Here is a 54631-nt window from a genome sequence, read left to right on the forward strand (position 1 = left end):
CCAGAAAAGTAGAGTATAACGACAAAGAAGCTAGGTGGAGCCCGTTCGACGTATGCCGGATGTGGCGTAATGAAGATGGGAATTTATCTGCTGTTGAAGTGGTTGAGGAGGTAAACCCCCAATGACCCAAGACAAGCGAGACTGGCAAAAGGATATCCGTCCATCGGTGATTTGGTTCGCTGAACAAATGGAGCAACGACTGAAGGAGAACGACAATAAGGATGGATGGGAGGAGTGCGATAGAATGTTCCTGCTTAACCGACTTGAAGCAAACTATCATAGCCTCTGGGCAAAGCAACAAGCATATGGCGCTTGTTTCGATGCAGATGGAACGATACGTAAAGCGGCTAATATTGCAAACTTCGCCATGATGATAGCAGATAACGCCCGTTCCACCCTTTACCCAGATACCCCAGCACCCACACGAGGAACAGAAAAATGGGATATCCCAAGACCAATAGACGAATGGCACGAAGATGTTGGCCCGGTGCTGTGGTGGACCTTCCCTATTGAAGAACCGCCATATTGCGGAACTCCACTTGACGGGGATTGGCCGGAGTATCACACACATTGGACACCGTTTATCGTACCTTTCACCCCAGCACCCAAGGAGGGAGATAACCAATGACACTCACAAGGGAAGAGATACTGGCGATGGAGCCGGGACGGGAATTGGACGAACTAATCTGCAACCAGATATTTGAATTAGAGATGGTCGCACATGTTCATTACTCAACGGACATATCCGCAGCATGGGAAGTGGTAGGAAAATTGGATTACGAAGTGACTGTAAAGAAATATGAAGCCATGTCCGGTTACAGGTATTGGGCTAGAGTCAACGGTGCTGATCCAAATAGATTCGATGAAAAGATTGCTAACTGCAAGACGGCGCCAGAAGCAATCTGCAAGGCCGCACTACTGGCTGTACTGAACTTATAAGGGGACAGAGACCCCAAAGGGAGAGGATACACGATGGATATGAAAAATATGAAGGTCGTCCACTATTGCTGGACATGTGGGAAATCTCATGAGGCAACGGATACACCTTACGATTTAATAGCCTCGGACAAATCGGTAAAATGCGAATGCGGTGGATATGTGGTATCGCCTTCTGGAAAAGTGCAACTGTCAATTGTTCCAGCTGTACCAATCTGGAAAATTGATGATGGTGCGGAGACGTTCCGTGTTGCAGCCAGTAATGCAGAGGAAGCACTGAAGTGCTTATCCGAGGAAATGGGATTGGACGAAATTGAAGAACCAGAAGTCAGGGAGATTACAGATGCTGGGGAACTTCGGCGCAAATTCATTCTCGTTGAAGAAGGTGGAACTAATAAATCGTCCATTATTGACATTATCAATCGAACAGAGAAGTTTCCGGCACTCATCAGCACATCAATTTGGTAGAGGTATAAGGGGGATAAGAGGAATGGATAAAGTAACAGTAATGGTAATGAGAAATAAGACGAATGCAGAAAGGTATCTTGCAGCAAATGCTGATGTTGGGGATTGGGAAGATGAAAACCTGGACGTTACTTTCGACAATATCCAAAACGGCTACATGATTATCCGCAAAGATAAGCTTGCCCCTACAGCCGAGGACTTTGAAGAACATAAAAAATGGCATGCAGAGTTAAAACGTGTACTTACAGAGAAGTGGGGTCCAGATCCGTTTATATCGCTGGACTTTTGTGCAGTGTGCGAACACTACGAGCCAGTTAATGTTGAAATCACGCAAGAACAACTTCAGTATGCACAAGAATTGATGGAATAGATTAAGGGGGAGAAGAGGATATGAAACGTATCAACCGAACTTACGCTGACACTGAAGTAACAGAGTTATCAACTCAAATAAAATGCCCTTACTGCGGACGTGAATGGATGGAACCGGATCTCGATGAATGCGGAACGGTTTATAACTTGAATTGTGATGAAGATGATGATGGATGCGGCAAGGACTTCGAAATGTACTTTGATGCATCGTAAGTCTTTCCTTGGCCGTAGGCCATCGAGACGCGACCGAATAAACCCAACGAAGTGGGGGCCGGATAAAGTTTACATAATCTGGCTCCCCATAAAGAAAGGAACAACCCACATGATATCTTGGATAAAGTATGACCCGGAGAATCCACCTGAACCAGAAATTGATTATCTTATATTTGGCAGAGAGCCCGGCAAAGATTTAGACTTCTGTTTTGTTGGAACATTTAAATTTATTAATTTCCACGGGAAAAAATATCCGATGTGGGAAGACAACATGGTTTACGGTTCGTGGAACGGAGTAACAAAATACGCACCCATCAACCTACCAGGGGAGGATACAAGCAATGGGTGAACATTTAATCTCAGCAGATAAGCTGATTGAATGGTTGGACGGACCGGATGCCGCGCCACTATGGGAAGGTCCAGAAGGATTGCTCAAATATAATTTGGTGATGGAAGAAATCGAGGCCGGCACCTTTGACCCAACACCAGTACAACTAGACATCAAGCCAGGGGATAAGGTGCGGCATACGAACAAGAATTACGGTGATGGAATCGTCAAGCGTCTTTCCAAATCGGGAGAACGGGCATTTGTTACTCCGCAATGTGCATATTACCGTCTAGACAAACTCATTAAGGTGGAGGGAAACAGTGATGTCAACCAACCTTAACCCCATCCGGCGGGACAGACGTATCTACTATCAAGCGTATTGCCCGGGTTGCACTAAGCCGGTCAGAGAGTTTCGACCGGTCCAATCAACCAAGCGAATGACAATGACCTGTAAATGTGGCTGCGAGTTTAAGGTGCCTCTGAAATATTGCAAGCAGATTAAGGCGTATAAAGCCCGGGCATAAATGGGGAGGTATAAATCATGATATTCGGTGACCTTTGGGCAGCATTGGAGGACGGAGAGCGTGAATTTGTATATCGAATGGGCGGGATCGCTCGTGTCGTCCGTTATAACAGGAGCACGGTTTGGGTTAAATGTGAGGGGCGGCGGCCGCCTACATTTATACGGATGGAGATATTTGCTCGATTGGTAAGTAGTGTATATAAAAATCCTACATCGGAGGCGATTGTATGAGTAACCTCGGAAAAGTGACAGTTTATCAATGGAGCCCGGAGCAGGTGACGGATCACTTACGCAAGATTGGTGCGGACAAGCCGCCGGAAAAGCCGAAAAAGGGATTTGGGACGCTGGCTTCACAGCAGAAGCAGGGGAGTAATCATTATAACCGGAGTGGCGGGGAATGGTGAAGGTCATATAAATACATGGAATATGCTAAATATTTCGTAGTAATACAAGTTAGATGTAACAATAATCCATATAAAGAAAAACCCCTGCAAACCTTGGCCGGGCACAGGGGTAACAACATTGATCCTCTATACCAAATTATATCACTAAAAGGGGAATGAGGATGAACATGGCAAAGAATAAGCTGCCAGCGTCGGCGTATACAGACTTGGGCGAGGCTACCGTTCTAAACTATCAACTCTCCTTGAAAGGCGCAGAGCGGGCATACCGCCGGGCTGACGCTGACGATAAAAAAGTAATATCCGGTATGGTATCGGATTGTGAATATGTGATTGCGTGGTTGAGCACCGGACGGCGCCCGAAGAATAAGCGAGGCATCGAGCGGCGAGCTGGGTACGAGCGCGAAATACTTCTGGACCCGATCCGCATGCAGGCGTTCGCCAGCAATTCAAAAGCGGGCAGCCCGGCGAATCTAACGGATGACCAGCGGGCTATGATCGAGGAGGCTTTAAGATATCTGAGCCCTCGGCAACGTGAATGCTATGTATTGGCTCATGGCGAATGCTTCAGTCAGGCCGAAATCGCACAAATGCTAGGCATAACACGTTCCAGCGTTCAGGCTTATATCGAAGAAGCGCAGCGTAAGGTGTCGGAAGAGTTACAACAAAATCTATTCTTATGGAAATGACCCGTGCAAAAGCCCTTTATTTATAGGAGCATCCTATTAACTGACGTTTAGTTATAACATTACACTCTTACTTACAAGGCCTGGCCTTGCATCTCCTTGCCGTGACCGCAGTGGTTAAAGAGTGGATCGCGGAGGCATCCGACCGCCTTAGTAAGTGCCGGAATCAAAATAATGCTATAATACATTCGATGTGGTGGCGGAATAGGTAGACGCGGCTATCTCTTAACACGGTCGGGTTGATAGCAATGCACAGACATGAGTTGATGCGGCTATCATGCAGGGTGCAAATCCCTGCCCACATCAAATCTTCTACGGTATGTCGTCTATGGCCCGTTGGCTGTACGAGCGGCATGTCGTTTTCAATTTGGACGAAGGAGCGCTGCGCATGTGGGTTAAACAAGTGAACGGAAGACATAAACATCCAATCGAAGGGAAATGCGCAATCTGCAATGATCCGGAACCAACGAAGCATACGATCCTTAAAGCATCATTCTGTCAGCCCTGTTGGGACCTGATGCTCAAAGGGAACGATGAGGAATTGAGTAAGCGGACAGTGCGGGAATAAATTCCCAAGCGTCTGTAGATTTCATAGAGCAGGGAAACGTCGGAGGTTGTCGAATTCTACCCTATCACATTGAAAGGGAGAACGACATGAACAGAGAAGAAGCAGACCGTTTATTCGCTACTGGGCCGCAGGATCCGTGCTTTGTGAGAGCAGGCATTGAACTGGTTGTGAACGTGAAGAAGGTGACCAATCTTGACCGAGAAAAAAGGCGCGTCTCATTCGATACAGGCGAGGTTCTACAAGTCGAGGACGAATACTGGGATAACTTCATTCAGATGTATGAGCAGAGGGAAAATCTATAAGCAGGAAACATTTACTTAAACGGAGTCGCCAATACGGCGGCTCTTTTTATTTGCAGAAAGGGGCGCATAAGCAATGCCCAAGAAGAAGCGCCTGATCTCATCAGAGGAAGCCCATCAGCCGGAACGCTGCAAGCGGTGCATCTGGGGAACATGGACCGGGCTGGTTCAATACTGCTGCCGGATCGAATGTCAGAGAAAGGGTGAACCCAATTGCCCTTGAAGAAGTTCTGTAAGAAACCAGGTTGTAAGAACCTGACCGATGGCGCCGCCTACTGCGCCGACCACCAAGCGGAAGTACAGCGGTATGACAAGGAGCGCGGTAGCGCAGCAGAACGGGGATATGGTCACAAATGGAGGATAGCCCGCGCTCGCTATCTGAGGCAGTATCCCCTATGCGTCCATTGCGAACAGGCTGGCAGGGTGACGGCGGCGACCGTGGTCGACCACATCATAGCTCATAAGGGTGACATGGAGTTGTTCTGGGACGTTAGCAACTGGCAATCGCTGTGTGCGTCGTGCCACGGCGTCAAGACGGTCAAAGAAGACGGAGGATTTGGCAACGTGGTCACGGGGGAGGGGGGCAAAATCCTTAAAAACCTTTAAAATAGAAGACCGCAGCCCCCTTTATTCGCGTAAAAACTCGTTTTTTGAATTTTTTATTGACTTTGGAGGTGGCCCGGATGGGCAGGAACGCAAAACCGGTATCCTTGCACATCGCCGAGGGCAATCCGAACCGGTTAACGAAAGGGCAGTTGCAGCAGCGGCAAGAAGCAGAGGTCAAGCTCGGTAAAACGGAGTTGGACAAGCTGAAGCCGCCGACCTTTGTTAAAAATGATGTTATCGCCTTTACTCACTGGAAGCAGTGCATGAAGGAATACAAAGCTGCAGCGGCGCAGGATATCAACTTGCTGACCAGTTCGGACGTCGGCCTGCTTGCGATGTATTGTAAAACCTATGCAGAGTACGAACGGCTTCAAAAGTCGTATCAAACGATTGACAAGGTGGCTTACGATAGCGAGGAACTGGACGAATACATCGATGATAGCGAAGAATTTAATACGAAGGTGAAGAAGCAACTGCGCAACATGATTGCCGTTGACGGTCTTCTGCGGATCGAAACGGCCATCAACAAGAAAATGGACATGCTGCTCAAAATGCAGGATCGTCTCTTCCTGAATCCGTTGGCCAAGGTGAAAAATGTACCGAAGCCGAAGAAGAAAGAAGAGGCGCCAAGTCGATTCGGCAAGTTCGGAGGAAACCGGAGTGGTTAATGCTCAGGTCTACCCCTACAATGTTGTTTCTGAACTGGATCGCGTCACGGCCTACGCTCACGAAGTGGTTTCCGGCAGGATAGCGGCGGGCCTGACTCAACGGCAAGCATGTGAGCGGCATCTGAACGACCTAAAGCGACAAGGAACTGATGATTTCCCTTATGTATTCGATCCTGATAAGGCTCATGAAATCATTGAGTTCGCCGAATCCTTGACCCTGGCCGAGGGGGAAGAGCCCCTTCCTTTGGAACTGTGGGGTTTTCAGGACTTCATCTTCGGAAGCTGGAACGGCTGGCTGACGCTAGATGGATACCGTCGCTTCCGGACTTCATATGTCCAGGTAGCCCGGCAGAACGGGAAGTCGCTCGGCAATGCCGTTCCGTCCCTATACTACGGGAATTTTGACGGGTATAATTATCCGCAAATTTACTGTACGGCGACCAAGGAACTGCAGGCGCGGATCGTTCTGAAAGAATGCCTCAAATTTATCAATGCTGACGCGGAGCTGGCTGGTACGAAGTATGAGCCAGGCCTGTTCACGGTGAAGGATTACGCCAATAAAATCATTTGTAATTTGACGAATGGCGAGATCCGGGCGCTCGGGCGAGATACCAATTCCATTGACGGATTTCGTCCTTATTTTGCTTCCGTCGACGAGTATCACAAGCATAAAGACAACCAAATGTATAAGCTTCTATCTGACGGTCAGAAAAAGCTTAAGCAGTGCTTGACCTCAGTTATTACAACGGCCGGCTTTGATATCAATTCGCCGTGCTATGAGTTGTACGAATATTGCAAGTTAATCCTTGCCGGCGTTCATTCGGATGAGTCGCAGTTCGTCTTCATTTGCGAGTTGGACAAGAACGACGATATTTGGGACGAAACGAACTGGCCAAAGGCAAACCCCTTATGGACCGAACAGACGCTCGAAAGCCTGCGGGCAGATGCCATCAAGGCGCAGCAGATGCAGGGAGCGGAGCTGCGGAACTTCATGACAAAAAGCCTTAACCGATGGGTGCAGTTCGCTGACTCTCAGTACATGAATATGGAGCACTGGAAATCCTGTGCTTCAGATACGACCATCGAAGACATGGAGGGTCGCGAGTGCTACTTGGGGCTGGACTTATCTTCCGGAGGAGACTTGACTTCCGGATCTCTGGAGTTTCCGATAAATGATGGTCCGGACCGGAAGTTCTACATTCATTCGCATAGCTTCATTCCCTCATCGCGGGTTGCTGAGCACGTGAAGACTGACAACGCTCCGTATGATATGTGGATTATGGAGGGGTTACTGACTCCGACGGAGACGCTCGGCGGGGTAAAGACAGATTACAAGTACATCATCCAGTATTACAAAGACCTGATTAATAAACATAATTTTAAACTCAAAGGCATCGCTTATGACCCTCATAATGCGGATGCCTTTTTGTCTGATCTGGAAGAGTTCGGAGTTGATGTTGTCGAGATTGTCCAGAGCGCTCGCAGCTTAAATGATGCAACAGTAGATTTCCGCCTGGAAGTTGAGGCTGGAAACGTGATTTACGACCGGCGTAACAAGCTGCTGACATGGTCCATGGCAAACGCCAAGACAACAAGTAATAGCTTTGGCGAGATCAAGATTGACAAGGACCCGAACGCTAAAACTAAACGGATCGACCCGATTGACGCCGTAATAGACAGTCATAAACTCACGCTTTCCTTGGCGTCCAAGGTTAAAAAATCCATATTCGACGAAAGGGGGCCTCGATCACTTTGAAAAAACCAAAAATAAGAGAGGATACGGTGCGGGAATCCTGCTTGGTAGCGGGGTTCCTTTTACTTTGCTCTGGAATCTGGCTGATTTATATCCCGGCGGCACTAATTATCGGCGGTGCGCTGCTGATTTGGACTGGTTACCCATCGAAAAGGCAAGGGAGGGGTAGCTGATGGGATTTTTCACAAACATCCTTGCACAGAAAGAGTATTCGATGGACGACTTTACTAACGACATCCGCAAGCGGTTGAATGGCGGTCGGACATCATCGGGTCAATATGTAAACGAAGACCGGGCAATGAAATTCATCAGCGTATACAGCTGTGTGAGGGTGCTCGCAGAAGGCGTGGGCGCCCTACCTTTTTTCGTTTACAAAAAGAGACCTGGTGGCGGTAAGGACAAGGCGGACACTCATCCAGTATTCGAACTGCTGCACGACCGCCCAAACAGTGAAATGACCTCTCAGAGTTGGCGGGAAGCGCAGGTTGGACATCTTGCAACTTCTGGAAACTGTTATTCAGCTACCTCGCTAAATCGCCGTGGCCAGGTCGCTGATATCTACCCGATTGCATGGAACGAATGCACGCCGATCCGGAATAAAGTTACCGGGAAAATCGAATATGAGATCGCGGGTGACGGCACCTACCCAGCCGAACGAATTTTTCACGTGCCTGGATTTGGATTTGATGGCTTGTTTGGGTATTCTCCTATTCGCATGGCGGCAGATGCAGTTGGGCTCGGTATCGCTTCATCGGAATTCACGTCCCATTTTTACCAGAACGGAATGAATGTTGGAGGTGTACTGGAACATCCACAGGCACTGAGCGATGTGGCCTATAACCGACTGCAAGAATGGATTAACGAGAAGGGAGTAGGCTTGGGCAACTCGTGGAAACCACTTATCTTAGAGGATGGCATGAAATTCAGCCGGATTCCAATGCCGTTTGTAGATGCCCAGTTTATTGAGACGCGTAAGCTGAACCGCGACGAGATATGTGGTCTTTTTCGCGTGCCTCCACATATGATCGCCAACCTCGAGCGAAGCACGAACAATAACATTGAGCATCAGGGGATCGAATTCGTGATGCATACGCTCATGCCGTACCTGACCCGTTTCGAGCAAACAGCAAATTGGAAGCTCTTCACGCCAGCAGAACGCGCCGCGGGCTATTACGTTAAATTCAACGTCGACGGGTTGCTGCGTGGTGACTATAAAAGTCGGCAGGAAGGGCTGGCTATCCAGCGGCAAAACGGCACGATCAACGCTGATGAATGGCGGGAGTTGGAGGACCGCAACCCGATTGAGGATGGAAGCGGCCAGATATATATCGTCAACACGGCTGCGCAGCCGCTTCAAACCGCCGGCCAGACTCCAAAGGAAGGGGGTGATTAACATAGCCAAGGTAACGATTAAAGGTGTTATCGTCTCCAATGACGACTACGAAATCTATCAGTGGTTCGGAATCGAAGCGGTTAGCCCCAATCAAGTTGCTGAACAAATCTCGAGCGCAAACGGCGAGGCGTTGGAGGTCGATATTAACTCTGGCGGCGGAGATGTCTATGCGGGCTCTGAGATTTACACTGCGTTGAAAGAGTACAAAGGTGATGTCACAACTCGAATTGTAGGCGTGGCCGCCAGCGCTGCCTCAGTAGCCGCGATGGGAGGGCGTAAGGTGATGATCTCGCCGACAGCACAGATGATGATCCATAATGTTTCGTCCGTTTCGCGCGGGGATTACCGTGACCATCAACATGAATCCGACGTGATCAAGAATTACAATAAGTCGATTGCCAATGCCTATATCCTGAAGAGTGGGTTGAGCGAAGCCGAGATCCTTGATCTGATGGACAAGGAGTCATGGTTTACAGCCCAGCAAGCGCTCGAAAAGGGACTCGTCGACGAGATCATGTTCGATAATTCGCTTAAATTATCCGCAAGCCTTGGGGCATCTGGCATGCTGCCGCCCGAGGTCATCAACCGGATTAGAAACGAATTGGTAAAGGCCAAAAATGCCAAAAACGAAGAGCAGCATGAACCAGAGCGGACGCCACAGGCGCCGCTTTCTTTATTGCAACGAAAAATGAACCTCAAAGGGAGAGTGTTAACGAGATGAACCTCCAAGAACTGATGCAAGCACGAGCAAATATTTACGACCAGCAAATGGCGATTCTTTCCGCTGCCGAAACTGAAGGCCGCGAACTGACTGCGGAAGAAGAAGTGAAATTCCAGGCGCTCGAAACGGAATATGCTGAGGCTGACCAAAAAGTAAAAGAAGCCGAAGCGAATGAAGAACGGGCAAACCTGATGGCTCAACGTGGGAATGAATTGAACGGCGCGCAGAACAAACCGTTTCGTCCGGCGGCGGTTGCCGGCGCTCCGGTACAGACTCCTAAAAAAGACACAGCCGGCTTCGCAAACCTGGGTGAATTCATCCACGACCTACGCTTTGGTGATTCTAAAGGCCGGCTTGATAAATTGCCTGTAGGTGAGGGTGAGGGTGGCGGTAGAAAGATGCCTGAAGCCTTTGCAAGTCAAGTGACATCTTTCCGCAATGAACTGTCGATGGGCGGCGTAGACGGTGCGGAAAGCTTCTTGCCGACTCAATTCCGGCCTGATACGGTGTTCCAAATCTCTCCTGAGTCGCCAATCGTTCGCCCGATGGCTATGGTTCTCCCTGCCGGTTCCCCGCCTGACTCCAAAATCACGCTCCCGGCACTGGATCAAGGTGATTTGGGCGTATACGGAGGCGTTCAAGTAACATGGATTGCAGAAGGTGATGCTAAGCCTGAAACAAATGCAAAACTGAGAGAAATCACTCTGGAGCCGCACGAAGTTGCCGCAACAATTGTCGTGACAGACAAACTCCTGCGGAACTGGGAAGCGGCCACACCGTTTATTCGCCGCTTGCTTACCAATGCAATGATCGCGGCCGAGGACATCGCCTTTTTAAAGGGCGACGGAACCGGAAAACCTCTCGGCATCCTGAACGCAACGGGAGCCCTGGCGGTTAACCGTTCAACGGCTAACCAAATCAAATACCTAGATATTGTCGCCATGATCGCCAAATTGCTTCCGGAGTCCATGCCGAGCGCTTGCTGGTGCGCAAGCCAGTCCACGCTGCCGCAGCTCATGACCTTGCAAGACCCAGGCGGCCGCTATATCTTCATCCAAGGCGACGCGACCAAAGGCATTCCGTCCACCTTGGCCGGCATTCCGATCCGTTTCACCGGCCGGACGAACGCGCTCGGCACAAAAGGAGACCTGACGCTTTGCGACCTCTCCCATTACCTGATCAAAGACGGCTCCGGTCCGTTCGTCGCTGCTTCCGAGCATGTTCTGTTCCGCAACAACAAAACGGTTATCAAGTGCTTTTGGAATGTGGACGGAAAACCTTGGGTGGTTGAGCCGCTTACGCTCGAAAACGGCGTGACTCAAGTCAGCCCTTACGTAATCTTGGATATCCCGTCGGCCTAATAGCTGAAATCCTCTAAAGAGCCCGGATTCGGGCTCTTTTTCTCACGAAAGGAGAAAAAATCCAATGGCAAAGAAGAAATTTGAGGTGAAATCGGACTTTTTGGACGCTGAAACCGGAAAAATTGTGCAAAAAGGCGACGTTTTTGAGGCCGACGAGGAGCGTGTTCCAGTGCTTCAGGATGCTGATGTGATTGGAAAAGAGGCGAAAACCAAAGCTGATAAGGGCGATAATAAGTCCGATTCTGGCGGTGATGCTGGTGCTGACGACAGTAAAAAGGGCTAAAAAGCTGCTCGGAATTCCTGAAGAGGATGTTTCCCAGGACTTTTCCCTTGAAATGGCCCTTGAAGCGGCCTCTGCAGCGATTGAGCGGGAATGCAATCGGGAGTTTGGGCAAAAATCTCACTCTCAGCGAATTAACGGCTCGGGCACGAAGTTTTTACGCCTTCGAAATTTCCCGATAATTTCAGTTGCGGATGTGAAAATTTGCGGTGATGATATTTCGCCTGATGGCTTTGTCATTGAATCCGATAACGGCATGCTTTTTAAGGAGACTATCTGGCCGATAGGGACGCGCAACATCGAAGTGGAATATTTGGCTGGATACATTCTCCCGAGTGACACTGAAGGCGCACCCGCCCCTACGCTGCCGCGAAATTATGAGATGGCATGTGTGCTTTACGCCCAGACCCTTCTTCAAACTCCAGGGGTTACGTCGGAACGGGTGGGAGATATATCTGTTGCCTATGCCGCGGCATCTGCTGGCGAACTCCCTCCGGTCGTCGCAGCGTTAATCCGATTGTGAGGTGAGGTTTCGTGGCGAGATCACGCGCCCGGCGTGCCGGGGTACAGGTCACTGGCGAGGATATTCTTTCTGAACTGGCCGCCAGGCTGCGGCCGCTTACCCAAAAGAAGGTCCGTATCGGGATGCAAGGCGACGCCGAACTGGCGATGATCGCCGGTGTTCACGAATACGGCAGCGTCAAGATGAACATCCCGGCCCGGTCCTTTATCGGCAGCGGAAAGCGGAAGGGCCAGGCGCCCATTGGTAAGCTTGTGAGGGCAAGCGTCGGCGAAATTGCCCGCGGACGTAAACAGGTTGACGAGCTGCTGCAAGAAATCGGCGATACCGGATTGGACCGGATGGTTAAGAACTTCGACCGCATCCGGCAACCCCCGCTTTCGGCCCGTTATGCCCGGGTCAAGCGTGGCCCGAACAAGCTGCTGCAGCGTGAAGAAGACCTGCGGGACAGCTTGACCTATGATGTTGTGCCAAGGAGTGAATAACGATGCGGAGATTTGGCTTTGCAGGCGTGCTTCGTAAATACGAGCAGTCCTATGATGTTGTTCGGCCCGGGAGCGGCATCCGCAATGATGATGGCGACTGGATACCGGCGACTCCGGAGCGCACTTCCTATCGCGGCAGCATCCAGCCGGTCAGCGCCCGCTTACGGGCAGCGGAAGGCGGCATATACACTGAGTCGGACCGGATGCTGTATACGACAGCCCAGCACGCAACTGGCGACATTGTAGAGGTGTCCGGCGTGCAGTACAAGGTAGACGAAGTGACGGAGCGGGCGTACAGCGACGTCAATCAGTACCTTTTGAGAAAGGTTGTTGCTAATGCTCCCGTACAAGGCAATTAGGCTGACGATTGCCCGAGGACTGAAAGTGGCCGCGGGCGTTCCGACTATCCCACTTAATGACGGCGGGGACATGCCCGCCGGTTCGTTTCTGACGTATACCTTCAGCGACTTCGGAGAATCGGACGATGGACGGCCGATCATTACCCAGGAGGACGATAAAGTTATTCGCAGCAAGGCCGTGACCTTTACCATTTCCATCCTGTCTTATGCCGATTCGGTGGATGACAGCGTCGAAAACGCCATGAAGGCGCAGGATTGGTTCAAGGTGACCGGCGCGGAGCAGCTACGGGATACACTGGATGTCGTTGTGGTTCTGGTCGGAGAGGTACAGAACCGGGATATAAATATAGGTGAAGAGTGGGAGCGCCGGCAGGGCTTTGACGTCGATTTCCGGGCTACCGACACCGCCATAACCGATCTGTCCGGTTGGATTGAGACAGCAATTATAACAAAGGAGTGATTACCTTGGCATTGAGTGACGTTACCGTTACAATTTCGGTTCAGACGCCGACGCCGATCCTCGGATTTGGCAAACCGCTGATCATTGGCACCAGCACTGCCGGCAAGAGCTTTAAAAATTACTCGGATTTGTCCGGTGTGATCACTGACTACGCGACGAGCACCGAAGAGTACAAGGCCGCAGCGGCTCTTTTCGCTCAAAAGAATCCGCCTGCGCAGATCGCCATTGCGCAGCGCAAGACGGGTGCAACGCCGGAGGACGTTCCAACCTTTATGGCGGCCATGCTGCTTAAAGACTGGCATTTCCTGCTCCAGACGAGCACGGCCGTGGCCGACATTATTGCCGTAGCCGACATCATCGAGGCGGACAAGACCCGGCAATATATCGCCCGGTCGGCGACGCAGGCGGACCTTGCTACGATTAAGGCGAAAAACTATGACCGGACAAACGTGTTTTATCATACTACGATTACCAACTATCCGGATGCTGCACTGGTGGGCGCCGTCGGCAGCCTGCCGCCCGGGTCGGTGACTTGGAAAGACTGGACACTGGTCGGCATCAGCCCGCTTGACCTGACAGCGACGGAGCTGGCGGCCATTCATGCGGCTGGGGCTAATACGTACGTGACCAAGGCCGGCCGGAATGTGACGAGCGAGGGCAAGACGGTGTCCGGAACTTATATCGACCTGGTGCATAGCCAGGATTATGTTGTAATCAGCATCCAGAACGGCGTTCAGACACTGTTTGCGAGCGTGCAGGACCAGAATCAGAAGGTTCCCTATGACAATCGCGGCATTTCTATGATTGAGGGCGTAGTACGTACAGTGCTGCAGCGGGCTTTTAAGCAGGGCATGATTGCCGAGGATGACAACGGGCAGCCGATGTTTACCACGACGTTCCCGCGAGCATCGGAAGTTGACCCGGCCGACAAGGCGGCCCGGCGGTATCCGGACGGGAAATTCTCGTTCGTTTTGGCCGGAGCCATCCATTCGGCGGCTATTAAGGGAACGATCACATTTAATTAAGGAGGGGTGACAAGTGGCAAGAGTAGCAAAAACATACGACGCCAATGATGTGAACGTGATTGTCAAAAGTGTGTATTTGACCGGATTGGGCGAGGACATGGTTACGGTCTCCAAAGATGAGGACGGTTTTACAACCACGGTAGGCGCCCAGGGTGACGTCGTCGTCAATAAGGTGAATAACCCGCTCGGCACGATCGCGGTTACGTTGCAGGCGACTAGCCCGCAGGTTCCATATCTGGATGGTCTCGCCCGCAGCGGAGAGAAGGTCTCGGTGACCGTCGCGTATAACGGCGATCCTAAGGAGATCAGCACCGCAACCGAGGCAATTATCAAAAAGCCGGCAGACCGTGAGTATGGCTCTGAAGTCGGGGATCGCAGCTATGAGTTCCAATGCCTTGATCTGGACATGGTCTAATTTAGAGAGGAGAAAATAACATGGAAATATTTAAACAAAAGCAGGTAACGACGAAATCCGGCAAGGAATATACCTTGCAACATCCCGGCGTTCGAAACGTGACCAAGATCAACGATAGAGTAAAAAACAAACATGGCATCAATTCGGAAGAGAAGATTTGCGAAGAGATGTTTAAACATGTTGTCGTAGAACCAAAATTAACGATCGACGACTTTGAAGAATATTCCGAAATGGTCGAAGTGGCGAACAAAGCGTATTACTTCATCACTGGCACGCCAGACCCCGATGAAGAATCTAAGGATTCAGCGGATGACAATAAGTAAATCTGAAGCAAAGCACAGAGCACAGGAAAATTGGCATATCTGGCGGCTGCTTTTATCCGATATGGGCATTACCTATAGCGATTTAGACAATATGGACGATGACGACATTGCCGAAGCCAATGCGGCCCTAGATATCCACGTCGAACAGCTCCGAAAAGCGAATAAGGACAAGAAATAGCGGCGCCCTTCCCGGGCGTCATTTTTTGCTGTCCGGAAAGGAGGGAATATGGCAGGCGGAATTATTGATTCCCTGATGTATGCGGTCGGATTCAAACTCAACACCAAGGGCTTGAAAGACGGCGACAAGAAGATCAAAGGCTTGACAGCGTCAGTGACTAGGCTTGGGATCGCAGCCGGCGCCACGCTTGGCGCAGCTGCTATCGGGATCGGTACAGCGGCGATAAATGCGGCGGGAAAATTCGAATCGGCTATGACGTCGATGCAGAATGCGACGGGAATGACCGCGCAGCAGCTCGAAGAGACGAAAGGCATAGCCAAAGACTTGTATGCGCAGAATTATGGAGAATCCTGGGATGATTTGGGCCAGTCTATTGCCAGTGTGAAGCAAATCACCGGCATGACCGGCGGTGCGCTGGAGGGGGCCACAAAGAACGCCATCGCGCTACGGAATACGTTCGGGTATGAGGTTCCTGAGTCTATCAGAACAGCTGATACTCTCATGAAGAACTTCGGTGTTACTTCGGATCAGGCATTTAGTTTGATCGCCCAAGGTAAACAAAATGGCTTGGACTTTTCAGGAGAAATGTTGGATTCTCTGAACGAATACTCCACGCAGTTTAAAAGCCTTGGCTTCAACGCCAACCAAATGTTCGACACACTGGCAGCTGGATCAGCTTCCGGCGCATTCAATTTGGATAAAGTCGGCGATGCTGTGAAGGAGTTCAATCTGAGGGCGCGAGATATTACGAATAAGGCGACGCTTGAAGGGTTCAAAATGCTCGGATTTGATGCCCAAAAGATGGTAGCGACATTTGCGAAAGGCGGACCAGCAGCACAGAAGGCATTCACGCAGGTTGTTCAAGGAATCAAGAGCGCGAAGGACCCGATGAGACAGAATCAAATTGCTACGGATTTATTCGGTACACAGTTTGAGGACCTGCAAGCTGGTGTCATTACAGCCATGGGCTCGGCCCGAAATCAGTTCGATATGACGAGAGACGCTATGGGCAAACTCAACGCGACCAAATTTACGTCAATCTGGCAAGTTTTTGGATTCTTGGGCAGGCAGATTGAAACTTATCTGCTAATTCCCATAGGCGAGAAGTTGTTGCCTTATCTGGACATGTTCGGTCAATGGGTAACGAGCCATCAAGCTGAGATTTCAGCGTTTGGCAGTCTGATCGCCGATAAGGTCGGAGCTGGTATCGGAATTGTGGTCCATTGGGTTCAATTGGCCCTTCCGTATCTTAAGCAGTTTGGCTCCATAGCAGGGCCGATGCTCGGTCAATTGGCCGATAAAGCACAGGAACTGTGGACAGCGATTCAACCGGTTGCCATCATGATCGGCAAGCAACTGGTCCAGGCTGCCGTCGATCTATGGCCGGAGATCCAGAATATCGCCTCCCAGATGGCCGGGGTAGCCGTCGAGGTCTATAAGTGGGAGCCGTTTATCCCGATCGTTTCCGGCATTGCGGCAGCGTTTCTCACGTATAAGACGTACATGTTCGGCGTGGCAGCAGCGACCAAAGCCGTTACCACCGCCCAGAAGATCGGAGCGGCCGTAACCAAAGGATTTGCGGCGGCGCAGGCTGCCCTTAATGCGGTGATGGCGATGAATCCGATCTTGCTTATTACAATGGCTCTGGTCGGGCTGGTCGTGGGGCTTACTATAGCCTATAAGCGATCAGACAAGTTCCGGGCATTTGTGGATAAAATGTGGAAAGGCATTAGGTCGGCCGCGTCCGCGACACTGAATTTCTTCAAAGTGACTGTTCCAAAGGCTTTCCAGACCGCATTCGATGCTGTTACCGGCTTCTTGAAACGGTGGGGCGTTGTTATTCTGGCGGGACTGGCGGGACCGCTCTTCCTCATGGCCGCGCTGGTCTATAAGTATTGGGATCAGATCAAAGCGGCGACAATCAAAGTCTTCTCGGCTATCGGAGCATGGCTAGGCTCGGTCTGGTCCGGGATCAAATCGACCATATTTAATGCGGCATCTGCTATTTGGGTCAGGGTGACCACCGCATGGAAAAATATCAAGACATCGATCAGTAGCGCAATGGCAGGGATAAAAGGGATTATGTCCACTGCATGGAATGGCATTGTCTCCGCCGTTGATGGTGTCGGTCAGGGCATCGTTTCGAGGCTCTCAGGGGCCTGGAGTTCGGTCAAATCATCATTTTCTAGCGCGGTAAACTGGATAATCAACAAATTCAACGGCATGCTGTCCAGCCTGAACGGCATATCCATCAAGAATCCTCTTACTGGAAAAGAGATTGCCGGCGTAAATATCCCCCTCATACCCATGATTGACGGCAGCCATAAAAACGGACTCTCCCGGGTTCCGTTTGATGGGTATATCGCGCAGCTGCATAAAGATGAAGGCGTCTTGACCGCAGAGGAGAATAAAGCGAGATTATCTCCGGAGTCTGCTCCGGCTCGGTCAAGTGCCGGCGGAACTCAGCCGGTAATCAAAATGCCAGCCGTGAATCTCAATATCAATATCGCTGGTAACGCAGACGAGAAGACGGCCCGGCAAATTGGCGATATTGTGGATGAAAAGGTGCGTGACATCATCGAATCTGTGCTGCGCGCTCACGGTCTGGAGGTCGAATATGGCTAAGATCGACGGCAAGTACATTACTGTCGAGGACGAATCTCCTGACTTCCCGGTGACAGTAACCGAGCAGCCGGTAGAGAAGGGCGTCAACCTGGCTGATCATGTCCAGGCTGGCGCCCGCACACTTTCACTGTCCGGCAGGATCGTTGGACCCGACGCGGCGAAGACCGAGGCGTACATTATCGCGGCCAAAGATAAGGGGAAGATTGTAAAATACATTGGCCGAATTGCATTCGCCGGTGTGATTACAGCATTCAGCTCCAGCCGGAATTATACCATTGCTAACGGCATGACTTTTTCAATGGAACTGCGGGAAATGCGAGTAGCGACGTCCTCCTACGTGTCCAAGCTTCCGGCCCCCGTCAAAGCTCAGGCGGCCTCGGTCGCCAATAAGGGTACGCAGCAGACTAAAAATAAGTCGGCTGCCAAGTCGAAGAGCAAGAGCAAGCCAAAAACCAGCAGCAAAGCCAGCAGCTCCAGAAGCGTAATAAACAAGCCCCAGCGGGCCCCGATCAAACCCGGCAGCAAGTGGGGGACTGGAAATTTGCAGTGAGGGGATGATGAAGTGAAGAAGGAAATAAACCTATACAAAATCGCGAACGAGGTTGTTGAAGTGCTCTCAAAACATGAAGTCCCGATAAATTTTATCGAAAACGTATTTGAGGCCGTACAGGAAACCGTGCAGTGTCAGAAGGTAGTCGGCCCATCCGAGATGGAGTAAGCCATGGATTATATTGAGATCGACAAGGACAACATTCCGTATCGGTTTGAGATTTCGATCTCGGATGAACTTTTTACGATTGAGATCCATTACAACACGGAATATGATTTTTTTACCTTAGACCTGGAAGACGCAGAGGGGAACACGCTCGTCACTGGAGAAAAGCTGGTCTATGGGCAGGCGCTATTCGCGGACGTTTGGGATAGTCGATTCCCGAAGCAGCCGATCGTTCCCTGGGACGAATCGGAAAACAGCACAGAAGTAACATGGAACACGCTGGGCACCAGCGTGTTTTTGTATATCGTCTACAGTGAAGGTGATGACGATGGCGCTTAAAAATTTTGGGAGAGTGGTTGAGGTCATGACGGCCAATATGTCATTTTCCCTTGCCAAATACACAATGGAGGGTACAATCCCGTTTGACTCTGATCCTCTTCCAAATGAGTCGGAAATCCGGATATGGAACCTCGCACAGACGACCATTAACCGGATCGTCAAAAACAACGTTCTCATGGTAAACGCCGGGTATGTCGGAGACGTTGGGACCATCCTGAACGGCCGCATCTCCGCAACCCATACCAAATGGGAGGGGGTGGACAAGATCACGACGATCAACGTCCTGGACAGCGAAGATTTGTCCGCCCGGGAGATCAAAAAGGAAATTGCCTTCGCCAAAGGCAGCTATGCCAGCGCCATCATTACGCAGCTTGCGGGCCTTATCGGCCTTCCGGTGGCACAGATGCAGCTCGCCAAGGATTACAGCTATAAGAAGGGATATAGCGCCAAAGGGAAGGTAACGGACATTATTTCGGATGTTGCTAAGGACTGCGGTACGTCGGTGTACATTAACCAAGGAAAATTGTACGTCCGACCGCTGCGGATAGGCGCGGATTCCGTTTTCGATCTCAATCCAGATACGGGCTTGATCGGCAGCCCGGAGTATTTCGAGCAGGACGGCCACAAGGGATACAACTGCTCCGCGCAGCTGCAGCGCCGCATTACGACGGCCTCGGTGATCGAACTGACCTGCCGGGAGTGGTCCGGACAGCTGCATGTGCGGAGCGGTACCCATAAATTCAGTAACACTGGAGATTTTTCGACAGAAGTGGAGGCGATTATGTGAGTAAATCAAGTGCGGCGGCTGCACTCGGCAAGCTGCTTCGGGCGCACAGCGATAATCAGACGGGTAACATCGATGTTGCGATGCCCTGCCGAGTGCTAGCCTTTGACCCGGTGACGCTGCTCGCCAAGGTGCAGCCCCTTGTCCAGATAGGAGAGGACGCGCCGGCTCTGCTGCTGGATGTACCCGTGACTGGCATGCGGGTGTTAATCGGCGGCGTGGAGACCGTTCTGCGACCGGTCCTGCATGTCGGGGATACAGTGCTGATCGTCTGCTGTGATGCGGAGATCCAAAATACGTTATCCGGCCAGGTGGCCGCACCGGACACGGCCCGCCGGCACTCGCGCAATGACGCCGTGATTGTGGGGCTGATGCCATGCTGTCTTTAAAAGTGGACGAGACCGGCGATCTGGTATTTGCCGGAGGCGAGCTGCAGCTTGTATCTGGTCCGGAGGAGATCGCGCAGAGCTGCAGAATGGCCGTCGGCACGAATAAGGGGGAATGGTTCCTTGATCTGGACTTTGGCATCGACTTCAGCCGGATTATGGGGAAGAGTGTAACGGAGGATGACGTCCGGGACGAGCTGACCGAAGGCATGTTCCAGGAGCCACGGATTCAGACGGTTGATTCTGTCGATGTGATCTTTGACCGGGCGGCTCGGACGTTTACCGCTGATATCAAGGCAACATCCGTCAACGGAGATATCATAACGGTTGAGGGGGTGGAAACCGTTGTTGGATAGCACGGGTTTTAAACGGCCGCGTTTTGATGACCTTTTTGCCCAAATGGAGGACAAAGCCAAAGAGGCATTCGGCGATACGGTAAACACTTCTGTCCGTTCGCCGCTTGGGATCATTCTCCGGATCTTCGCATGGTTCCTCTCCATTCTGTGGAGTTTGGCCGAGGACGTCTATAACAGCGGATATATCGGGACGGCGACGGGTAACAATCTGGATCGCCTCGGACCGCAGGTCGGCATCAGCCGTATATTGGAGCAGTGGGCTATGGGCACCGTCACCTTAACCGGAACGGCGGGATATACCGTATCTGCCGGGTTTCGCGTGGCGACTGAGTCCGGGTTGACCTACCAGACTACGGATGATGTCACCTTAACCGGAGGCACCGGCAATGTCGCCATTGAAGCTCTGGCGTCTGGATCGGCCAGCAATGTAGCCGCCGGCACGATCACGGTTATCGTCAACCCTTCTGCCGATGTCACAGGCGTGACCAATGTCGCGCCTGTGACAGGCGGGCGGGAAAAGGAGACGGACGCCGAGTTTCGGGACCGATTCGAGCAGTCTACCGCCGGTGGCGGGGCGGCGACGGTTGACTCTATCCGCAGCGCCCTACTCCGGCTGGATGGCGTTCGGGCGGCAACGGTGATCGAAAATACGGGTTTGACAGCTGACGGTGCGGGGCGCCCGGGAAAGTCGTTTCAGGCTTACGTCCTCGGCGGGGATGATCAGGCCATCGCAGGCGCCATTTTTTCGACCAAGGCGGGCGGCATCGAACCGTATGGGACCATTAGTAAGACCGTCACGGACTTGGCAGGCGAACCGCATACGGTAAAATTCTCCCGAGCAACCGAAGTCGGCATAAAGGTGAATGTAGATATCACCAAAGGTGCGGCGTACCCGGCCGATGGTGACGCCCAAGTTCGGTCTGCGCTGATCCGGTATATCGGCGGGGCGGACGCCCCCGGTGCTTATTACAACGGGCTCAACATGGGGGCGGATGTTGTCTTCACCCGGCTAATCAGCGCCATATACAGCGTGGAGGGTGTTGGAGACGTGACGCTTACGGTTGGCAAGACTTCCGGCAGCTTGGGCAGCTCTAACGTTGTGATACAGCCGTATGAGGTTGCGCAGGCAGCTGCGGCCAATGTGGTGGTGACAAGCCATGTTTAGTGTGAAGGATATGCTTCGGCGCTTTGCAGACACGTACAACAAGGACCCGGTCAGTAATCTGGGGAAACTGATTGGCATTCTGCATGAGCAGCTAACGGCAGTGAACGATACGCTGGAAACAGTGCGGTCATGGCGGAGCATCGATGCGGCGCAAGGCACGACTTTGGACAAAATCGGCAGCAATGTCGTGCAGCCGCGCGGCGCCTCTACAGATGAGGTTTATCGGGTACTCCTCCGGAGCAAGATTGCCCGGAACCTATCCAAAGCCGATATCAACACGATTATCCAGGTGCTTGCCTTAGCGCTTGATTGCGAGTATTCCGATATCCGGATTCAAGAAAAATATGCCGATGTTTCCGAGCCAGAGCCGGCGGCGATTAATCTGGTCAGCGTACCGGCAGCGCGACTTAATGAGGTCGGCATGTCGCCAGGCCAGTTTGTCCAAATCGTCCAGAAGACGGTATCCGCCGGCGTCCGGGTAGCGACGGTGGATTTGTCAGGAACGTTCGCTTTGTCATCACAATACAGCGTACTGGAAACAAGTTCACTCGGTCTGGCCGATACCAGCATGACGACTGGCGGGCAGCTCGGCGAGGTTTATGTACCGGGAGACGACTATCCATTGCCCATTTAGGAGGGATTTGATTGGCAGATTTTAACGAGCAGCTACCACAATGGGACGCGGCGGGGATTGAACCGCCGGCGACCAAAAAGACGAATGGATGGGCGGTTGACGACAAGCCTCCGGCTGGCTGGCTTAACTGGCTTTTCAATCGGATTTATAAGGTGGTTTCGGAAATTCGAACGGTCTTTTCGGCACACAAGGCTGATAACACAGCCCATATCACCGGTGCCGAGCGAACGACATGGAATAACAAGGTCGATAAGGTAGCCGGTAAGCAACTCAGCACCGAGGATTACTCGACAACGGAGAAAAACAAGCTTGCTGGGATTGCTGCATCGGCAGAAGTTAACCAGAACGCATTCACGACCGTTGCCGTTTCCGGTCAATCCAGCGTAGTAGCTGACAGTAAAACCGATACACTAACAATCGCGGCCGGGACGGGGATCACCGTAACCACCGATGCCAACACAGATACAATTACCGTTACAGCTACAGGCAACCAAACGCCAGGCGCCCATGCCAGTAGTCACCTAACCGGGGGATCTGATCCGATCGCCAAAGCAACGACATCGACGGATGGTCTCATGCCCGCTTCGGCCATGGCCGATCTGGCTGCCGTAAAAGCCGGACAAGGCCGTGTAGACCTTAGCCAAACCTTGGGACCGGGGCTGTCTGTTCTTGCGGCGGATCAAAACGGGTCAGAGTTAGATTTGGTCGTTAGTGGCCGGACGCTGGTTAACATTTTAGGTAACTCGGGTAATTTCGAGCTTGATTCTAATTCAGACGGAGTCGCAAACGGCTGGACTAAATTTACAAGCGGCACGTACTCCCTCGAAACAACAAATGTCTCCACGGGGTTAAAGGCCCAAAAAATAACGTCAACGGCCGGAGACCCCAACGTGACAAGCAGAAACGTGTACCAAAACATCGCTGTTGAAGCCGGAAAAACCTACGTTGCTGTAGCAAATTTAGCTACTGACGGCATTACGATAGGCATGATGCGGATAGAGCTCCCGACGCTAGTTGACGTCAGCCAATCCACCAGTGGCATAATTTTTATAAAATTTACTCCGTCTACTACGGGCACGTACACTTTTAGATTGTTCAACCGCGCCGTTGTTGGGGATGTCGGCTGGGTTCAATTCGATAGCGTTGGGATTTACGAAGTAGACGCTGCTCTCTACGCTCGCATCGGAGTTGACATCACTGCGGCCAACATCCGTGACTATTTGCCTCATGTAGACGGCAAGCAGCACGTACAGGGCGTAGCGATCACTAAACAAGGGCGTAATTTGCTCCCGAGTGTGCCGGAAGGCTTAAACGCTGCTGCAACAACGAATGGGCCATATGATTTGACGATGGTCGCCACCGGACCATCTCAAACCAATACTATGAGTATTCCCGTAATTCCTGGTCAGACCTATACGGTAAGTATAGAAATGGCAGGATCAAACGCCTTGCTTGGATATAACTTCTACGATTCAAACGGGACGCAAGTAGGATCGTACGGAACGTGGCTGGGCGCTACGGGCTCAAAAGTATTTACTGTCCCAGCTAATGTGACAAGAGCTCGTGTCGTCCTTAACAGTAATGGAGCAGGCACCCTCACGTTCAAAAATTGGATGCTTGTTCTTGGGGATGCCTCCGCGCTTCCTCCATCATTTACTCCAACCGAACCCCAATCCGTTGTTCTGCCCGTTACGCTTGGGCAGGTAGGCGACGTTAAAGACAGTGTGTACAATTCCGGAACGGAATGGATGTATGTCGAGCGGATCAAGAAGAACGTTTTGTTGGATGGCGCGATTTCGTGGGTGTTTGACGTTGATTATGCAGGGTTCAAACGAGTTAAGTTCAATAACGGACTTGTTTGGGCAAGTACAAAAGGAACGGCGAGTCGTTATGACGGGAAGTTGCTCAAAAACGACGGGACAAAAGACCCATCTACAGAGGCGGATACATTTCTAATTCACAGCAGCGGTTATTTCTTTCTAAACATTGCTGATACAGACTCAGGATGGGCAGAGGCTATCAACCCAAACTCCAATGCGATCAAGGCCCTCGCGAACGGATGGAAAGCCAACGCTAACAACGGCACAGTATATACATCATGGATTTCCATCCTTGACGGCAGCGCTCCGGCCACCAACACGGAGGCGTGGGTAGCGGCTAATAAGGCCCCGGGATGGACGGCTTGGGCATCTTTGGACTATGCGCTCGCCAACGCCACCGCTCCTGTGCCCGTTGCGGACGCCGAGGGAAGCATTACCCTGCACCCTGGCGGAAATCAGATCAGTGTAGATACGGGGGTAATACAGCGGGAGAAGGCAACTTTTGCATTTTCGGGCACTGCTTATCGAATTAATCAGTTGGGTTTCCCTGCCTCTGCTTCTCTCCTTTCAAAAAGAGGAGGTAAACTTCTCGCAGTTTACAAAGAGGAGGACTTATTTACCAAGTATGGAGTTATAAATGATGCTGCTGCAAACGGCAACTTCCGGATTGGAATCGAGCAGACCGATTATGACCCCACGAAGGATTATTACGTAACCTACATCGCCCTGGACAAATACGCCTTAACCTCCAGCGTTACCGAGACAATAGCCACGTACCGGACGGGATTGGGGGGCGTGGCATCAGATCTGGTTCAATCCGTTGCGGAGCTGCGGCAAGCCGACGATAGACAAGATTTCGCCATCGACTACGCAGAGGCTAAGACGGATAACTTGCGAGTTGACTTTACGGCCCATCAGGTTGATTACATTAGGCATCCGGCATATGCCGGCACGGCGGGGACCGCAACGGCCTACACTGCCACATTGTCGCCAGCGCCTGCGAGCCTGCCGGAGGGATTCGGAATTACCATTGTGCCGCACGCCGCCAACGGAGCCAATCCGACGCTGAATATTAACGGCCTAGGGGCCGTCGCCTTGAAAGATCAAAAGGGCGTTTCCTTGGCAGCTGGTTTTTTAGTCCTTGGATATCCTTACAGCTTCCGCAAGATCGGGTCAGATTTTCGCCTGGACAACGGCAATGGAGTTATTAATCCGTGGGGAGATAATACGTCGGCATCGCGACCTATTGTGTGGGCGTCGCGCAATGCGTCCAACCAGTCATGCACATCGATGGCGTGGACCAACATTATTTTTGACACTACTAGTACCGAGCAATATATCGACTACAACGCCACCACCGGTGCTGTTACCATCCAGCAGTCGGGATGGTACAAGTTTTACGCAAAAGCACTCTTGCAGGGATACGCCGCTAATAACCAGGCTCAACTTAGATTCCTGCATAATGTGGTTACAAGCCACACCGTAGACGTACGCATTCAAGCAACTTTAACGGACTTGTTGCTTAATGGAGAAGCGCTATTGTTTTGTAATTCCGGGGATGTACTCAACACACAGGTGTACGTGACCAGCAACGCAACCGTACGGATGGGCTCGGACGTGACAGTTCTCCAGGTCGTCAAAGTAGCCTAGAAGGGGGAAAACATGAACATTGCACAAGCCATATTACACTTGTACCCGGACGCCGACCCGCTCGGGGATTTTGAGGTATGGAACGTCGGCCCTGCGCCAGTATTGCACCCCGGCGCTGAGGACAAAGGCCGCGTCCGATACGAGATCAAGAAGCCAGAAGATGGCGAAGAGCCGGTTGAGGGCATCCATTATCGGTACGTAGTCGATTTTAACCGGCTGACCGAAGGCGAAGACTACGACATTGTAGACCGTGGACCCTATATTGCCATCTGGAACCTGGAAGCCCCACAGCCGACCGAAGAGGAGCTGCAGGCCGCTTGGGAAGCGTACCTGGAGGCAGAGGCGAACAAGCCGCCGGAACCGCCGACCGAGGTTGAGCAACTACGGGCAGATAACGCCGCTTTGCTGCTGGAGCTGGCCCAGGTACAAGCTCGGCAGGATCAGGCGGACGCAGACGCCGCAGCCCTGCTGTTGACTCTGGCGGAAGGAGGGATACTGTGAATTGGTATGTGACCATCAAACGCTATTATGACGCCGGGTACTATACGCCTGCACAGGTACAGATTTTTGTGACAGCCAACAAGATAACGTCCGCTCAAGCGGCTGATATTACAGAAGAGAGCGCCGCATAGGCGTTTTTATTTTGCCCTCGGATCCCCGGGGGCTATTTATGTTGGGAGGGTCAGCATGTTTAATCAAATAAGGCAAATTACAACAACCATTTACACCGCAGCTGTCGGTTCCGGGAGCCGGGAGATCGCCGCCGGCGGCACAAGTGCAATGGCTGGCGTACTGGCTATGGCAACCGGATGGCTGGGAGGCTGGGATAAGCCGCTCGAACTGCTTGTGGTCCTCATGTTTGCGGACTATGTCAGCGGCGTAGCAGGAGCGTTTAAGACTCATACGGTATCATCGGACATCATGTTCTGGGGCGGCGTGCGGAAAGCGGTCGTCCTTTTTGTTGTCGGGCTGTCGGCGTTAGTGGACGCCTGGGTGCAGACTGGAGCTCCGGTCTTTAGGGCGGCAGCCATCTTTTTCTATGCCGGAAGAGAGGCGCTGTCGGTTGTTGAAAATTTCGGGGTCCTTGGCGTGCCACTGCCGGATAAGCTCAAGGATTATCTACTGCAGCTTAATCAGGACAAGGCCCGAAACAATCCGGCAAAGCCTGGCCATCCGGATAACGATAAAACAGCATAGGAGGAAACGGTAGTGACCTTAACTTTAGATCAAGTGAAAGCTAAGTCCGCGCCAAAGCTGGTCGGTCTGCAGCCGGTAGTCTTGGCTGGAGTCACCGCGCTGATCGAGCGCTGCTACAACCGAGGCGTGATGATCGTTATTACGCAGGGATTGCGGACATACGCGGAGCAGGATGGACTCTATGCGAAGGGCCGGACGGCGCCGGGCGAAATCGTCACCAACGCCCGCGGCGGATACAGCAACCATAACTTCGGTCTGGCCGTGGATTTTGCCTTGCTGCTGCTGGATGGTCGCACTATCTCCTGGGATATGCAGCGTGATGACGATGGGGATAAAACAACCGATTGGATGGAAGTCGTTCAGGAGGCGAAGGCCCTGGGCTTTGCCTGGGGCGGTGACTGGAAGAAATTTAAAGACTATCCGCACTTAGAAATGGTGTTCGGCTTGTCTACCGCGCAGCTGCACGCAGGAGAACGCCCTTCGGCTGTTGCGGTCAATGCCGCGTTTGCAAAAATCGCGAAATTACAAGAGGAGGCATACGAAATGACGGAAGTAGAGAAGAAGGATTTCGAAGACCTGAAAGCAACAGTGAAGGAACAGGCAAAGCTAATTGAGGAATTGACCAGCAGCAAAGACACGCTCAAAGAAGAAACCCTGAAACAGGCAGCAGAGATCAAGGAGCTCGGAGAAGCATTGCTGGAGTTGACCGATACCACGCCGCCAAAGTGGGCAGAGGCAGCGTTGCAGGCTTTTGCAAATACGCCGTCTGCCCTTAATGGCAAGCCGGTACTCGACACGCCGGACAAGGCAACATACACAGAGGCACGACTGATCACTATTTTGCACCGTCTCGGCTTGGCCGCAAGGCAGAAAGGGGACAAATAATCATGCAAAGTAAATGGAGAAATTATGGCTTGTGGGTGTCTTTGACAGCAGCCGTACTGTTGGCAGTACAGACCATTAGCGCGATCTTCGGGATGGAACTGGCTCCAGATAAGTATGATGAGGTAACGGCAGCTGTGAATGCGATCCTGGGCATTCTGGTTGTGCTCGGAATCGTCAGTAATCCAGAAGCAGGCAAGGGATATAGCGATACGGATAAATAGCATTTACAGATTGTCCCATATGAATTATACTACCTATACACGGATCGGAAGCACCGAGCGTGCAGTCCGAAAGAATCGGCAAATACCCCTGTTGGCTTCGCTGACGGGGGTATTTCTTTTAAAAGAGAGGGTATAGAGTATGAGGATTTTTGAGAGCCTTGACCGATTTGCTTCGCTTATTTCCGAAAACTTCAATTCATTTATGAAAGATTTTCCTTTAGAAAGTCAAGCCGCTGAAGCAGTTCATCAAGGAATGTATTCATTAACGAATGACAGTGAATATATAAATGAATCAATATCGACCGGAGTAACTGCAACGTTAGTTTTTGGGGCTCATTCCTCGTGGATAAACGCTTTTAACATGACGGTTTCAGGTCACATCGATACTGGATTCAGTGAGCTTAGAAGAGCTGTTGAGTTCACTTGTTATGCTGCAAAGATTAAAGGTTCAGATAAAAGGGCTGAAGATTGGATGAAACAACGATCAGACCCCCAAGCAATGAGGCGGTTTTCTGGTCAATTTCGAATCCCTACAGCTTATACAAATGAAAAATTCAAATATCTGCGGCCTTTGTTAGTTACATATGATATGGCAAATTACTATGGTGCCCATGGCAACCTTGAGACAATGGCTGGAAAAATTCATACGACTGACGGGCTTAGATTTAGTTATCAAGCAGATAGAGAAATAATTTACTTAGTCGCTCCTTCATGTATACTAAGTGGATATCGAATTTTACAATCGCTAGATGCGATACTCGACAATTTAGTAATAAGGCCTCAAAATTTTAAAAGTACAAAAGAGTATATTGAAAAGTCAATTAGAGAGTTAAGATTGGATCTTGCTAATTATCGTTACCAAGGACGAATTCCTGAGGATATAAGGAGATTTATCTGCATGGATGACGATACAGAAACTAATAAAATGTTTGACGAAATGATTGAAAAGGAGCGTTTAAGAATGGAAAAGCGCAAACCTTCAGATTTGGAAATGGATTATTATATTTAAGTTTGAACCCCGTTGAGCATCGGCCCAATGGGGTTCTGTTCGGTCTTACATTATGAATTCGGTAAAAACCGGGCTTCTAAGCATCCCGGATTTGGTCCAGTTCCTCATTCTCACCCGAGCTCGAAGCCGGGGCTCCAAGTGTACAAACTCCTTATCCTCTCCAGTCACCAGCTGCCCTGCGACGCCGTAAAAAGCTCGCTTGTGCGTTGGTGTTGCCCCTAACTCGATAATCCCAGCTGGACGCAGCTTACCGGGCGGCCCCGGGATAGAGGCGAGCCAGCCAAACTCCTCTTTACGATACCCTGTAATATAGACCTCAGCATAAGACCAGTTAATGACCTTTTGCCACGCCGCCGACCTCCGTCCGGTCTCATATAGTCTATTCTTGCGTTTACCGACAACACCCTCCATATTACGCGCCACGATCTGCTCAAAAAGAGCTTCTCCAGATCCTTCGACGTACGGGACAACTCCAAAGCTGCCTGACGGTAGCGACAACCCCGATAGTATCTCCTTGCGGCGCAGCAGCGGCAGTCCGCGCAAGTCCATCCCCTTATATTGCAGGATATCAAAGATGGCGTAATAGGCCGGTAGGCTTGCTGTAAGCCGTTGAATCTTATCGGAGCGCCGGGCTTGGAACCGGCTCATGACGGCCTCGAAATCCGAAATGCCCGTTTCCGGATCGACGCAGGCGACCTCGCCGTCCAGGATAATGTCGCCGTCAAATGGTAGCTGCAGCTCTGGATACTGTCTAGTGCAGTCGTTATTGTGGCGCGTGTAGAGCCGGACCTCCCCGGATTGTTGTGAGTAAATCAACCGATGGCCGTCTACCTTTGGCTCAAATATATAATTGTTGTCAGAGAACGGCCCAGGAGCCGTATCGAGCAGCATTGGGGATATAAACATAGGATCACCTCTCCTTCATTATAACGTGCCGTAATAAGGAGTAAGGGAGGTAAGTCTTGGGATAGTATCATTCGGCTAAGCGCCCAGCGGGATTATTTAACATTGCATAAAGAACTAATGTTCGCATATAATACAAACAAATGTTCTTATTCGGAGGCGGATATTATGCACATGCGAGCAGGCCAAACTGTGGAAATTGTGTATATCGACAAGGCCAGTAAAATCACGCAGCGTCGGATAGAGGTCAAGGTCATCAAAGACGGCCGCATTCGGGCGACGTGCCTGACGACCGGCGCACCGCGTGTGTTCTTGGCGGCCAATGTGTTAGCTTGGCGGCCGATCAGTCAGGCAGCTGGTTAAGGAGGACAGCATGAGCAAACTCGAAGATAATGAGCGATGGAAATCAAAACTAATCTTGACGGAGCATGCCGAGGGGTATGTCCAGCAGCACAATCCCACACCTGCAAAGATTATTACGGCCGAGGAGCGTACAATGCTCCGCGACTACCTTCTGCTTCCGCACATGGTAACGATGGTTCAGAAAAGTCTGGATGATTTGAAGCACTCTCACAATATCCTTAACCGGTTGTACCTTATGGCCGGAGAATATGTAATGGGGCGTATTACACAAGACCTGTATCAATTACGCCGGGAGCTTAGACAGCGAAACATAAAAGTATTGTCTGAGGAGCAATCCGACTTTGTCATCTACCACCGTTTTATCTGCCGGGGATACGAAGAACGGTTCGGCATGACCCGAGATGTAATGAAGGCGGAAATAAGCCTTCGGCTGACACGATACATTGCAGAAGCGGGAGGATTGCTTAAGAAGGGCAGTACATAAGGGAGGACATGGACAATGAAGCAGGAGAGTAGACCAAGGGAAAAGCCGATATTAGACCAGAAGGAGTGGGATATAATCGACCTATCTCTGTACCATTCAATGGAGGACCATGCACCAGTCACTCTTACGCTATGGGACCCATTTGTGGACCGGAAGGCTAAAGGTATTGTCATGCAGGTGGATCGGCAACTGAAGCGAATCAAACTGCGCTGGAGCGAAGATGATTGGGATTGGATTGATATGAATGAGATTATCGCGCTATCCAATTAATATGAAAGCCCCTGCTAGCCGTGAATGGCTGGCGGGGGCTTTCATGTGTATTTTTACATTATTTTAAATGATCTATCGCGTATTTCGCTTCTTCCTTGGTGAATTTCTCCCCGTATTCTGAAATCAATTGATCGTAAATAGCCGAATTTGACATACTCATAGATTCTGCGTATGTTTGTGCTTTTTTCAATGCATTTTCTTTCCAATCAAATACAATGTTAGCAATCGCATACTTAGCAGCTTCTTTCGGAAAATTTTCTCCATACTCCGAGGTCAACTGATCGTAGATGCCTTTCTTGGACATATACATATTCTCTGCATACATTTCCGCTTTTTCTAATGCTGCAGTATATTCCCTAGGGACACTCTTTTCCACTACGGCCGCCGGGGCTGTGGTTGGCTCAGAAGTTGCTGGTGCGGCTTTCGGGGCCGAGCTTGCCTTGGTCACTTCCGGCGCTGCGGACTTTGCAGCCGTAGTTTGAGTAGTTGCTGCCGGCTCACTGGCGGCCTGTTTGTCTTCACTACCGTTTCCTCCGGCAATAGCGATTACTACAATTACAGCCAATACCCAAAACCACCATCTCTTATAAATCGGCTTCTTCATCTTACATACTCCCCCAATGTTTTGATAATATTAACAAAAAATAGTTTAGCAGATATAGGTAAATAAGACTGTGAAATTATTACGTTGATCTTATTATCGGGGTTTCACTTGTGAAAATTTAGGATATAGCTCATATTTGTGCAAAACCCCCGTCATTCGTTCGACGGGGGTTGCTGTTTGTCTCGCTCCATTTTTTCTTCAACGGCCTTCTGGATATAGCCGTTTAAACTCATGCCGGCATCCTCGGCCGCCTTCTTATATAAGGCTTTGGTACCAATCTTCACATCAAGTGGGATTCGCTCGTAAGTCTTTTCATTGTATTTCATCTTCGCCCTGCTCGCCGCCGGGCCTCTAGGGTTTGCCATGTCTATCCCTCCTGACCATAAGTTTACTCTAAAATTTATACATGTACAAGTATAAAAAGCTTGACTATATACATGTACGAGTATATAATAAAGACAGAAAGGAGGTGAACGAGCCTTGAAAGATTGGGTAACACTCCTTACAGCAATTATCCAGCTTATCACCGCATTCTTGCTGCTCAAGGACAAGAAAAAAGGAACCAGAAAACGTCGCGGGCCTCGCAAACGTAAATAGGTTCCTCGGGGAGGGGGTGCTTCCCCTCTCCACCCAATCTTAACATAAACGTAAGACAAAATAAACGGGAGGCTGATTGTATGGACACAGTAACATGGATCGTTATTCTAGCAGCCTTAGCGCTGAGTGTTTTCGGATTGATTCGGGCGAAGCGGAATAAATAAGCCGGAGGGCATACGCGGGAGGGATAAGGGATGGAACATTTTATCAGAAATACTTTAGATGTTGAGGTAGATGGACTGAGACACAGAAATAGATACATTGTAAGGGCTATGGTTGATGTGATACAGGCAGACGGATTCGCCGAATTGGAACAAAAGGTAATTGAAGATGTCACCCTAACTTGGGACGAAATCGAGAAAGAGGGTGGAGCATCTGAGGTGAAAAAACAATTTAAGGAGCGTTATAACCTACAAAAGGGTTGGGGTGGATAACACGGGGCTACGGCCCCTCTAATCAAAGGAGTGACAACCGAAAGTGAAGTTCACTTCAGGAGAATTACACGCTATCGAAACAGGCTTGCTTCTCCGTATAAAGGACTTGGAGAAACGAATCAAACAACATTCTCAAATAGGAGATATGGAACAGGCTGCCGAAGAAGAGCTGCTTCTGAAAGAGGCCAAGGCTGCTTTGAAAAAGGTGGAAATCAAATAACGCCTGATGATGGCCGGAGGGATACCTGCGGAAACTGAATTTAACACACTCCACAATACCGTCTGATAGGCTGTGGATATCTTAAATCTAGTAGTATACGGACTTAGGACTTTAGATTTATAATTATGATCGAGAAGAAAATTATGTCAGGCGGTGTTGTGAAGTGTCGTGGGAACCGGTATGGTTTATGGTATTTTCTAATTTAGAGGCGTTCGCCTGGTGTGCGCTTTGTATGGCGATGTTCCGCTATAAGACATCGGAGTATGTATGGCCGATACTGATCATTATTACTTTAATGAATTTGCAGAGTTATATTTTGCGCAATGAATTTTCATTATCCTACTTGGCCCCTACGATCAACATCCTATTTGTCACGCTGCTTTTTGCGGCGATAGTCAAGGAGTCGCTGCTTGGATCAATAATTATAGCGGCAGTTGGATTTCTCGGATTTGGGTTGATCCAGGCGCTTATTGCAGTTACTTTATTCGGTTCAATAAGCGGAGTCGGTGCTTCAAAGACGAATGGCTATGTTCTTCAGATCAGTACCGCTATCATTGTCATTCCGTTGTCGTGGTTCATGTATCGATACGGACACGGGTTCTCCTTTGATTTCGAGAAGTTTCGAGTTAAAAATGAGAAATTATTGCTAGTCACATTGATACTTATATTTATGATAATGATTACGTTTGTTCTATACCTTAACCAGATATGGAATGTGATCGTTCTCTTTGTTATTTCGTTACTATTCTTCCTGAAGTATGCCATCGAAAGGGAGAAGGATATATGATTGACGCTTTGGCCGGTAAAATAGCAAGTGCTATCAAAAGAATCGTCCCGGATCATCCTGCTTCGGAAGCTGTATTAAAATTTTCTCTGTCAGTTGTGCTGAATGCGTTTTTCATAATCATCCTCTCTCTGCTGGTATCTTTAACCACTGGCAGAACTAATGAAGTGCTGATGATTCTTGTATCATTCGCTGCCTTGAGGCAATTAACAGGAGGCGCCCATCTTAAATCTGGAACTGCTTGCGTAATCTTCACTTCCGCTCTGTTCACAATTCTTTCTTATGTTGATTTAGAAATTGCCATGACACAAATCATTAATGCGATTAGCCTGCTACTCATCATATGGCTTGCGCCGATTGGAATTGAGCGCCAGACTCGCATACCGAAGCGGCACTGGCCGAAAATGAAAGTTGTAGCTGTGCTGCTTGTCATTGTTAATATTTTCACCGGCGCTTCCGCGATTGCGGTTTGTTTCTTTGTCCAGTCACTTAGTTTGATTATTGCTCGAAAGGGGGTGAAATGGTAATGAAAAAATATGCACGTGTAGTCTATATGCTGGCGTCATCGCTCGCGCTTGCAGCCACTTTCATCGTAGGCACAAACAGCGTCCTCTTTGTAAACAGCCCAGACGTTCCGGAAGAACTTATGAAATAATGGAGATGTGCAAGATGAATGTTTTGTCGGTTACGAGAGACGTTGAAGGTGGAGGAGGTCTTGTCCAATTGCCTCTCCACCTTATCACTCACATGGTTTATTTAAAGGCAAAGAATAGAGTTGTCGTCCACACGGTTGATGAAGAGTATTACATTATGGGGACGCTAATGTACTGGAAAAAGGCAATATCGGCAACCGGATATAGGTTTGTTTGTGCTGATAAGACAAATGTAGTCAATATTGATAGAATAAAGGCTATGGATTCTGACCGGCATATTGCCTATTTCGAAGAGTTTCCCACAAAGCATTCGAAATCATGCACTCTAACAAGCATTCGATTCAATGAGATTTCAAAACGAATCGGAATTATCGGAAGTTCCATTTGTTTTGCTTGAGCATAAAAAAAGAGCCGCTAAGAACGGCTCTTTTTTTATGTCCGGTATTTTACCACATGATAGATGTAATATGTTGTCGAAAAATGAAAACAAATCAAATTATTATGTCTAGACGTAAGTTTGTTTACTTACTCCTTTATTTGGGATTAAATATAATTAATTCAGAGGACAAAAAAATATTGACATTTTTAACTGGAACGCTTTATTCGGCGAATGCTGTCGGGGAGTAGCATATCTACTCCGCCTGTTACTACTCCAAAAACTCATAGAGATCGGATTCGTTGCAACCGAGAGTTAAACATATCGCTCTACTCACAAGAGGGTTAGGGTATTTTTTACCCCTTTCATATTTCGAAAGTATGGAGTCGGATATCGAAATGCCGAACTTATCATATAGCGCTTCTGACAATCCAACTTGGGTCAATCCTCTGTTCTCTCGAATCCTTCGTAACAGGCACTCCCCTAAGCGAAGTGCCATAGATCCTCCTTTTACAATAAATAAATCAAGAAGGTGATATCGAGCGAATTATAACATATCAAAATAAAAATAGCATGTACGTGTAGTCTAATGGAGAGACACATGAAAAAAAGTTGATCAAATACGGATTAGGGGCGCGTCTGCCAGGACACGCCCCTAAGAAAAGATTCATAGTTAAAATTTCATCTTTACTGTATCACATCTTTTTGTAATTGGTTAGAGGTATTTTGTAGCATAAATTTTTATTGACAAATAAACAATCAACGGGGTGGAACTGTGAAGCTTGAAGAATATCCAATAATGTTGAATCTTAAACAAGTATCCGAAATTACTTCTATGTCTGAGAAGGCCATATATCGATTAGTACATAAGGAACGATCAGATGGTGGGATTCCCTGTGTGCGAGCCGGCGAAAGAATTGTACGAGTTAGCCGATCAGACCTCCAAAAATGGATTGAATCACGTACAGCGTAGCTTCGTTAAATTCAACAAACATTTAACGCCAATGCGGATTTAACCGTTCATTGGCGTTAAAGATGTTACAACTATTAATTAGAAAAACCATTATAAACCGCGCTTTTCGTATTTATGGTTAAAGATGTTGCAGTTGTTAGCGGTATGGGCGGCATGATGTAACAAGGGCCATAAGCCCTTATGCATCAAGAGTTTCTGTAACAGGAAACACCGTTTGACCCCATATGTATATTTTCGAGGCCTCCCAGGATACCCTGGGAGGCCTCTTCATTTCGGCAATAAAATTGACTATTCCAATAGTTATGGTTTAATATACATAATGAAAGGTACCAACAACCATTTGGGGTCTTTCAGCTACCCAATTCATCATATATATATTAAAGTTGCTATGATAATTATATGTTATCATATATAACGTGGATAGGTGATGTTTACAACAACCACCTACTTTTTTCGAGTTTTTTCGAGCTTTTCTTATTAAAATGTGATTAAAAATAACATAAAATTGTAGACAATTTCGTTTTCTGTATGTATTATAAGGCTAACTTCTACGAGATGAGCTAGACAGATGTAAGGTTTCGATTTTAGTCGCAAGCTGAAAGAAAATGGACCGGGGTAGACTAATTAATTAATTGTATACAATTATACAGTTATACTTTTGGAGCCGGAACTAGCAGATTTTTGACTAGGAGATGGAAATATGAACAGTTCTGTTATGCGAACGCGCAGGTTATCCAAGGATAATACTTATTTTGCATTAAAACAAAAAATTATTGATAGTGAGTTAAAGCCTGACCAAAATGTACATGAAGAAAATTTGGCAGCTTTGCTCGGAGTTAGCCGGACTCCTTTAAGAGAGGCTATACAAAGGTTGGAGAATGAGGAATTTCTCGTTCGGCAGCCAAATGGAAGATTGAAAGTGGCCCCAGTGACAATGGATGAGGTTAAAGAAATATTTCTTATTCGCAGCATGCTGGAAGGTTATATTGCCAAGAATGCGGCCAAAAATGCCACGGATAAAGATATCCAAAATTTAACGGCCATGATTGGGAATATTAAACAGTCCTTTCAGTCAGGCGAGAGTCAGGATTTTGTTTCATATGGCTTTGAATTCCATGATTATTTATCTGAAATGAGCGATCTTAAAACATTTGTGAAAATCTTGAATCATCTAAGAGATCACGCGCTTCGCTATTGCCGGTTTGTTTCGCTGCATGGTGATTGGAACAAGCAGGCAGATGAAGAACATAACCTTATCTTACAAATGATAGCCGACAGAAATGAAGACGGCGCTGAAAAAGCGATGCAGGATCATATATTAAGCAGTCTATCCGCTGCATTGGAGAGAATAAAGGGAATTCAAGCAAACAGAGAGGATTGAGTTTTATATGAAAACAAAATGGAGTATGGACACGAAGATTATTCATGAAAACCAGTTTCCGGACCCTCAAACGGGGGCCATCTCTCAAAGCATCATACCTGCAGTCGCTTATGCGTTCCCTGATGCAGAAACAGCGGCGGCTGTTGTAGCCGGCGAAGAAGAAGGCGTTTATTACGGCAGATATGGAAATCCCACATCCCGTACATTGGAAAAAAAGATAGCTGCATTAGAGGGTGGAGAAGATGCGTTAGGCGTTTCCAGTGGAATGGCGGCAATCTCCATTGCTCTGCTCGGCTTCTTGAAGCATGGCGATCATGTCCTTGTGACTAAGGATGTATATGGAGGCACCTATAGCTTCCTGACTTCTTTGGCGCCCCGATTTGGCATACAATTTGATTTTGTCGATTGTACGGATATAGATTCAATGATTAAGGCAATTAAGCCAAATACAAAAGCAGTATATATTGAAACTCCTTCTAATCCCAATTTGACAATCCTTGATATTAGAAAAATTACAGAGGCATGCAAATCCTATCAGCTGCCCGTCATTGTCGATAACACATTTATGAGCCCTTGCTTACAGAAGCCTTTGGAGCTTGGGGCCGATGTTGTGGTGCACAGTGCTACTAAATATATTAATGGCCATGGAGATGTACTGGCTGGATTTATTGTAGGAAAAAAGGACATCATCCAGTTTATGAGAAAGAAACTGATGGGCGATTTGGGGCAAAATTTAAATGCATGGGACGCATTCTTAATTTTAAGAGGCATGAAGACCATGGCTTTGCGGGTGGAAAGACATTGCAGCAACGCCCAGAAAATCGCCGAATACCTTGAGGCCCATCCTTTCATCGCTAAAGTCTTTTATCCGGGCTTAAAGTCTCATCCTCAACATGAGCTGGCCAAAGAACAAATGAAAGGAATGGGAGGCATTGTTTCTTTCGAAGTAAAGGGAGGCTTAGTTGAAGGGAAGAAATTAATAAACTCACTAAAATTAGCGATGATTTCTTTCAGCTTGGGAGATCCGGAAACATTAGTTCAGCATCCGGCATCAATGACTCATGCTTCTATTCCAAAGGAAGAGAGAGTGAAATTTGGAATCACGGATGGATTAATTCGCGTTTCGGTCGGGTTAGAGGATGCGGATGATATTATCAGCGATTTCGATCAAGCTCTGACCGACTTGTTTTCTGCTTCTGAAATGAAAATAATAACGAAATAAAAGGGAGGAAGTACATGTCTTTTAAACTGGGTGAGATTGAACAAGCTTTAGGCAGTCAGTTAATTGACGTTCGAAGAAACCTTCATCAGGAGCCGGAATTATCTTATGAAGAGTTTAAAACAACAGAGAAACTGCGTAAATGGCTGACAGATGCCAATATTCGCATGTTGGACCTCCCTTTACAAACGGGACTTATCGCGGAAATCGGACAAGGGGCAGGGCCAATCGCAGCCATTCGCTGTGATATAGATGCACTCCCGATTGAAGAGCAGACCGGATTGCCTTTTGCGTCAGAGGTTCCAGGGAAAATGCACGCATGTGGTCATGATTTTCACACGGCTGTCATTTTAGGTGCTGCATACTTGCTCAAAGCCCGCGAAGATGAGCTGCCCGGAAGGGTTAGAGTACTGTTTCAGCCGGCAGAAGAAACCGGACACGGGGCTGAAAGCGTCTTGGCCTCGGGTGGGCTAGAAGATGTGGCTGCCATATTTGGTCTTCATAACTCACCAGAAATGCCTGCAGGATCGTTTGGAACGAGAACCGGTGCTTTAACAGCCGGAGTTGACCGGTTTGAAATTACGGTGAAAGGCATCGGCGCCCATGCCGCCACTCCGGAAAATGGTGTGGATGCCATTGTAACAGCGGCTCAAATTATTACCGCTCTTCAAACGATTGTAAGCCGCCAGAATAAGGCAGGAGAGCCGGTTGTACTGAGTGTTACCCGAATCAATGGAGGGTTCACCTGGAATGTGCTGCCGGAGATGGTGGAATTGGAAGGTACGGTTCGAACTTATAATGAAGAGATTCGCCGTATTATTCCGGAAAAAATGACCCGAATTATAGAAGGAATTGCCGCGGCAGCCGGGGCGGAGGCCAGCCTGCATTGGTATCCAGGCCCGCCGGCAACGATAAACGACGGATATTGGGCTGATTTTACCAAAGAGATCGCCAAACAGTCAGGTTATGAAGTGCATGATATCGCACCGCAAATGGGAGGTGAAGATTTCTCATTGTATTTACAGAAGATACCCGGTGCTTTTGTGAATATCGGAACGGGTCCCGCTTACGCGCTGCATCATCCGCGTTTCGATGTAGATGAAACTGCATTGTTGCCGGCTGCCAAATATTTTGCTTTATTGGCAGAGCAAGCACTGGTGAAACTGAAAGAGGAAGGTTAGCTCCAAATCCGATAACGAAATGAGAGGAATGTATATGATTGAATTAAAGGATGTTTATAAAACGTACACCCGTAAAGGGATCTCGAACGATGCCTTGAAGGGGATAAATGTAAAGGTCGAAAAAGGCGATATATTTGGGGTTATCGGCTATAGCGGTGCCGGAAAGAGTACGTTGATCCGTTTAGTCAATTATTTGGAAAAACCTACGAAAGGACAGGTTTTTGTCGATGGGCATGATTTAGGCAAATACAGTGATAAAGAGCTGCGTGCAGCCAAAAAGAATATCGGCATGATCTTTCAGCATTTTAACCTGCTGGAATCGAAAAAAGTATTTGATAACGTGGCCATTCCCCTCATTTTGTTGAAAAAGAATAAAGACGAAATTCGCAAGCGCGTTCTGGAGCTGCTGGAGTTTGTTGGATTAGGCGACAAAGCGGGCAGCTATCCGAGTGAATTGTCAGGCGGACAGAAGCAGCGCGTCGGGATTGCAAGAGCGCTTGCCTCCAACCCCTCCATTCTGCTGTGCGACGAAGCGACGTCGGCGCTCGATCCGCAGACGACGCGTTCCATTTTACAGCTGCTCAAGAAAATCAATGCGGAATACAACATCACAGTTATGATTATCACCCATGAAATGTCAGTCATCCAGGAAATCTGCAACAAGGTGGCGGTCATGGAAGAAGGACGGATTATCGAGCAAGGAAGCGTTCTGGAGGTATTCGGACATCCGCAGCATCCGACCACGCAAAATTTTGTGAAGACCGTTATTCAGAACAGCATCACAAACAGCATGCAAAAATCGATAAAAAGAGAACCGGGCAGCGGCATTTACAAACTGGAATTTGTCGGGCAATGCGCTTCGGAGCCCATCCTGTATAAAATGATTCGTTCTTATGATGTGCAGGTCAATATTCTATTTGCCAATATGACCGAGATTGAAGAAACGACATTGGGAAAAGTGATTATTCAGTTAAAAGGGGATACAGCCGAGGTTAACAAGGCTCTGTCTTTCTTGAAAAATAGTGGAGTCGGTGTGGAGGAGGTGGAAAAGCATGATGTCAACTACAGTTACAACTGATCAATTTATGCAGGCCATCATGGATACCCTTTATATGGTGGGGATGTCCTTGTTCGTGGGGTCGTTAATTGGAATACCTATCGGGATTTTACTTGTGGTTACCCGTCCAGGCGGTGTTTTGGAGAGCAAAATGCTGTACGCCATTATAAATCCCGTGATCAACATTGTCCGCTCCTTGCCATTTATCATATTGCTCGTCGCCATTATTCCGTTTACCCGGTTGATTGTTCAGACTTCAATTGGGACAAGCGCAGCGATTGTGCCGCTTATTATTTATATCGCACCTTATATCGGGCGCTTGGTAGAGAATTCCCTGCTTGAAGTAAATCCGGGAATTCTTGAAGCGGCAGAGGCGATGGGGGCTACTCCGTTTCAAGTCATCTGGTACTTTTTATTACCCGAGGCCGTCGGATCGTTAATTCTATCCTTAACGACTGCGACCATTGGTTTAATTGGTGCCACCGCGATGGCTGGAACGGTTGGCGGAGGCGGAGTCGGAGACTTGGCTATCGTATATGGATACCAACGATTTGACACTGTTGTAGTAATTGCCACTGTAGTTGTCCTTATTATTTTCGTTCAAGGCATTCAATCATTTGGCAACATTTTGGCAAGAAAGATTCGCCGTTATTAAGGATTAACTTCAAAGGGGAGGAAGACGACAAGTGAGTGAATGGAGCAAACAGGACCGATTTAAAGCATTATTATCCGGTGAACGGGCGGATCGTCCGATTGTAAGCGGATGGCGTCATTTCATCGACAAAGAACAAAATGCAGAAGATTTGGCAGAAACGACGATTACTTTTACCAAGAAATATGATTGGGATTGGGTCAAAATTAATCCTAGAGCAACCTACCTGGCGGAAGCTTGGGGAAATAAGTATGATTTTCATGACTATCAAACCGTATTTCCCAGACAGGAAACGACCGCTGTTCCAGCGGGTGCTAATCTTTGGGATCTTGAGGTGAAGAAAGCCGCGGACTCGACGCCGTTATTGGAGCAATTAGAAGCAGTGCGCAAAATTCGTCAAGGGCTGCCTGATACCCCTTTAATTCAAACCGTTTTTTCACCACTCACCGTACTGCTCTTTATTGTGGGTCGGTCTGCTTATGTGACAAAAACAGTGTTTGGCATTGAAAATCCGGTCACCCTGGAATCGTTGTTCACCGAGCACAGAGCGGCGGCGCATCATGCGTTGCATGTCATTTCATTAACCTTGGCTGATTATGTAAAAGAACTGCAGCAAGCGGGATCGGACGGACTGTTTTATGCGGTGACGGGTACAGCACATCCTGGCTTATTTGATGAAGCGATGTTTAATGAATTTTCCAGACCTTATGATTCTATTGTATTGGAGGCTGCGAATTACGGGAAAAATATCCTTCATACTTGTGGATCATACTCCCAGCCCGAAAGATTTAACGACTACCGGATAGACGGGATCAGCTGGGATACAAAGGCTGAGGGGAATCCGGGGCTGGACGCGGCTTTAACAGCAACCAAGGTAGGCGGTGTCGATCATGCTTTATTTGCGGCAAATGACATTCCTCAAATTGGGAAGCAGGCTGAGGAAGCTTTAAACTTAATGAAAGATAAACCTTTTATTCTCGCTCCAAATTGCGCAATCCCGCTTAACGTAACCGATGAGGCTCTGAAACAGCTAAAAAAATCTGTTTTTGAAAAGGAGACAAAATAAATGAAAAAATTATTGCTTATTGTTTTAGTTGGGGTTGTAATGTTGTTGACGGCTTGTGGCCAAAACGCGGCAAATAGCTCAGGTTCAGGTTCAGGTGCAGCGCAAGAAGAAAAGAAAGAGATTACCGTTGGATTTGGTGTTGGGACGTATGAAGAGCAATTCCGCCAATCGATTCTGCCGATTCTGGAGAAAAAGGGCTACAAGGTTGATATTAAAACCTTCTCTCAAAACATGCAGGTAAACCCAGCCATGAAGGAAGGCTCCATTGACGCAAGCATATTCCAAAGTACGGCGTATATGGAAGCGATTAACAAGGAAATTGGTGCGGATATGGTTGGAATCGCCTATGTGCCGGGTGCGCCGCAAGGTCTGTACTCCGTAAAGCACACCACACTCGATGATGTAAAAGACGGCACTACCGTGGCTGTCCCTAATGATCCGGTTAACCAGGAACGTGCTCTTCGCATTCTGGAGGAGCTTGGTTGGGTCAAGATTAAAGAAGGGGCAGGTGTGGAGGACTTTAACATTAACAGCATGGAGCCGGACAAGTATAATATTGATATTAAAATTCTGGACCCGGCGCAAATCCTGGTATCGCTGGAAGACGTTGATTATGGTGTTGTTAACGGAAACTACATTGCAAACTCCGGCAAAAAAATTACAGACGCATTGAAGATAGAAAACACACCAATGCAGCACAGAATCATCGTATCCATCAATAAGAAGGATGAAAACACCCAATGGGCCAAGGACTTGAAAGCCGCCTATGAGTCGCCGGAGTTTGAAGAATATATCACCGGAATAGAAAAATACGACGGGTTCATTCTGCCTGAAGCCTGGAAAAACAATTAAGTAAGGAAGTGGATGGGTTGATCAACAAACAGATTCACTTTATTGGCGGCGGACAAATGGCCGAGGCCATCATTCGAGCTGTTATATCCAATCAAACCGTATCTGCGGATCAGATCAGCGTAACGGATATCAATGAGGCACGTCTTCAGTTTTTAGGTAAGACTTACGGAGTGAACACGGACAGCCCTCAGGAGAAAGTTCTGGCTGAAGCAGACTTGATTGTGGTTGCGGTCCGGCCGCAGGACAATTTGGCTGCATTAGGACAAGCTGTACATCAATTCGCTGCACCAACCGCCGCAATCGTTTCGATTGTGGCAGGTGTAACGATAGAGAAGCTGGCCGGCTTTTTTGGAGCCGAACGCCCCATTATCCGGGTCATTCCTAATACGTTGACCGATACGGGCTACGGCTATAGCGGGGTTGCCTTAAATGCCTACGCCAATCCAGATCAGGTAGACGGCTTCTTACTCGGATTCGGTAAAGTCCAATATTTGGACGAAGCACTCATTGATATCTTTACCGGATACGGTGTGGCTGGACCGAATTACATTTATTATTTTATTGAATCACTTGCGGATGCCGGTGTGCTCGCCGGATTGCCGCGGGAACAAGCGTGGAACGTTGCGCTGGAAAATGTCATTGGAGCTGCCGCCATGCTGAAGCAGACCGGTCTGCATCCAAGACAACTGCTTGACATTAATAACTCGCCCGGCGGTGTAGGCATTCATGGCCTATACGAACTGAACAACAGTGATTTCGCGGCCGGCCTGCAAAGAAGTGTCTTGGCAGCCGTAAAGCGAACAACGGAGTTGGGGGCGAGATAGACAATGGCAAGCAAAAATTGGGATCATCTTGTTCATTATGTCAATGATTTAGACCAACCGGTTGAAATTTTTCGGGAACATGGTTTAATTGCCTTCAAGGGAGGCTCGCATACGGAATGGGGAACCTTTAATAGCTTAAGTTATTTTGGTTTAACCTATATCGAGTTTCTGGGCATTGAGAATCTTGAATTGGCGAAGGCGACGGAACATAACCGTGTGGTAAAAGATGCTGTCGACCTATTGCCGGAGCACGAGGCTTTGAGCAGAGTCGTTATTCGGACCGATGATATTGAAGAAATGGCCGCATCTTTGGAAGCGGCAGGCTTAAGCCTCTCTCCTATCATGGATGGCAAGCGTCTGGATAACAAGGGCAGATTAATTGAGTGGCGGATGATGACCATTGACGGCGATTTTGGGGGACTGGTCTATCCGTTTATTATCCAATGGAAAGGGACAGATGCGGAAAGATTGGAGCGGTTAACGACCTCCGGCATCATTCAGTCTCATCCTGCCGGTGATGCCGAAATCAAGAGAGCGGTATTCCATGTCTCCGATCCGGCAGCTGCCGCTGAGCATTGGGGAAAGTTATTTGGACTGACTGCCTCGGAGTCAGAAGGCCATTCCGTCACCCTTAAGATTGGCGACAAGTTTTTTGATTTCGTAACAGGGGACGAGAACCAATTCAAACAGGTGATTTTTGAAACGGATTCTGTAAAGCTAAAAGGGGAAACCATTCGGATTGGTGAAGGCGAATATGTGTTCACTTAAAATCAGAAGGATCTATTGCCCAAAAAGATTTTGATTATTAGAGGCTTTCCAAAAGTTCACTGAACCTTTGGGAAGCCTCTTTTTTTGTCGAAATTTGATTTTGGAGGAATAAAAATATATTTACATCCATAATTCGACAAAATATCTGCTGTTGCAATGATAAAATATGTTTGCGGTTTAGTTATGGATTTGTGCCTTTCGGCCTAATTGATTGAAGGCGGTGTTGGGAGATTGCATGATCTGATTTTTATATTTTTAGGCATATTCGATGCGACCGCAATGTTAACAGTAATACTCAAACTTTATATGCTCCCGGTGCGGGAATATTTTGTTAGAGTTCTCCTGTTTGCTTCATTTATAGCTGTTTTCTCGTACTTAATGCGAATTATTATTGGAGTGCCGGAATGGGACTTGCCCTTGCAATATCTGCTTATTATTCTATTTTTGAGATTGGGTTTAAAAATTAAATTGCATTTGGCATCTTTTATAGCCGGAGCGGGAATTTGCGCATATGCCCTAATTCAAATGGGCGTGTATTACTTTTATGCTTGGACCAATCAGATGAATGTTGACATCTTAAAAGAGAACAGCGGATCTCTACTCTACTTGTTTCAAATATCATCAATACTGGTCGCTTATGTATTATCTTGGGCATTAACAAGATTTCAATTGGGCTTCTCCTTTATCATTGTGCCTCCGCATGACTTCCTGGTGAAAGAGAACTACTTAACGAACCGAAATTTGCTGCTTGTATTTGGTAGTCTGGCTTCGCTAGCAACAGTCTGCATAACGATATTGTTTTTGTACAGAGCAAATCCATTGGGTCTGTTTATAGCCGCGGCTGTAGCTTTTGGATTATCATTTTATTTTTCAGGTTGGAGTGATCGGGATGATATTAGAAGAGCTGTCGAGGCGTATCGCAAAAAAGATAAAGAAGTATGACCCTGAGGGACCAGGCTCTCTGGAAGTATTAGGCTATGGCATCGGAATCAAGCTTAACCTGTATTCGGGAATACTTCTTACGGTTCTGTTTGGCTTATTATTTAGCAGCGTGCTTCACTCGCTGTTGGCTCTGGCTTCTTTTATGGTCCTGCGAAAATTTTCCGGAGGCTACCATTTGCCGATTACGCTCTGCTCCTTGGTTACGGGGCTTACGGCCTCTTTGGTTCCGCTGATCAGCTTGGGCCAAGAGGGGACGATTCTGCTAACGGCACTGTCGCTGCTGATTGCGCTTGCTTTTGCTCCCAACAACTATGAAGAATTGTACAATGTGGAATTTGATTCCTGGTCCAAGGGGATTTCTGTCTTAATTATCGCCTCAAATCTGTATTTCCAATCGGCGATTGTGGCGGTTTCATTTATGATTCAATCTCTGCTGCTGCTGCCGACATACCCCAGGAAAGGAGGTGTTAACCTATGAAAAAAGCGTTAGCTCGTTATCTGGCTGAAAAAATTACAAAGTCTGCCGAAAAATCCGCTCGAAGCCGTAAGTCGATTGTTGGTTCATTGCCGCTCCCCCAAGAATTAAAAAAAGGCGAATAGTTTCAATGAAGAAAGAATCGCGTAACATCGTCGGCGTTCAAGTCTCTGATTCGGCAAACGGGACTTTGAAAAAGGAGTTTCGAGAGAACGAGATTATGAGCATCGAAATGTGGAAGCCGAAAAAAAATTACAGTGTTCCTATTTTCTACACCAGAAGCGGCAATTTTACTGTATTGACCACTCTGGAGGAATGCGGCTGCGCTTTTTCGGCTTTCGTCTCTTTGGACACCTGGAATCTTGTGAATTTGAAAAAAGGGGAGCGCCTGGAGACCGGAAGTTACGGAGGAAGGCTCTATTTTCAGAACTCATCCATCCATACCGGAGTGAATCTTAAAAGCATGGGGATGTGGGATGACCTCGTTTCCAAGGCGAAAGAGGCGGAGAAGGATGACAGAGATATTCTGGTAAACCGGATCAAAGGCTCCGGAAGGCTGGATCAAGGGCAATTCATCAAGGCAAGCGAGATATTCTATGTCGACACTTGGGAGCCTAAACGAAATTATCATGTTCCCCGGTTCTACACGGAAGAGGGCTGCTTTACGGCCGGATTGACCTTTCAGAGCTGCAAAGAAGCCTTTCCCCACTTTTTCCCCGCGTATAATGGAAGCTTGGTCAACATTGACTGGGTCGAGCGTATCGAAGAAAAGATTTATGGAGACACCCTCATATTTAAAGATTCCGAACATAAGACAGGCATCGCCCGCAATAAAGTGAAGTATCTTAATTCCATTTTTAAACAATGACCCTCTACTCCTCGCGAGAGAGGGTTATTGTCATATTGTGGATAAAAAGTCAAGGAAAATCTATACTAGTAAAATCAATAATTTTCCGATTTTTTTCGACAAATTATTTAAAAGTAATAATGTTAAACTAATCACATCGATATCACATCCACGGCTTCAACGAGATTTCCGAGCCAGATTAGCCTGGGACATCCCTCGGAGATTAAGCCAATGCTGAAGCAAGGGATAGTTCTATAATTCAGAAGAATACATAAAAAAGGTGAGGGATTGGATGCTTAACCTGACAGTAACCGAGGACGAACAAGGGGCAGGCATGCAGCAATTACCAGTCGATGAGATTTTGTTCCTGCAATCGAATGCCAACGATTTTATAGATGTCCACACCAAAAACAAACAGTATTACGTCGTGGGATCTCTAAAGTTTTGGGAGAGCGCGTTTGAACAGACAGACCTGAATTTTTTGCGCTTGGATCGCGGCGTATTGACCAATATGGATAAAATCAGATGCCTCAACACCTCCTTGAAGGTTGCTTACTTCGATTACCCGCTGAAAAGGGATACCAAGTACTGTACGATTTCCTACGGAAGGTATAGAACGATTCTCAAAAAACTCCCGCCGGAACTGCCGAAAATCGAGACGGCATTGTTATGACCCACCAAAAGTTAAAGATTTGTGAAAGGTAAGCATTATTCTGCTTAACCGTATATAATATGGCCAAATTCATAGTTGACTTGTAGGGATTATAGGTTTATAGTATGGGCTAAAGAACGACCGACCATGCAGATGGAGGCATTTTCCTTGGAGAATGCCTCTTTCTGTTAATCAAAATTGAGAGGTGGATGCCAAAATGAGTCAACAAACGTTCGATCCGACCCAGGAACTTTCTGAAGAAGTAGAAGCCAATCGTCAAGCCGATCATCCGATTAACCCCTTGTTTGTAAACCGTTGGTCGCCGCGCTCATACTCTGACCGTGTCGTGCGCGAAGAGGATCTGCTCACCGTACTGGAAGCTGCCCGCTGGGCGCCGTCCGCCAGAAACGGACAGCCCTGGCGTTTTGTCCTGGCCAAGACGGAGGAGCAGCTGCAGACCTTCCGGGAATTGATCTTCCCCAACAATCGGCTGTGGGCGGACCAGGCTCCTGTTATTATTGCGCTTGCTTCCTACAAATTATGGGATGATGGCCAGCCCAACCGGTTCCATGCGTTCGATTCCGCTGCGGCTTGGCAGGCGCTTGCGCTTCAGGCTTCCCTGCTGGGCTTGTCCACACGAGCCATCGCCAGCTTTGATCAGGAGAAAGCCCGCACCGCGCTGAACGTCCCGGACGACTACGACGTTCACCTGCTTATTACGCTCGGCTACAAAGGAGATCCCGACAGCGTTCATGAGAATTATCGCGAGGTTGAGAAACCCAATGGCCGCCGCAGCTTAAGTGAAAGCATTATCGAAGGAAAGTGGGCTGATTCCCAAGCTTAACCCCTTGCCCCAACAAAATAACACAAAGAGGCCGCCCGCCAAGCGATGCTTGACGGGCGGCTTTTTTGCGTCTGGAAGCGCATCGTCTTTACGGGCGAAGGAAGTACATAAAAATTAATTAATCTTGCACAAACAAAATTCGACATTACATTTGATACTCTACCCCCAAAATAAGTTTAATACGCAATTTGGCAATGAAGGAGGAGAAACTGGGTTTGCAGCACGTACGACTTTCAGAGAAAGAGATGACAGAGCAGATTCCTGCTCAACCCCCGGCCCGTTACCGTGTGGCCTCATTTAATATTCGCTTTGACAACCCTGAGGATCAGGGAAACCGCTGGGAATTTCGCAAGAGCAACCTTCTTGGAATGCTCCATTACTATTCTTGGGACATCATCGGTCTTCAAGAGGTTTGCGGAAATCAGCTGACCGAATTGGCCGAGCTCTCCGGCTATCGCTATGAGGGCGAAGGCCGCGATGGAGGGCCGAACGGCGAACATTGTCCTATATTCTATCGCAAGGATATTTTCGAGAAGGAAGCCGGAGGAACGTTTTGGCTTTCCTTGTCTCCGGGAGAACCCTCCATATCCTGGGAGGCGGACTGCCCCCGGATATGCACCTGGGCAAGATTGCGGGACAAGAGAAGCGGACAGACTCTCGTCTTCCTGAATACGCACCTGGACCATGTCAGCGAAGAAGCCCGGTTCCAAGGAGCGGGATTGATTACCGACTGGATCGGCTCGTATGTTCCGGATGCTCCGGTGATCATGACTGGCGACTTTAACGCAGGCCGGGAAGAACGCTGCTACCGTAAATTAAACGGATTTTTGCGGGATGCCAAGTGGGTTTCAGAAGAGATTCCGTACGGTCCTGAAGGCACTTTTTCAAATTTTGATTACCACATGCCTTGGTCGGAAATGAAGGAGATCGACTATATCCTGGTCAGTGAACAAGTCAAGGTTGTCTCGGTGCGAACGGTGACCGACAGCTTTGACGGACAGTATCCCTCCGATCATTTTCCTGTAACCGCTGAGGTGGAAATCCGGAAATAGAACCGAAGACTAATACGTACAAAGGGGAATTTTAAAGATTATGAAAAAAACGATAAGCTTGATGATGATTTTTACGCTGTGTTTGTTGCTGGCCGCCTGCGCGAACGGAAATTCTTCCACCAATCAAGGGGCTGCCTCACCGGCAGCATCCAATGGACAAACGGAGCCGCAGAGCAGTCAGGCTCCTGTTAATGAGAAATTGATTGTTTATACCAATTCCAATTCGGATGGCAGAGGCGAATGGCTGATCGACAAGGCGAAGGCAGCCGGATTCGATATTGAGATTGTCGGTGCGGGCGGCGCCGATCTTACCAACCGTCTGATTGCGGAGAAGAACAATCCTATCGCCGATGTGGTGTATGGTTTGAACTCTATGCTGTATGAAATTCTGACCCAGAACGATGTGCTTGAACCCTTCACTCCGGAGTGGGCCGATGAGGTTGAAGAGGGTTTGAATGATCCTGACGGTTACTATCACAGTTTGGTGAAGCAGGCCATTTTGCTGGCTTATAATCCGGAAAAATACACGCCGGAAACCGCGCCCAAGGATTGGTCCGATCTGTGGAACAAAGCAGAGTACAAGGGCATGTACGAAGCGCCGACCTTGCTGGGACAAGGTACGCCGCGGATCGTCGCAGCGGGCATTCTGACGCGTTATCAGGACCCAAGCGGAGAATACGGCATTTCGAAAGAAGGCTGGGAACAAATCAAGAAGTTCTATGATAACGGCGTTCCCGCAGTGGAAGGAGAGGACTTCTACTCCAAGCTGGCCGGCGGCCAAACGCCGATCGGCGCGATGGTATCGGGCGTATTGGCATCCAAAGAGAAGCAGTACGGCGTTAAATCCGGCATAGTATCACCGGAGATCGGCGTTCCGGTCATTGTCGAACAAACGGCAATCGTAAAAGGGACGAAGAAGCGGGAAACAGCGGAACGTTTCATCAACTGGCTGGGAAGCGCCAAGACGCAGGGTGAATTTGCGAAAGAGTTTAACTCGATGCCGGCCAATGCCAAAGCTGCAGAACAGGCCAATGAAGATGTGAAAAAACTGTACGCCTCCATTAAAACGCAGACGATGGATTGGGCCTTTATCGCCCAGAATATTGACAATTGGGCCGAAAAGATCGAGCTGGAAGTATTGAAATAAGCATATGATTACATTTAAAGATATTCATATTCAGTTCGGAGAGCTATCGGTTATCCCGGGCCTGAACTTGCAGATCAGGGAGGGCGAGTTTTTTACCTTTCTGGGGCCGTCAGGCTGCGGAAAGACTACCATTCTTCGCAGTCTCGTCGGCTTTATCAATCCGTCGGGCGGGCAAATTTTGCTGAACGACCGGGACATCACCAATGTTCCAATCGAAAAGAGAGGGATCAGCATGGTGTTTCAGAGCTATGCGCTGTTTCCCACTTTGAATGTCTATGAGAATATCGCTTTTGGACTGCGGGTGCAGAAGATTCCTTCCGCCCGCCTGGATGAAGAAGTTCGCGATATCGCGCGAAAGGTCGACTTAAGCGAAGAACAGCTCTTTAAGAAAGTATCCGAATTGTCCGGCGGACAGCAGCAGCGGGTGGCCATTGCCAGAGCGCTTGTGCTGAAGCCGAGCATCTTGGCTCTGGACGAGCCTTTATCCAATCTTGACGCCAAGCTTCGGGTGCAGCTGCGCAACGAGCTGAAGAGTCTGCAAAAAAAGTTTGGCATCACCACGATTTACGTTACGCATGACCAGGAAGAGGCCTTGACTCTTTCAGACCGGATCGCTGTGTTTCATAAAGGGGTTGCCGAGCAGGTAGGGACGCCACAGGAGATTTATAACCATTCCGCGACCGAGTTCGTATGCAACTTCATCGGGAGCAGCAATCGGTTGGACCCCGCTCTTGCCGGCGGTCCGTTGAAGCCTTGGGCAGATCCGGGGAAGAACGTGTATATCCGCCATGAAAAAGTCAGCCTTCATCCTTTTTCGAGCGAGGAAACTGCGGTTGTACTCAAAGGCAGAATTGTGGAGCAGGAATTTTACGGTATTTACACCAAGTATACGATAGATACTGGCGGATACGGCATGCTGAAAAGCGTGGAAATCGTGAATAGCCTGAACAGCCGATCGGCTGGAGACGAAGTTGAGGTATATCTCAATGTCCAGGATATTTTGCAGTATGACTAAAATCAGATCCGCCTTGTCGTCGATCCCCGTCGCTGCCTGGCTCATGTATGCTTTTCTTGGATGGTTTATCGTCGCTTTTCTGATTTATCCCAACCTTAATGTTTATTACGAGATTTTTTGGGGCGGCGGTTCATTCTCGCTGGATGCGGTTCACAAATTAATCTCCTCCGAACGGGCGATGAAAAGTCTGTACAACAGCTTCATTCTTGCCTTATCGCTGGTTGTCACGGTTAATCTGGTCGGCATCTTTCTCGTTCTGGTTACGGAGTATTTTGAGATTAAAGGCGCCAAAATACTGAGGCTCGGTTATTTTACCACACTGGTGTACAGCGGGGTTGTCCTGGTATCGGGCTATAAGTTCATATACGGGGACTCCGGCTTCATCACCAGGGTTCTGTCTCATCTGTTTCCTGCTTTCAATGTCAACTGGTTTCACGGATATGGGGCTGTGCTGTTTGTCATGACCTTCGCCTGCACCTCCAACCATGTGATCTTCCTGACCAACGCGATCCGCAAGCTGGATTTCCAAACGGTAGAAGCGGCGAAAAATATGGGGGCCTCCACCTTTTATATCTTGAGGCGCGTCGTACTGCCGGTGCTGAAGCCGACGATTTTTGCACTGACGGTTCTGCTTTTTCTCACCGGGCTTGGTGCGACATCGGCGCCGCTGATTTTGGGCGGTTCCGAATTTCAGACGATTACGCCCATGATTCTTACCTTTGCAAGAAGTGTAACTTCAAAGGATCTGGCGGCTCTTCTGGCCCTTGTCTTGGGAGTGGCCACGCTGCTGCTTCTGACCTTGATGATCCGGTTTGAAAAAAACGGGAACTTCATGTCGGTATCCAAGGTGAAATCAGCGCTGGTTAAGCAAAAAATCAACAATAGAATAGGGAATGTGCTGGTTCATACCGCCGCGTATCTCTTGTTTGTCATTTATATCATTCCCGTTGTGCTTATTATTTTGTTTTCTTTTACCGATGCCCGGAGTATTTCCACAGCCATGCTGTCTCCCGGCGAATTTACACTGGACAACTATATCACCGTTTTTTCCAATATGTCCGCGTTCAAACCGTATTTGGTCAGCATTTGTTATGCGGCGGTTGCTTCATTGGCCGTGGTGGTGCTAACCTTGATGGCTTCCCGGATACTGCATAAATTCAATAATATCTGGAGCCGGACGCTGGAATACGCCCTACTGATTCCCTGGATGCTGCCCTCCACGCTGATCGCCATCGGGCTGATTGTCACCTTTGACACACCCAAGCCAATTTTGGGCAATACCGTGCTGCTGGGCACCTTGTGGCTGCTGCTTATCGCTTATGTGATCGTCCATATTCCGTTTACGCTCCGAATGGTGAAAGCCTCATTTTTCAGTATTGACGGTAATTTGGAGGATGCCGCTAAAAACTTAGGGGCGCGTTCCTTCTATTCGTTCAGAAGAGTGCTGCTGCCGATTATTCTTCCGTCTGCCCTGGCGGTATTGGCGCTTAATTTCAATAACATACTGGCGGATTATGATCTTACGGTATTTCTGTACCATCCGTTATATCAACCGCTAGGTATTGTGATTAAAAACAGCACCGACGCGCAGGCGCTGGCCGACACTCAGGCATTGACCCTGGTGTATTCCGTGATCCTGATGATAATGTCAGCCATTACGCTGTATGGCGTATACGGCAGAAGTAGCCGCAGCAAAACAAAATAAGCCAACATATCATAAAACGAGCCTCCTTAGCCGGCTGTCCAGGTAAGTGACCTGAACGGCTGCAGCAAGGAGGCTCGCCATGTTATGGGGCTATTTTATTGCTATTTTACTGCTTAACGATATCCTGAATGGCTTTATCCAGCTTCTCAAGCAGTTGGTCGCGGTTGACTTGACCGCCCAGGTATTCCTGCATGGCTGCGCCGAAGCCTTGAGTCACGCCATCCGGGAATCTGTCCCAGTTCCAGCTCAGTGCCGTTGCCGATTGCTCTTGTACGGCTACAGCGACTTGACCGATATCTTCGGCAGTGGTCGAGATGTTGGACAGAGCCGGAATGAATTTAAAATCTTTCGTCAAATATTTCTTGCCGGTTTCCGAGCTGACCATCCAATTGAGGAATGCTTTGGCTTCTTCCGGATGAGCCGATTTACTGTTTACGATCCAGTTGTTCGGTACGCCTACGAAGATATGTCCTTCTTTGTCGCTTATCGGGATCGGCAGCAGTCCAAGCTTCAGGCTCGGGTCGATCTTATCGATGTCGCCCTGCGTCCAGTTGCCCTGCATCATCATGGCCGCCTTGCCGGAAGCAAAATCGGCGACTTGAGTTGCATAGTCTGTCGTTACTTTATTGTCTTGTGAGTTATTGAAGACAACGTCAACGAAATCCAGCCATTGTTTGAAAATATCATTGCCCTTGATCGTTTGTTTGCCTGCTTTCAGGTCCTCGATATATTGCGCAGGATCGGCTTGGTTGGCCATGGCCACATTCACCATGTGAATACCCAACGACCACCATTCATTGGTTGCTTCGAAAGGCGTGATGCCTGCGGCTTTCAGCTTGGCTGCGGCATCTTTCAGCTGCGGCAGCGTCTTCGGTTCTTCGGTAATGCCGGCTTTGGCGAACAGGTCCTTGTTGTAAATCAGACCGTAGCCTTCAACGTTCATCGGCAGGCCGTACAGCTTGCCGTCCACCGTTGTCGGGATTTTGGAGGTAGGGATCAGGCTGCTGACCCAAGGTTGATCCGACAGGTCGGTTGCACGGTCCATGTATGGGACGAGAGCGGCGAAACCGCCGTTGTTGAAGATTTCTGGTTCAGAGCCGGATGCGATTTCCGCTTTCAGCAGCGCGCCGTAGTCTTCGCCGCCGCCGTGAGTTTCAACCTCGACTTTGA

The 54631-nt window shown here is 48.7% G+C and carries 74 protein-coding genes (1 of these 74 cut by a window edge); 69 read left to right on the plus strand and 5 right to left on the minus strand.

Going from position 1 to position 54631, the window contains the following annotated elements; translation table 11 throughout:
- The first annotated feature begins 121 nt into the window (after nucleotides 1-121).
- The 40 genes from EH198_RS09075 to EH198_RS09265 all read left to right on the plus strand — a co-directional run bounded on the left by EH198_RS09075 (nucleotide 122) and on the right by EH198_RS09265 (nucleotide 29121).
- Nucleotides 122-628 (plus strand): hypothetical protein, encoded by a 507-nt coding sequence (locus EH198_RS09075; RefSeq protein ID WP_124695234.1) that lies wholly within the window; start codon nucleotides 122-124, stop codon nucleotides 626-628.
- Nucleotides 625-939, plus strand: a complete 315-nt coding sequence (locus EH198_RS09080; RefSeq protein ID WP_124695235.1) for a BC1872 family protein — start codon at nucleotides 625-627, stop codon at nucleotides 937-939. The genes EH198_RS09075 and EH198_RS09080 overlap by 4 nt, the downstream gene beginning before the upstream one ends.
- A 33-nt stretch (nucleotides 940-972) precedes the next feature.
- Nucleotides 973-1404, plus strand: a complete 432-nt coding sequence (locus EH198_RS09085; protein ID WP_124695236.1) for a hypothetical protein — start codon at nucleotides 973-975, stop codon at nucleotides 1402-1404.
- A 22-nt stretch (nucleotides 1405-1426) separates the two neighbouring features.
- Nucleotides 1427-1771, plus strand: a complete 345-nt coding sequence (locus EH198_RS09090) for a hypothetical protein (protein WP_124695237.1) — start codon at nucleotides 1427-1429, stop codon at nucleotides 1769-1771.
- 20 nt (nucleotides 1772-1791) lie between these two features.
- Nucleotides 1792-1983, plus strand: a complete 192-nt coding sequence (locus EH198_RS09095; RefSeq protein ID WP_124695238.1) for a hypothetical protein — start codon at nucleotides 1792-1794, stop codon at nucleotides 1981-1983.
- A 109-nt stretch (nucleotides 1984-2092) separates the two neighbouring features.
- Nucleotides 2093-2332 (plus strand): hypothetical protein, encoded by a 240-nt coding sequence (locus EH198_RS09100; protein ID WP_124695239.1) that lies wholly within the window; start codon nucleotides 2093-2095, stop codon nucleotides 2330-2332.
- On the plus strand, nucleotides 2325-2651 hold the full coding sequence (locus EH198_RS09105) for a hypothetical protein (RefSeq protein WP_124695240.1): 327 nt from the start codon (nucleotides 2325-2327) through the stop codon (nucleotides 2649-2651). The genes EH198_RS09100 and EH198_RS09105 overlap by 8 nt, the downstream gene beginning before the upstream one ends.
- Nucleotides 2652-3061: 410 nt before the next feature.
- Complete coding sequence (locus tag EH198_RS24575; RefSeq protein ID WP_185702819.1) at nucleotides 3062-3238, plus strand: hypothetical protein; 177 nt, start codon at nucleotides 3062-3064, stop codon at nucleotides 3236-3238.
- 161 nt (nucleotides 3239-3399) lie between these two features.
- Nucleotides 3400-3924, plus strand: a complete 525-nt coding sequence (locus EH198_RS09110) for a sigma factor-like helix-turn-helix DNA-binding protein (protein ID WP_124695241.1) — start codon at nucleotides 3400-3402, stop codon at nucleotides 3922-3924.
- Between the two features lie 651 nt (nucleotides 3925-4575).
- Nucleotides 4576-4791, plus strand: coding sequence for a hypothetical protein (locus EH198_RS09115; protein ID WP_124695242.1), 216 nt, complete (start codon nucleotides 4576-4578; stop codon nucleotides 4789-4791).
- Between the two features lie 210 nt (nucleotides 4792-5001).
- Nucleotides 5002-5394, plus strand: a complete 393-nt coding sequence (locus tag EH198_RS09120; RefSeq protein ID WP_124695243.1) for an HNH endonuclease — start codon at nucleotides 5002-5004, stop codon at nucleotides 5392-5394.
- Between the two features lie 77 nt (nucleotides 5395-5471).
- Complete coding sequence (locus EH198_RS09125) at nucleotides 5472-6062, plus strand: P27 family phage terminase small subunit (RefSeq protein ID WP_124695244.1); 591 nt, start codon at nucleotides 5472-5474, stop codon at nucleotides 6060-6062.
- Between the two features lie 34 nt (nucleotides 6063-6096).
- Nucleotides 6097-7818: a terminase large subunit gene (locus EH198_RS09130; protein WP_185702841.1), complete on the plus strand. Its 1722-nt coding sequence runs from the start codon at nucleotides 6097-6099 to the stop codon at nucleotides 7816-7818.
- A 169-nt stretch (nucleotides 7819-7987) separates the two neighbouring features.
- Nucleotides 7988-9208, plus strand: a complete 1221-nt coding sequence (locus tag EH198_RS09135; RefSeq protein WP_124695246.1) for a phage portal protein — start codon at nucleotides 7988-7990, stop codon at nucleotides 9206-9208.
- Nucleotides 9201-9929, plus strand: a complete 729-nt coding sequence (locus tag EH198_RS09140; protein WP_246014162.1) for a head maturation protease, ClpP-related — start codon at nucleotides 9201-9203, stop codon at nucleotides 9927-9929. Before EH198_RS09135 ends, EH198_RS09140 begins: the two co-directional genes overlap by 8 nt.
- Nucleotides 9926-11290 (plus strand): phage major capsid protein, encoded by a 1365-nt coding sequence (locus EH198_RS09145; RefSeq protein ID WP_124695247.1) that lies wholly within the window; start codon nucleotides 9926-9928, stop codon nucleotides 11288-11290. Before EH198_RS09140 ends, EH198_RS09145 begins: the two co-directional genes overlap by 4 nt.
- Nucleotides 11291-11354: 64 nt before the next feature.
- A complete protein-coding gene (locus EH198_RS09150) occupies nucleotides 11355-11573 on the plus strand; it encodes a hypothetical protein (protein WP_124695248.1) in 219 nt (72 codons plus the stop codon).
- The gene (locus EH198_RS09155) at nucleotides 11542-12093 is read left to right on the plus strand and encodes a head-tail connector protein (RefSeq protein WP_246014163.1); all 552 of its coding nucleotides are present in this window, start codon (nucleotides 11542-11544) and stop codon (nucleotides 12091-12093) included. Before EH198_RS09150 ends, EH198_RS09155 begins: the two co-directional genes overlap by 32 nt.
- An 11-nt stretch (nucleotides 12094-12104) precedes the next feature.
- The gene (locus EH198_RS09160) at nucleotides 12105-12575 is read left to right on the plus strand and encodes a hypothetical protein (RefSeq protein ID WP_124695249.1); all 471 of its coding nucleotides are present in this window, start codon (nucleotides 12105-12107) and stop codon (nucleotides 12573-12575) included.
- Between the two features lie 2 nt (nucleotides 12576-12577).
- Nucleotides 12578-12934 (plus strand): hypothetical protein, encoded by a 357-nt coding sequence (locus tag EH198_RS09165; protein ID WP_124695250.1) that lies wholly within the window; start codon nucleotides 12578-12580, stop codon nucleotides 12932-12934.
- A complete protein-coding gene (locus tag EH198_RS09170) occupies nucleotides 12912-13394 on the plus strand; it encodes a phage neck terminator protein (protein WP_124695251.1) in 483 nt (160 codons plus the stop codon). The genes EH198_RS09165 and EH198_RS09170 overlap by 23 nt, the downstream gene beginning before the upstream one ends.
- A gap of 5 nt (nucleotides 13395-13399) precedes the next feature.
- The gene (locus EH198_RS09175; protein WP_124695252.1) at nucleotides 13400-14419 is read left to right on the plus strand and encodes a DUF3383 family protein; all 1020 of its coding nucleotides are present in this window, start codon (nucleotides 13400-13402) and stop codon (nucleotides 14417-14419) included.
- Nucleotides 14420-14432: 13 nt separating this feature from the next.
- Nucleotides 14433-14834, plus strand: a complete 402-nt coding sequence (locus EH198_RS09180) for a phage structural protein (protein ID WP_246014164.1) — start codon at nucleotides 14433-14435, stop codon at nucleotides 14832-14834.
- A gap of 20 nt (nucleotides 14835-14854) precedes the next feature.
- Nucleotides 14855-15157 carry a hypothetical protein gene (locus tag EH198_RS09185; protein WP_124695253.1) on the plus strand — a complete coding sequence of 101 codons (303 nt, stop codon included), beginning with the start codon at nucleotides 14855-14857 and terminating at the stop codon, nucleotides 15155-15157.
- Between the two features lie 226 nt (nucleotides 15158-15383).
- On the plus strand, nucleotides 15384-17960 hold the full coding sequence (locus EH198_RS09195) for a phage tail tape measure protein (protein WP_124695255.1): 2577 nt from the start codon (nucleotides 15384-15386) through the stop codon (nucleotides 17958-17960).
- Complete coding sequence (locus EH198_RS09200) at nucleotides 17953-18510, plus strand: phage baseplate protein (protein ID WP_185702820.1); 558 nt, start codon at nucleotides 17953-17955, stop codon at nucleotides 18508-18510. Before EH198_RS09195 ends, EH198_RS09200 begins: the two co-directional genes overlap by 8 nt.
- 12 nt (nucleotides 18511-18522) lie before the next feature.
- On the plus strand, nucleotides 18523-18678 hold the full coding sequence (locus EH198_RS24580) for a hypothetical protein (protein ID WP_185702821.1): 156 nt from the start codon (nucleotides 18523-18525) through the stop codon (nucleotides 18676-18678).
- 3 nt (nucleotides 18679-18681) lie between these two features.
- Complete coding sequence (locus EH198_RS09205; protein WP_124695256.1) at nucleotides 18682-19014, plus strand: phage baseplate plug family protein; 333 nt, start codon at nucleotides 18682-18684, stop codon at nucleotides 19012-19014.
- The gene (locus EH198_RS09210; protein WP_124695257.1) at nucleotides 19004-19801 is read left to right on the plus strand and encodes a phage protein; all 798 of its coding nucleotides are present in this window, start codon (nucleotides 19004-19006) and stop codon (nucleotides 19799-19801) included. The genes EH198_RS09205 and EH198_RS09210 overlap by 11 nt, the downstream gene beginning before the upstream one ends.
- Nucleotides 19798-20187 (plus strand): Gp138 family membrane-puncturing spike protein, encoded by a 390-nt coding sequence (locus EH198_RS09215; RefSeq protein WP_124695258.1) that lies wholly within the window; start codon nucleotides 19798-19800, stop codon nucleotides 20185-20187. Before EH198_RS09210 ends, EH198_RS09215 begins: the two co-directional genes overlap by 4 nt.
- On the plus strand, nucleotides 20175-20540 hold the full coding sequence (locus tag EH198_RS09220; protein ID WP_124695259.1) for a DUF2634 domain-containing protein: 366 nt from the start codon (nucleotides 20175-20177) through the stop codon (nucleotides 20538-20540). The genes EH198_RS09215 and EH198_RS09220 overlap by 13 nt, the downstream gene beginning before the upstream one ends.
- Nucleotides 20530-21705 carry a baseplate J/gp47 family protein gene (locus tag EH198_RS09225; RefSeq protein WP_124695260.1) on the plus strand — a complete coding sequence of 392 codons (1176 nt, stop codon included), beginning with the start codon at nucleotides 20530-20532 and terminating at the stop codon, nucleotides 21703-21705. The genes EH198_RS09220 and EH198_RS09225 overlap by 11 nt, the downstream gene beginning before the upstream one ends.
- Nucleotides 21698-22339 carry a hypothetical protein gene (locus tag EH198_RS09230; RefSeq protein WP_124695261.1) on the plus strand — a complete coding sequence of 214 codons (642 nt, stop codon included), beginning with the start codon at nucleotides 21698-21700 and terminating at the stop codon, nucleotides 22337-22339. The genes EH198_RS09225 and EH198_RS09230 overlap by 8 nt, the downstream gene beginning before the upstream one ends.
- An 11-nt stretch (nucleotides 22340-22350) precedes the next feature.
- Entirely contained in the window at nucleotides 22351-25809 is a 3459-nt protein-coding gene (locus EH198_RS09235; RefSeq protein ID WP_124695262.1) for an autotransporter outer membrane beta-barrel domain-containing protein, read from the plus strand.
- 12 nt (nucleotides 25810-25821) lie between these two features.
- Nucleotides 25822-26310, plus strand: coding sequence for an XkdW family protein (locus EH198_RS09240; protein ID WP_124695263.1), 489 nt, complete (start codon nucleotides 25822-25824; stop codon nucleotides 26308-26310).
- Entirely contained in the window at nucleotides 26307-26441 is a 135-nt protein-coding gene (locus tag EH198_RS09245; protein ID WP_124695264.1) for an XkdX family protein, read from the plus strand. The genes EH198_RS09240 and EH198_RS09245 overlap by 4 nt, the downstream gene beginning before the upstream one ends.
- 55 nt (nucleotides 26442-26496) lie before the next feature.
- Nucleotides 26497-27006 (plus strand): phage holin family protein, encoded by a 510-nt coding sequence (locus EH198_RS09250; protein ID WP_124695265.1) that lies wholly within the window; start codon nucleotides 26497-26499, stop codon nucleotides 27004-27006.
- Nucleotides 27007-27018: 12 nt separating this feature from the next.
- The gene (locus tag EH198_RS09255) at nucleotides 27019-27891 is read left to right on the plus strand and encodes a M15 family metallopeptidase (RefSeq protein WP_124695266.1); all 873 of its coding nucleotides are present in this window, start codon (nucleotides 27019-27021) and stop codon (nucleotides 27889-27891) included.
- Between the two features lie 2 nt (nucleotides 27892-27893).
- On the plus strand, nucleotides 27894-28112 hold the full coding sequence (locus tag EH198_RS09260) for a phage holin (RefSeq protein ID WP_124695267.1): 219 nt from the start codon (nucleotides 27894-27896) through the stop codon (nucleotides 28110-28112).
- A 139-nt stretch (nucleotides 28113-28251) separates the two neighbouring features.
- Nucleotides 28252-29121 (plus strand): hypothetical protein, encoded by an 870-nt coding sequence (locus EH198_RS09265; protein ID WP_124695268.1) that lies wholly within the window; start codon nucleotides 28252-28254, stop codon nucleotides 29119-29121.
- 45 nt (nucleotides 29122-29166) lie between these two features.
- Here EH198_RS09265 and EH198_RS09270 read toward each other — a convergent pair whose 3' ends face one another.
- Entirely contained in the window at nucleotides 29167-30027 is an 861-nt protein-coding gene (locus EH198_RS09270) for an ATP-dependent DNA ligase (protein ID WP_124695269.1), read from the minus strand.
- A 189-nt stretch (nucleotides 30028-30216) separates the two neighbouring features.
- On the opposite strand from EH198_RS09270, the gene EH198_RS09275 reads away from it, so the two are divergent.
- The 3 genes from EH198_RS09275 to EH198_RS09285 are packed head-to-tail and all read left to right on the plus strand — an operon-like array spanning nucleotide 30217 to nucleotide 31141.
- Nucleotides 30217-30387 (plus strand): hypothetical protein, encoded by a 171-nt coding sequence (locus EH198_RS09275; RefSeq protein ID WP_425464153.1) that lies wholly within the window; start codon nucleotides 30217-30219, stop codon nucleotides 30385-30387.
- 10 nt (nucleotides 30388-30397) lie between these two features.
- A complete protein-coding gene (locus tag EH198_RS09280) occupies nucleotides 30398-30871 on the plus strand; it encodes a YhjD family protein (protein WP_124695271.1) in 474 nt (157 codons plus the stop codon).
- Between the two features lie 15 nt (nucleotides 30872-30886).
- The gene (locus tag EH198_RS09285; RefSeq protein WP_124695272.1) at nucleotides 30887-31141 is read left to right on the plus strand and encodes a YolD-like family protein; all 255 of its coding nucleotides are present in this window, start codon (nucleotides 30887-30889) and stop codon (nucleotides 31139-31141) included.
- A gap of 58 nt (nucleotides 31142-31199) precedes the next feature.
- On the opposite strand, the gene EH198_RS09290 is transcribed toward EH198_RS09285, so the two are convergent.
- Entirely contained in the window at nucleotides 31200-31745 is a 546-nt protein-coding gene (locus EH198_RS09290) for an Ltp family lipoprotein (RefSeq protein WP_124695273.1), read from the minus strand.
- A 152-nt stretch (nucleotides 31746-31897) separates the two neighbouring features.
- Nucleotides 31898-32110, minus strand: a complete 213-nt coding sequence (locus tag EH198_RS09295) for an antitoxin (RefSeq protein ID WP_124695274.1) — start codon at nucleotides 32108-32110, stop codon at nucleotides 31898-31900.
- 426 nt (nucleotides 32111-32536) lie between these two features.
- Between EH198_RS09295 and EH198_RS09300 the strand changes: the two genes are divergently transcribed.
- The 6 genes from EH198_RS09300 (at nucleotide 32537) to EH198_RS09310 (ending at nucleotide 34830) form a co-directional block, all read left to right on the plus strand.
- Nucleotides 32537-32776, plus strand: coding sequence for a hypothetical protein (locus EH198_RS09300; RefSeq protein ID WP_124695275.1), 240 nt, complete (start codon nucleotides 32537-32539; stop codon nucleotides 32774-32776).
- A gap of 43 nt (nucleotides 32777-32819) precedes the next feature.
- Complete coding sequence (locus EH198_RS24585; RefSeq protein ID WP_185702822.1) at nucleotides 32820-32996, plus strand: hypothetical protein; 177 nt, start codon at nucleotides 32820-32822, stop codon at nucleotides 32994-32996.
- Nucleotides 32997-33159: 163 nt separating this feature from the next.
- Nucleotides 33160-33783 (plus strand): hypothetical protein, encoded by a 624-nt coding sequence (locus tag EH198_RS24590; protein WP_185702823.1) that lies wholly within the window; start codon nucleotides 33160-33162, stop codon nucleotides 33781-33783.
- On the plus strand, nucleotides 33780-34307 hold the full coding sequence (locus tag EH198_RS09305) for an accessory gene regulator ArgB-like protein (RefSeq protein WP_185702824.1): 528 nt from the start codon (nucleotides 33780-33782) through the stop codon (nucleotides 34305-34307). The genes EH198_RS24590 and EH198_RS09305 overlap by 4 nt, the downstream gene beginning before the upstream one ends.
- The gene (locus EH198_RS25325) at nucleotides 34307-34435 is read left to right on the plus strand and encodes a hypothetical protein (RefSeq protein ID WP_281278000.1); all 129 of its coding nucleotides are present in this window, start codon (nucleotides 34307-34309) and stop codon (nucleotides 34433-34435) included. The genes EH198_RS09305 and EH198_RS25325 overlap by 1 nt, the downstream gene beginning before the upstream one ends.
- 14 nt (nucleotides 34436-34449) lie before the next feature.
- Nucleotides 34450-34830, plus strand: a complete 381-nt coding sequence (locus tag EH198_RS09310; RefSeq protein ID WP_185702825.1) for a LytTR family transcriptional regulator DNA-binding domain-containing protein — start codon at nucleotides 34450-34452, stop codon at nucleotides 34828-34830.
- 250 nt (nucleotides 34831-35080) lie between these two features.
- On the opposite strand, the gene EH198_RS25475 is transcribed toward EH198_RS09310, so the two are convergent.
- The gene (locus EH198_RS25475) at nucleotides 35081-35308 is read right to left on the minus strand and encodes a helix-turn-helix domain-containing protein (RefSeq protein ID WP_124695278.1); all 228 of its coding nucleotides are present in this window, start codon (nucleotides 35306-35308) and stop codon (nucleotides 35081-35083) included.
- Between the two features lie 300 nt (nucleotides 35309-35608).
- Between EH198_RS25475 and EH198_RS25480 the strand changes: the two genes are divergently transcribed.
- From EH198_RS25480 to EH198_RS09410, 20 genes are all read left to right on the plus strand, one after another.
- Nucleotides 35609-35782, plus strand: coding sequence for a helix-turn-helix transcriptional regulator (locus tag EH198_RS25480; protein ID WP_379311136.1), 174 nt, complete (start codon nucleotides 35609-35611; stop codon nucleotides 35780-35782).
- A 700-nt stretch (nucleotides 35783-36482) separates the two neighbouring features.
- Nucleotides 36483-37163: a GntR family transcriptional regulator gene (locus EH198_RS09325; RefSeq protein ID WP_246014165.1), complete on the plus strand. Its 681-nt coding sequence runs from the start codon at nucleotides 36483-36485 to the stop codon at nucleotides 37161-37163.
- 7 nt (nucleotides 37164-37170) lie between these two features.
- Nucleotides 37171-38385: a trans-sulfuration enzyme family protein gene (locus EH198_RS09330; protein ID WP_124695280.1), complete on the plus strand. Its 1215-nt coding sequence runs from the start codon at nucleotides 37171-37173 to the stop codon at nucleotides 38383-38385.
- 14 nt (nucleotides 38386-38399) lie between these two features.
- Nucleotides 38400-39563 (plus strand): amidohydrolase, encoded by a 1164-nt coding sequence (locus tag EH198_RS09335; RefSeq protein WP_124695281.1) that lies wholly within the window; start codon nucleotides 38400-38402, stop codon nucleotides 39561-39563.
- A 34-nt stretch (nucleotides 39564-39597) separates the two neighbouring features.
- Nucleotides 39598-40641, plus strand: coding sequence for a methionine ABC transporter ATP-binding protein (locus EH198_RS09340; RefSeq protein WP_124695282.1), 1044 nt, complete (start codon nucleotides 39598-39600; stop codon nucleotides 40639-40641).
- Entirely contained in the window at nucleotides 40616-41275 is a 660-nt protein-coding gene (locus tag EH198_RS09345; protein ID WP_124695283.1) for a methionine ABC transporter permease, read from the plus strand. The genes EH198_RS09340 and EH198_RS09345 overlap by 26 nt, the downstream gene beginning before the upstream one ends.
- Before the next feature lie 31 nt (nucleotides 41276-41306).
- Nucleotides 41307-42338, plus strand: a complete 1032-nt coding sequence (locus tag EH198_RS09350) for a uroporphyrinogen decarboxylase family protein (RefSeq protein WP_124695284.1) — start codon at nucleotides 41307-41309, stop codon at nucleotides 42336-42338.
- Complete coding sequence (locus tag EH198_RS09355; protein WP_124695285.1) at nucleotides 42339-43190, plus strand: MetQ/NlpA family ABC transporter substrate-binding protein; 852 nt, start codon at nucleotides 42339-42341, stop codon at nucleotides 43188-43190.
- Nucleotides 43191-43207: 17 nt separating this feature from the next.
- Entirely contained in the window at nucleotides 43208-44014 is an 807-nt protein-coding gene (gene proC, locus EH198_RS09360; RefSeq protein ID WP_342772031.1) for a pyrroline-5-carboxylate reductase, read from the plus strand.
- Between the two features lie 3 nt (nucleotides 44015-44017).
- A complete protein-coding gene (locus EH198_RS09365) occupies nucleotides 44018-44782 on the plus strand; it encodes a VOC family protein (RefSeq protein WP_124695286.1) in 765 nt (254 codons plus the stop codon).
- Nucleotides 44783-44989: 207 nt separating this feature from the next.
- Nucleotides 44990-45724 carry a hypothetical protein gene (locus tag EH198_RS09370; protein WP_148091493.1) on the plus strand — a complete coding sequence of 245 codons (735 nt, stop codon included), beginning with the start codon at nucleotides 44990-44992 and terminating at the stop codon, nucleotides 45722-45724.
- Nucleotides 45672-46202, plus strand: a complete 531-nt coding sequence (locus tag EH198_RS09375) for an accessory gene regulator B family protein (protein WP_124695288.1) — start codon at nucleotides 45672-45674, stop codon at nucleotides 46200-46202. The genes EH198_RS09370 and EH198_RS09375 overlap by 53 nt, the downstream gene beginning before the upstream one ends.
- On the plus strand, nucleotides 46199-46324 hold the full coding sequence (locus EH198_RS25330) for a hypothetical protein (protein WP_281278001.1): 126 nt from the start codon (nucleotides 46199-46201) through the stop codon (nucleotides 46322-46324). The genes EH198_RS09375 and EH198_RS25330 overlap by 4 nt, the downstream gene beginning before the upstream one ends.
- A gap of 5 nt (nucleotides 46325-46329) precedes the next feature.
- Entirely contained in the window at nucleotides 46330-47067 is a 738-nt protein-coding gene (locus tag EH198_RS09380) for a hypothetical protein (RefSeq protein ID WP_124695289.1), read from the plus strand.
- A gap of 271 nt (nucleotides 47068-47338) precedes the next feature.
- Nucleotides 47339-47719: a LytTR family transcriptional regulator DNA-binding domain-containing protein gene (locus tag EH198_RS09385; RefSeq protein WP_124695290.1), complete on the plus strand. Its 381-nt coding sequence runs from the start codon at nucleotides 47339-47341 to the stop codon at nucleotides 47717-47719.
- A gap of 196 nt (nucleotides 47720-47915) precedes the next feature.
- Nucleotides 47916-48542, plus strand: a complete 627-nt coding sequence (locus tag EH198_RS09390) for a nitroreductase family protein (protein ID WP_124695291.1) — start codon at nucleotides 47916-47918, stop codon at nucleotides 48540-48542.
- Nucleotides 48543-48757: 215 nt separating this feature from the next.
- Nucleotides 48758-49594, plus strand: a complete 837-nt coding sequence (locus EH198_RS09395; protein WP_185702826.1) for an endonuclease/exonuclease/phosphatase family protein — start codon at nucleotides 48758-48760, stop codon at nucleotides 49592-49594.
- Between the two features lie 37 nt (nucleotides 49595-49631).
- The gene (locus EH198_RS09400; RefSeq protein ID WP_124695293.1) at nucleotides 49632-50741 is read left to right on the plus strand and encodes an extracellular solute-binding protein; all 1110 of its coding nucleotides are present in this window, start codon (nucleotides 49632-49634) and stop codon (nucleotides 50739-50741) included.
- A 4-nt stretch (nucleotides 50742-50745) separates the two neighbouring features.
- Entirely contained in the window at nucleotides 50746-51756 is a 1011-nt protein-coding gene (locus tag EH198_RS09405; RefSeq protein WP_124695294.1) for an ABC transporter ATP-binding protein, read from the plus strand.
- A 43-nt stretch (nucleotides 51757-51799) separates the two neighbouring features.
- Nucleotides 51800-53461 carry an ABC transporter permease gene (locus EH198_RS09410; protein ID WP_379310626.1) on the plus strand — a complete coding sequence of 554 codons (1662 nt, stop codon included), beginning with the start codon at nucleotides 51800-51802 and terminating at the stop codon, nucleotides 53459-53461.
- 106 nt (nucleotides 53462-53567) lie between these two features.
- Here EH198_RS09410 and EH198_RS09415 read toward each other — a convergent pair whose 3' ends face one another.
- On the minus strand, nucleotides 53568-54631 hold the 3' portion of the coding sequence (locus EH198_RS09415) for an ABC transporter substrate-binding protein (protein ID WP_124695296.1). It continues 241 nt past the right edge of the window; 1064 of the gene's 1305 nt are visible here — the last part of the coding sequence; its start codon lies off the right edge, out of view — the gene reads right to left on this strand; the stop codon is at nucleotides 53568-53570.

This window comes from Paenibacillus rhizophilus, assembly GCF_003854965.1.
In the GTDB taxonomy this organism is placed as follows: Bacteria; Bacillota; Bacilli; order Paenibacillales; family Paenibacillaceae; genus Paenibacillus_AQ; species Paenibacillus_AQ rhizophilus.

What these genes read in the sequence shown, in the direction of transcription:
- EH198_RS09185 (WP_124695253.1), top strand. Translation starts at nt 14,855, where the DNA reads ATGGAAATATTTAAACAAAAGCAGGTAACGACGAAATCCGGCAAGGAA.
- EH198_RS25325 (WP_281278000.1), top strand. Translation starts at nt 34,307, where the DNA reads ATGAAAAAATATGCACGTGTAGTCTATATGCTGGCGTCATCGCTCGCG.
- EH198_RS09390 (WP_124695291.1), top strand. Translation starts at nt 47,916, where the DNA reads ATGAGTCAACAAACGTTCGATCCGACCCAGGAACTTTCTGAAGAAGTA.
- EH198_RS09095 (WP_124695238.1), top strand. Translation starts at nt 1,792, where the DNA reads ATGAAACGTATCAACCGAACTTACGCTGACACTGAAGTAACAGAGTTA.
- EH198_RS09205 (WP_124695256.1), top strand. Translation starts at nt 18,682, where the DNA reads ATGGATTATATTGAGATCGACAAGGACAACATTCCGTATCGGTTTGAG.
- EH198_RS09195 (WP_124695255.1), top strand. Translation starts at nt 15,384, where the DNA reads ATGGCAGGCGGAATTATTGATTCCCTGATGTATGCGGTCGGATTCAAA.
- EH198_RS09280 (WP_124695271.1), top strand. Translation starts at nt 30,398, where the DNA reads ATGAGCAAACTCGAAGATAATGAGCGATGGAAATCAAAACTAATCTTG.
- EH198_RS09145 (WP_124695247.1), top strand. Translation starts at nt 9,926, where the DNA reads ATGAACCTCCAAGAACTGATGCAAGCACGAGCAAATATTTACGACCAG.
- EH198_RS09085 (WP_124695236.1), top strand. Translation starts at nt 973, where the DNA reads ATGGATATGAAAAATATGAAGGTCGTCCACTATTGCTGGACATGTGGG.
- EH198_RS09150 (WP_124695248.1), top strand. Translation starts at nt 11,355, where the DNA reads ATGGCAAAGAAGAAATTTGAGGTGAAATCGGACTTTTTGGACGCTGAA.
- EH198_RS09165 (WP_124695250.1), top strand. Translation starts at nt 12,578, where the DNA reads ATGCGGAGATTTGGCTTTGCAGGCGTGCTTCGTAAATACGAGCAGTCC.
- EH198_RS09135 (WP_124695246.1), top strand. Translation starts at nt 7,988, where the DNA reads ATGGGATTTTTCACAAACATCCTTGCACAGAAAGAGTATTCGATGGAC.
- EH198_RS09325 (WP_246014165.1), top strand. Translation starts at nt 36,483, where the DNA reads ATGAACAGTTCTGTTATGCGAACGCGCAGGTTATCCAAGGATAATACT.
- EH198_RS09340 (WP_124695282.1), top strand. Translation starts at nt 39,598, where the DNA reads ATGATTGAATTAAAGGATGTTTATAAAACGTACACCCGTAAAGGGATC.
- EH198_RS09300 (WP_124695275.1), top strand. Translation starts at nt 32,537, where the DNA reads ATGGAACATTTTATCAGAAATACTTTAGATGTTGAGGTAGATGGACTG.
- EH198_RS09220 (WP_124695259.1), top strand. Translation starts at nt 20,175, where the DNA reads ATGCTGTCTTTAAAAGTGGACGAGACCGGCGATCTGGTATTTGCCGGA.
- EH198_RS24575 (WP_185702819.1), top strand. Translation starts at nt 3,062, where the DNA reads ATGAGTAACCTCGGAAAAGTGACAGTTTATCAATGGAGCCCGGAGCAG.
- EH198_RS09375 (WP_124695288.1), top strand. Translation starts at nt 45,672, where the DNA reads ATGATATTAGAAGAGCTGTCGAGGCGTATCGCAAAAAAGATAAAGAAG.
- EH198_RS09075 (WP_124695234.1), top strand. Translation starts at nt 122, where the DNA reads ATGACCCAAGACAAGCGAGACTGGCAAAAGGATATCCGTCCATCGGTG.
- EH198_RS09210 (WP_124695257.1), top strand. Translation starts at nt 19,004, where the DNA reads ATGGCGCTTAAAAATTTTGGGAGAGTGGTTGAGGTCATGACGGCCAAT.
- EH198_RS09105 (WP_124695240.1), top strand. Translation starts at nt 2,325, where the DNA reads ATGGGTGAACATTTAATCTCAGCAGATAAGCTGATTGAATGGTTGGAC.
- EH198_RS09240 (WP_124695263.1), top strand. Translation starts at nt 25,822, where the DNA reads ATGAACATTGCACAAGCCATATTACACTTGTACCCGGACGCCGACCCG.
- EH198_RS09380 (WP_124695289.1), top strand. Translation starts at nt 46,330, where the DNA reads ATGAAGAAAGAATCGCGTAACATCGTCGGCGTTCAAGTCTCTGATTCG.
- EH198_RS09155 (WP_246014163.1), top strand. Translation starts at nt 11,542, where the DNA reads ATGCTGGTGCTGACGACAGTAAAAAGGGCTAAAAAGCTGCTCGGAATT.
- EH198_RS09230 (WP_124695261.1), top strand. Translation starts at nt 21,698, where the DNA reads ATGTTTAGTGTGAAGGATATGCTTCGGCGCTTTGCAGACACGTACAAC.
- EH198_RS25475 (WP_124695278.1), bottom strand. Translation starts at nt 35,308, where the DNA reads ATGGCACTTCGCTTAGGGGAGTGCCTGTTACGAAGGATTCGAGAGAAC.
- EH198_RS09125 (WP_124695244.1), top strand. Translation starts at nt 5,472, where the DNA reads ATGGGCAGGAACGCAAAACCGGTATCCTTGCACATCGCCGAGGGCAAT.
- EH198_RS09250 (WP_124695265.1), top strand. Translation starts at nt 26,497, where the DNA reads ATGTTTAATCAAATAAGGCAAATTACAACAACCATTTACACCGCAGCT.
- EH198_RS09260 (WP_124695267.1), top strand. Translation starts at nt 27,894, where the DNA reads ATGCAAAGTAAATGGAGAAATTATGGCTTGTGGGTGTCTTTGACAGCA.
- EH198_RS09290 (WP_124695273.1), bottom strand. Translation starts at nt 31,745, where the DNA reads ATGAAGAAGCCGATTTATAAGAGATGGTGGTTTTGGGTATTGGCTGTA.
- EH198_RS09200 (WP_185702820.1), top strand. Translation starts at nt 17,953, where the DNA reads ATGGCTAAGATCGACGGCAAGTACATTACTGTCGAGGACGAATCTCCT.
- EH198_RS09335 (WP_124695281.1), top strand. Translation starts at nt 38,400, where the DNA reads ATGTCTTTTAAACTGGGTGAGATTGAACAAGCTTTAGGCAGTCAGTTA.
- EH198_RS09110 (WP_124695241.1), top strand. Translation starts at nt 3,400, where the DNA reads ATGAACATGGCAAAGAATAAGCTGCCAGCGTCGGCGTATACAGACTTG.
- EH198_RS09330 (WP_124695280.1), top strand. Translation starts at nt 37,171, where the DNA reads ATGAAAACAAAATGGAGTATGGACACGAAGATTATTCATGAAAACCAG.
- EH198_RS09345 (WP_124695283.1), top strand. Translation starts at nt 40,616, where the DNA reads ATGATGTCAACTACAGTTACAACTGATCAATTTATGCAGGCCATCATG.
- EH198_RS09265 (WP_124695268.1), top strand. Translation starts at nt 28,252, where the DNA reads ATGAGGATTTTTGAGAGCCTTGACCGATTTGCTTCGCTTATTTCCGAA.
- EH198_RS09410 (WP_379310626.1), top strand. Translation starts at nt 51,800, where the DNA reads ATGTATGCTTTTCTTGGATGGTTTATCGTCGCTTTTCTGATTTATCCC.
- EH198_RS09405 (WP_124695294.1), top strand. Translation starts at nt 50,746, where the DNA reads ATGATTACATTTAAAGATATTCATATTCAGTTCGGAGAGCTATCGGTT.
- EH198_RS09115 (WP_124695242.1), top strand. Translation starts at nt 4,576, where the DNA reads ATGAACAGAGAAGAAGCAGACCGTTTATTCGCTACTGGGCCGCAGGAT.
- EH198_RS09090 (WP_124695237.1), top strand. Translation starts at nt 1,427, where the DNA reads ATGGATAAAGTAACAGTAATGGTAATGAGAAATAAGACGAATGCAGAA.
- EH198_RS09270 (WP_124695269.1), bottom strand. Translation starts at nt 30,027, where the DNA reads ATGTTTATATCCCCAATGCTGCTCGATACGGCTCCTGGGCCGTTCTCT.
- EH198_RS09365 (WP_124695286.1), top strand. Translation starts at nt 44,018, where the DNA reads ATGGCAAGCAAAAATTGGGATCATCTTGTTCATTATGTCAATGATTTA.
- EH198_RS25330 (WP_281278001.1), top strand. Translation starts at nt 46,199, where the DNA reads ATGAAAAAAGCGTTAGCTCGTTATCTGGCTGAAAAAATTACAAAGTCT.
- EH198_RS09285 (WP_124695272.1), top strand. Translation starts at nt 30,887, where the DNA reads ATGAAGCAGGAGAGTAGACCAAGGGAAAAGCCGATATTAGACCAGAAG.
- EH198_RS09080 (WP_124695235.1), top strand. Translation starts at nt 625, where the DNA reads ATGACACTCACAAGGGAAGAGATACTGGCGATGGAGCCGGGACGGGAA.
- EH198_RS25480 (WP_379311136.1), top strand. Translation starts at nt 35,609, where the DNA reads ATGTTGAATCTTAAACAAGTATCCGAAATTACTTCTATGTCTGAGAAG.
- EH198_RS09100 (WP_124695239.1), top strand. Translation starts at nt 2,093, where the DNA reads ATGATATCTTGGATAAAGTATGACCCGGAGAATCCACCTGAACCAGAA.
- EH198_RS09385 (WP_124695290.1), top strand. Translation starts at nt 47,339, where the DNA reads ATGCTTAACCTGACAGTAACCGAGGACGAACAAGGGGCAGGCATGCAG.
- EH198_RS09310 (WP_185702825.1), top strand. Translation starts at nt 34,450, where the DNA reads ATGAATGTTTTGTCGGTTACGAGAGACGTTGAAGGTGGAGGAGGTCTT.
- EH198_RS09170 (WP_124695251.1), top strand. Translation starts at nt 12,912, where the DNA reads ATGCTCCCGTACAAGGCAATTAGGCTGACGATTGCCCGAGGACTGAAA.
- EH198_RS09295 (WP_124695274.1), bottom strand. Translation starts at nt 32,110, where the DNA reads ATGGCAAACCCTAGAGGCCCGGCGGCGAGCAGGGCGAAGATGAAATAC.
- EH198_RS09355 (WP_124695285.1), top strand. Translation starts at nt 42,339, where the DNA reads ATGAAAAAATTATTGCTTATTGTTTTAGTTGGGGTTGTAATGTTGTTG.
- EH198_RS09305 (WP_185702824.1), top strand. Translation starts at nt 33,780, where the DNA reads ATGATTGACGCTTTGGCCGGTAAAATAGCAAGTGCTATCAAAAGAATC.